Annotated in this window: 47 protein-coding genes and 2 pseudogenes (1 of these 49 running past the window's edge); 28 read left to right on the forward strand and 21 right to left on the reverse strand. The window is 69.6% G+C overall.

What is annotated here, in order from left to right; all coding sequences use genetic code 11:
- Positions 1-887 precede the first annotated feature (887 nt).
- From ACFU6I_RS18690 to ACFU6I_RS18700, 3 genes are all read left to right on the forward strand, one after another.
- The gene (locus tag ACFU6I_RS18690; RefSeq protein ID WP_384367635.1) at positions 888-1472 is read left to right on the forward strand and encodes a hypothetical protein; all 585 of its coding nucleotides are present in this window, start codon (positions 888-890) and stop codon (positions 1470-1472) included.
- A 105-nt stretch (positions 1473-1577) separates the two neighbouring features.
- Complete coding sequence (locus tag ACFU6I_RS18695; protein WP_384367638.1) at positions 1578-2393, forward strand: GPP34 family phosphoprotein; 816 nt, start codon at positions 1578-1580, stop codon at positions 2391-2393.
- A gap of 570 nt (positions 2394-2963) precedes the next feature.
- Complete coding sequence (locus ACFU6I_RS18700; protein WP_384367641.1) at positions 2964-3377, forward strand: hypothetical protein; 414 nt, start codon at positions 2964-2966, stop codon at positions 3375-3377.
- Between the two features lie 393 nt (positions 3378-3770).
- On the opposite strand, the gene ACFU6I_RS18705 is transcribed toward ACFU6I_RS18700, so the two are convergent.
- The gene (locus tag ACFU6I_RS18705; protein ID WP_384367644.1) at positions 3771-4727 is read right to left on the reverse strand and encodes a helix-turn-helix transcriptional regulator; all 957 of its coding nucleotides are present in this window, start codon (positions 4725-4727) and stop codon (positions 3771-3773) included.
- 92 nt (positions 4728-4819) lie between these two features.
- On the opposite strand from ACFU6I_RS18705, the gene ACFU6I_RS18710 reads away from it, so the two are divergent.
- The 8 genes from ACFU6I_RS18710 (at position 4820) to ACFU6I_RS18745 (ending at position 10982) form a co-directional block, all read left to right on the forward strand.
- Entirely contained in the window at positions 4820-5809 is a 990-nt protein-coding gene (locus ACFU6I_RS18710; protein WP_384367647.1) for a zinc-binding dehydrogenase, read from the forward strand.
- A complete protein-coding gene (locus ACFU6I_RS18715) occupies positions 5806-6915 on the forward strand; it encodes a winged helix DNA-binding domain-containing protein (protein ID WP_384367650.1) in 1110 nt (369 codons plus the stop codon). The genes ACFU6I_RS18710 and ACFU6I_RS18715 overlap by 4 nt, the downstream gene beginning before the upstream one ends.
- 325 nt (positions 6916-7240) lie before the next feature.
- Positions 7241-7555: an ArsR/SmtB family transcription factor gene (locus tag ACFU6I_RS18720; protein ID WP_384367653.1), complete on the forward strand. Its 315-nt coding sequence runs from the start codon at positions 7241-7243 to the stop codon at positions 7553-7555.
- A 140-nt stretch (positions 7556-7695) separates the two neighbouring features.
- Complete coding sequence (locus ACFU6I_RS18725; protein ID WP_384367656.1) at positions 7696-8697, forward strand: zinc-dependent alcohol dehydrogenase family protein; 1002 nt, start codon at positions 7696-7698, stop codon at positions 8695-8697.
- A 150-nt stretch (positions 8698-8847) separates the two neighbouring features.
- Entirely contained in the window at positions 8848-9858 is a 1011-nt protein-coding gene (locus tag ACFU6I_RS18730; RefSeq protein WP_384367659.1) for a zinc-dependent alcohol dehydrogenase family protein, read from the forward strand.
- Positions 9859-9914: 56 nt separating this feature from the next.
- Positions 9915-10148: a hypothetical protein gene (locus tag ACFU6I_RS18735; RefSeq protein ID WP_384367662.1), complete on the forward strand. Its 234-nt coding sequence runs from the start codon at positions 9915-9917 to the stop codon at positions 10146-10148.
- 96 nt (positions 10149-10244) lie between these two features.
- Positions 10245-10427 carry a hypothetical protein gene (locus ACFU6I_RS18740; protein WP_384367665.1) on the forward strand — a complete coding sequence of 61 codons (183 nt, stop codon included), beginning with the start codon at positions 10245-10247 and terminating at the stop codon, positions 10425-10427.
- Positions 10428-10526: 99 nt separating this feature from the next.
- Positions 10527-10982, forward strand: a complete 456-nt coding sequence (locus tag ACFU6I_RS18745; RefSeq protein ID WP_384367668.1) for an NUDIX domain-containing protein — start codon at positions 10527-10529, stop codon at positions 10980-10982.
- Positions 10983-11001: 19 nt separating this feature from the next.
- Here the strand turns inward: ACFU6I_RS18745 and istB (ACFU6I_RS18750) are convergent.
- From istB (ACFU6I_RS18750) to istA, 10 genes and pseudogenes are all read right to left on the reverse strand, one after another.
- Positions 11002-11541 (reverse strand): annotated as a pseudogene (gene istB, locus ACFU6I_RS18750) (IS21-like element helper ATPase IstB); the annotation flags it as partial.
- A 95-nt stretch (positions 11542-11636) separates the two neighbouring features.
- Positions 11637-12221 (reverse strand): hypothetical protein, encoded by a 585-nt coding sequence (locus ACFU6I_RS18755; protein WP_384367671.1) that lies wholly within the window; start codon positions 12219-12221, stop codon positions 11637-11639.
- An 85-nt stretch (positions 12222-12306) separates the two neighbouring features.
- Positions 12307-12666, reverse strand: coding sequence for a hypothetical protein (locus ACFU6I_RS18760; RefSeq protein ID WP_384367674.1), 360 nt, complete (start codon positions 12664-12666; stop codon positions 12307-12309).
- An 81-nt stretch (positions 12667-12747) separates the two neighbouring features.
- Positions 12748-13203, reverse strand: a complete 456-nt coding sequence (locus tag ACFU6I_RS18765; protein WP_384367678.1) for a DUF6262 family protein — start codon at positions 13201-13203, stop codon at positions 12748-12750.
- A gap of 5 nt (positions 13204-13208) precedes the next feature.
- Positions 13209-14237 (reverse strand): tyrosine-type recombinase/integrase, encoded by a 1029-nt coding sequence (locus ACFU6I_RS18770; RefSeq protein ID WP_384367681.1) that lies wholly within the window; start codon positions 14235-14237, stop codon positions 13209-13211.
- 72 nt (positions 14238-14309) lie between these two features.
- On the reverse strand, positions 14310-14699 hold the full coding sequence (locus ACFU6I_RS18775) for a hypothetical protein (RefSeq protein ID WP_384367684.1): 390 nt from the start codon (positions 14697-14699) through the stop codon (positions 14310-14312).
- A 373-nt stretch (positions 14700-15072) separates the two neighbouring features.
- Positions 15073-15603: a GNAT family N-acetyltransferase gene (locus ACFU6I_RS18780; protein WP_384367687.1), complete on the reverse strand. Its 531-nt coding sequence runs from the start codon at positions 15601-15603 to the stop codon at positions 15073-15075.
- Positions 15604-15764: 161 nt separating this feature from the next.
- Positions 15765-16553 carry an IS21-like element helper ATPase IstB gene (istB, locus tag ACFU6I_RS18785; RefSeq protein WP_384367794.1) on the reverse strand — a complete coding sequence of 263 codons (789 nt, stop codon included), beginning with the start codon at positions 16551-16553 and terminating at the stop codon, positions 15765-15767.
- Positions 16554-16559: 6 nt separating this feature from the next.
- On the reverse strand, positions 16560-16790 hold the full coding sequence (locus ACFU6I_RS18790) for a hypothetical protein (protein ID WP_384367690.1): 231 nt from the start codon (positions 16788-16790) through the stop codon (positions 16560-16562).
- Between the two features lie 48 nt (positions 16791-16838).
- Entirely contained in the window at positions 16839-17555 is a 717-nt protein-coding gene (gene istA, locus ACFU6I_RS18795; protein WP_384367693.1) for an IS21 family transposase, read from the reverse strand.
- A 265-nt stretch (positions 17556-17820) separates the two neighbouring features.
- Between istA and ACFU6I_RS18800 the strand changes: the two genes are divergently transcribed.
- Complete coding sequence (locus ACFU6I_RS18800) at positions 17821-17949, forward strand: hypothetical protein (protein WP_384367696.1); 129 nt, start codon at positions 17821-17823, stop codon at positions 17947-17949.
- 307 nt (positions 17950-18256) lie between these two features.
- Positions 18257-19057 (forward strand): SDR family NAD(P)-dependent oxidoreductase, encoded by an 801-nt coding sequence (locus ACFU6I_RS18805; RefSeq protein ID WP_384367699.1) that lies wholly within the window; start codon positions 18257-18259, stop codon positions 19055-19057.
- 35 nt (positions 19058-19092) lie between these two features.
- On the opposite strand, the gene ACFU6I_RS18810 is transcribed toward ACFU6I_RS18805, so the two are convergent.
- Entirely contained in the window at positions 19093-19689 is a 597-nt protein-coding gene (locus tag ACFU6I_RS18810; RefSeq protein WP_384367702.1) for a TetR/AcrR family transcriptional regulator, read from the reverse strand.
- Between the two features lie 481 nt (positions 19690-20170).
- On the opposite strand from ACFU6I_RS18810, the gene ACFU6I_RS18815 reads away from it, so the two are divergent.
- Both ACFU6I_RS18815 and ACFU6I_RS18820 read left to right on the forward strand, forming a co-directional pair.
- Positions 20171-20602: a hypothetical protein gene (locus ACFU6I_RS18815; RefSeq protein ID WP_384367705.1), complete on the forward strand. Its 432-nt coding sequence runs from the start codon at positions 20171-20173 to the stop codon at positions 20600-20602.
- A 555-nt stretch (positions 20603-21157) separates the two neighbouring features.
- Positions 21158-23407, forward strand: coding sequence for a tetratricopeptide repeat protein (locus ACFU6I_RS18820; RefSeq protein ID WP_384367708.1), 2250 nt, complete (start codon positions 21158-21160; stop codon positions 23405-23407).
- A 482-nt stretch (positions 23408-23889) separates the two neighbouring features.
- Here ACFU6I_RS18820 and ACFU6I_RS18825 read toward each other — a convergent pair whose 3' ends face one another.
- Positions 23890-24513, reverse strand: a complete 624-nt coding sequence (locus ACFU6I_RS18825; protein WP_384367711.1) for a hypothetical protein — start codon at positions 24511-24513, stop codon at positions 23890-23892.
- A 356-nt stretch (positions 24514-24869) separates the two neighbouring features.
- Here ACFU6I_RS18825 and ACFU6I_RS18830 point away from each other — a divergent pair, with 356 nt between their 5' ends.
- Complete coding sequence (locus tag ACFU6I_RS18830; protein ID WP_384367714.1) at positions 24870-27662, forward strand: AAA family ATPase; 2793 nt, start codon at positions 24870-24872, stop codon at positions 27660-27662.
- 518 nt (positions 27663-28180) lie between these two features.
- Here the strand turns inward: ACFU6I_RS18830 and ACFU6I_RS18835 are convergent.
- Positions 28181-30892 (reverse strand): AAA family ATPase, encoded by a 2712-nt coding sequence (locus tag ACFU6I_RS18835; RefSeq protein WP_384367717.1) that lies wholly within the window; start codon positions 30890-30892, stop codon positions 28181-28183.
- Between the two features lie 692 nt (positions 30893-31584).
- On the opposite strand from ACFU6I_RS18835, the gene ACFU6I_RS18840 reads away from it, so the two are divergent.
- Together ACFU6I_RS18840 and ACFU6I_RS18845 are read left to right on the forward strand one after the other, a co-directional pair.
- Positions 31585-33825 (forward strand): ATP-binding protein, encoded by a 2241-nt coding sequence (locus tag ACFU6I_RS18840; RefSeq protein WP_384367720.1) that lies wholly within the window; start codon positions 31585-31587, stop codon positions 33823-33825.
- Between the two features lie 238 nt (positions 33826-34063).
- Complete coding sequence (locus ACFU6I_RS18845) at positions 34064-35011, forward strand: response regulator transcription factor (protein WP_384367723.1); 948 nt, start codon at positions 34064-34066, stop codon at positions 35009-35011.
- Positions 35012-35637: 626 nt separating this feature from the next.
- Here ACFU6I_RS18845 and ACFU6I_RS18850 read toward each other — a convergent pair.
- Positions 35638-36072: a hypothetical protein gene (locus ACFU6I_RS18850; protein WP_384367726.1), complete on the reverse strand. Its 435-nt coding sequence runs from the start codon at positions 36070-36072 to the stop codon at positions 35638-35640.
- A gap of 578 nt (positions 36073-36650) precedes the next feature.
- Here ACFU6I_RS18850 and ACFU6I_RS18855 point away from each other — a divergent pair.
- From ACFU6I_RS18855 to ACFU6I_RS18865, 3 genes and pseudogenes are all read left to right on the forward strand, one after another.
- Positions 36651-37226, forward strand: a complete 576-nt coding sequence (locus ACFU6I_RS18855) for a TetR/AcrR family transcriptional regulator (protein ID WP_384367729.1) — start codon at positions 36651-36653, stop codon at positions 37224-37226.
- 803 nt (positions 37227-38029) lie between these two features.
- Complete coding sequence (locus ACFU6I_RS18860; protein WP_384367732.1) at positions 38030-38656, forward strand: LysE family translocator; 627 nt, start codon at positions 38030-38032, stop codon at positions 38654-38656.
- A gap of 159 nt (positions 38657-38815) precedes the next feature.
- Positions 38816-39103, forward strand: a pseudogene (locus ACFU6I_RS18865) (transposase); the annotation flags it as partial.
- Between the two features lie 33 nt (positions 39104-39136).
- On the opposite strand, the gene ACFU6I_RS18870 reads toward ACFU6I_RS18865, so the two are convergent.
- A complete protein-coding gene (locus ACFU6I_RS18870) occupies positions 39137-40756 on the reverse strand; it encodes an IS4 family transposase (protein WP_384367735.1) in 1620 nt (539 codons plus the stop codon).
- 334 nt (positions 40757-41090) lie between these two features.
- Between ACFU6I_RS18870 and ACFU6I_RS18875 the strand changes: the two genes are divergently transcribed.
- From ACFU6I_RS18875 to ACFU6I_RS18890, 4 genes are all read left to right on the forward strand, one after another.
- Positions 41091-41633 (forward strand): DUF6882 domain-containing protein, encoded by a 543-nt coding sequence (locus ACFU6I_RS18875; RefSeq protein ID WP_384367738.1) that lies wholly within the window; start codon positions 41091-41093, stop codon positions 41631-41633.
- 105 nt (positions 41634-41738) lie between these two features.
- Positions 41739-42470 (forward strand): transposase, encoded by a 732-nt coding sequence (locus ACFU6I_RS18880; RefSeq protein WP_384367798.1) that lies wholly within the window; start codon positions 41739-41741, stop codon positions 42468-42470.
- Positions 42471-42579: 109 nt separating this feature from the next.
- Complete coding sequence (locus tag ACFU6I_RS18885; RefSeq protein ID WP_384367741.1) at positions 42580-42936, forward strand: nuclear transport factor 2 family protein; 357 nt, start codon at positions 42580-42582, stop codon at positions 42934-42936.
- A 67-nt stretch (positions 42937-43003) separates the two neighbouring features.
- Entirely contained in the window at positions 43004-43585 is a 582-nt protein-coding gene (locus ACFU6I_RS18890; RefSeq protein ID WP_384367744.1) for a GNAT family N-acetyltransferase, read from the forward strand.
- Between the two features lie 141 nt (positions 43586-43726).
- On the opposite strand, the gene ACFU6I_RS18895 is transcribed toward ACFU6I_RS18890, so the two are convergent.
- Positions 43727-46252 (reverse strand): FtsX-like permease family protein, encoded by a 2526-nt coding sequence (locus ACFU6I_RS18895; protein ID WP_384367747.1) that lies wholly within the window; start codon positions 46250-46252, stop codon positions 43727-43729.
- Positions 46252-47064: an ABC transporter ATP-binding protein gene (locus ACFU6I_RS18900; protein ID WP_358856774.1), complete on the reverse strand. Its 813-nt coding sequence runs from the start codon at positions 47062-47064 to the stop codon at positions 46252-46254. The genes ACFU6I_RS18895 and ACFU6I_RS18900 overlap by 1 nt, the downstream gene beginning before the upstream one ends.
- A 113-nt stretch (positions 47065-47177) precedes the next feature.
- On the opposite strand from ACFU6I_RS18900, the gene ACFU6I_RS18905 reads away from it, so the two are divergent.
- A complete protein-coding gene (locus ACFU6I_RS18905) occupies positions 47178-48161 on the forward strand; it encodes a helix-turn-helix transcriptional regulator (RefSeq protein ID WP_384367750.1) in 984 nt (327 codons plus the stop codon).
- A 22-nt stretch (positions 48162-48183) separates the two neighbouring features.
- Here the strand turns inward: ACFU6I_RS18905 and ACFU6I_RS18910 are convergent, their stop codons facing one another.
- Positions 48184-48762, reverse strand: a complete 579-nt coding sequence (locus ACFU6I_RS18910; RefSeq protein ID WP_384040513.1) for a TetR/AcrR family transcriptional regulator — start codon at positions 48760-48762, stop codon at positions 48184-48186.
- Positions 48763-48880: 118 nt separating this feature from the next.
- Between ACFU6I_RS18910 and ACFU6I_RS18915 the strand changes: the two genes are divergently transcribed.
- Both ACFU6I_RS18915 and ACFU6I_RS18920 read left to right on the forward strand, forming a co-directional pair.
- Positions 48881-49660, forward strand: a complete 780-nt coding sequence (locus tag ACFU6I_RS18915) for an ABC transporter ATP-binding protein (protein WP_384367753.1) — start codon at positions 48881-48883, stop codon at positions 49658-49660.
- Positions 49645-51534, forward strand: coding sequence for a hypothetical protein (locus ACFU6I_RS18920; protein ID WP_384367756.1), 1890 nt, complete (start codon positions 49645-49647; stop codon positions 51532-51534). Before ACFU6I_RS18915 ends, ACFU6I_RS18920 begins: the two co-directional genes overlap by 16 nt.
- 190 nt (positions 51535-51724) lie before the next feature.
- Here the strand turns inward: ACFU6I_RS18920 and ACFU6I_RS18925 are convergent, their stop codons facing one another.
- A complete protein-coding gene (locus ACFU6I_RS18925) occupies positions 51725-55879 on the reverse strand; it encodes a S8 family serine peptidase (protein ID WP_384367759.1) in 4155 nt (1384 codons plus the stop codon).
- Positions 55880-56225: 346 nt separating this feature from the next.
- On the reverse strand, positions 56226-57671 hold the final stretch of the coding sequence (locus ACFU6I_RS18930; RefSeq protein WP_384367762.1) for an AAA family ATPase. It continues 1494 nt past the right edge of the window; only the last 1446 of its 2940 coding nucleotides appear in the window; its start codon lies off the right edge, out of view — the gene reads right to left on this strand; the stop codon is at positions 56226-56228.

Consider the following 57671-nt stretch of genomic DNA (forward strand, 5'->3'; position numbering starts at 1 on the left):
CGTCTGGAAAGGCAGGCGCCTCATCTGTTCCGTGGTCCTCATGGATGTGCTGCCGGTGAAGATCGTGTGCGTCGGTGCGGGGCCTGCGGGAATGCACGTCGTGCCCAGCGCTCGCAGCCTGCCCGTGCTCCGGGTGCGGCCGAACCCTGTGTGCATGACGTGGCAGAGGGGCTGCCGCACGCCGGTAAGCCTGTCCCTGCATAGGGCGGTCCGTCATCAGACTGCGAGCGAGGGTGATGACACGCGTCTGTCGGCAGCTGAACTCCGCAGATCTACCGCCGTTGAGGCATGGGCGGCGCTCAGCGCCCGGTGACGGCCGGGGCAAGTCTTGGGCCGACGTCTCGGGTAACCACAACCGAGTGGATGCCCAAGGCGATGTGGTGGTACGCGAGCGGCGTCGGGTACCGCGGTCGGGGTATCTGCTGGAGGTCCAACAGTTGGCAGCGCAGCGGTTCGAGGGCCGCGAGGCCTAACTCGCGACAACGGGAGCGTTCACCACCGATCCAGCTGAAGAGAGACGGCTACTGGCGGCGGCTGCTGGCGGCTGGCGGCTGGCGGCTGGCGGCTGGCGGCTGCATGGTCGGGCAAGGCCGCGCTGATGGCCCGGTTCGGCACCAACCCGGTGAACCTACGCGGTCACAGCACCAAGGGCTGTCCCGTAATCCCTGGCGGAACAGCGCGCGGCGTCAGATACGGTTCATCGCATCGCGGAGGAGCGTCCTCATACTGGGCGTATTCGGGCGTTCCGACAACGCAGCGAGGTACCGCAGCTGTCGTCGTACGCCCGCCAGGGATTACGGGACTGCCCTTATAAGTCATCTCAGTTGGCCCGGCCGCGCGCTTGAATACGGGTGGTATTGGAGCGGGCTCTGCCGCATGATCATGCCATGACGAGTCCCGCGGCCTTCCGGGACCAGACCAACTGGTCCGATGGCTACTACGAGCTGGCCATAGAGGTCGGATCGAGTGATGATGCCCAGCTTCAGGCCGTCCTGAGTGCTCTTTGGTCCGCCGCAGACGTTCACGGGTGCTTCGGGCAGAGCGACCGTGAACCTGAGGAGCAGGATCCCGTGCCGTGCACGGTTGGTTCACTGACCGAGTTCGGCCACCTCCACGGTCAGGTCCGTCTGCCGACGGGCCGACTGGTCGTGTGCGGTTGTGTGGCGATCCGCGGCGGTGATGAAAGCGGCGACTGGCTTGACTTTTATGTCCCCGTCGGTGCGCTGGGTCACGCGGGTCTTGCGTACTGGGACGGTCGGCCCTTCTTCAGGTCCGACGTGATGGACGAATGGCTGGCTGCCATCGGGACCGAGACCTTCAAGAGCGCCTCCTTCAGCCTGGGGATCATCGGCTTCGAGGTCTCTGGTTGCACCGACGCATCGACGCTGGCAGGAAGGTTGCCGCAGACGCGGGACATCGGATATCTGCTTCCACAAGGCAACGTCCTGCACTATGGCGCCGCCAACACCTGAGCCTTGCTGCTCCGGGTGGGCACGAGCCTGCGGTAGCAGATGAGGGTGCAGACGATGCTCGTGAAGGTCTCCGCTCCACGGACGGCCGCGCGTACCCTGGCACGTATGACCACGGGGGATGAACTGCTCCTGCTCGCGATACGCCCCGGCAGGCGGCGAATACGGTTACGGGCCGAGGACCGGCTCCGGTTCGCCCTGCGGGCATCGGAGTTGGCGGATCTGGGCTTGGCCGGACGAATCGCGGTCGGCCCCCGGCGGATCGAGGTGATGGATTCGCAGCGCGTCGAGGACCGCCGCCTGAACAACGTCCTGCACCGTCTGGGCACAACCACTCCCCCGCCCAGCCTCAAGGACTGGCTGCGCCGCACACCACGCTCCCTCACCATCGAATATCTCTCTCGGCTCGAGGACCAGAAGGCGGTCCGGGTCCGCCGTTGGCGCGACCCCAGCGGCCGTACCCGCCACGACATTCTCTCCGTCGACCTACCGCGCCGCCAGGCGCTGCTGGCCCGTCTCGACAGCGTGGTCCGCTCCGGCTCCGCAATCTCCACCGCCGACCGCGACCTCACCCTCGCCGCCCTCGTCCAGGCTGCGGGCCTCGCGCCTGCCGCCTACCCGGGCCTGCGGGGCATCACCGGCCGCCGCCGTTTGGCCACCCTCGTCGCAAACGACCGCCTCACTCCCGCAACCGCCAAAGCGGACCCGGCAGCCGACGAGGAACTCGTTGCGGCGCTGACCACCGGCGCCGACGTCCTCACCCGCCAGCTCCTCGGCGAGCTCAGCGACCTCTACGCCGACTTCACCACCGGCGGCCACAGCCTCGGCCACGACCTGGATCCGGGCAGTTGGTCCGAGGGCGGCGGGGGCGGCACCGGCCACCACGGCGGCGGACACGGAGACGGCGGCCACGGCAGCTGGTGACACCGACAGCCCGGGGCTCGCAGCCCCCTTGTCCGCACCCGGGCCCCATTGCACCCCAACGGCCGGATACACCTCGTATGAGGGGCCGTTGAGGGCTGTGACGACCAAGAAGGTGCACCAGAAGGCTGTCTGCTGACGGCCAGTCAGTGCTTGCATCCGCTGTCCTGAACGCACCAGGGCGAACTGACGGCGGAGATACGGGACGAAGACGATCCTCAGCACCACAATGGTGACCTGCGGATACGCGTTGACCTGGCGAGAAGCTGACCTGCACGTTTCTGCAATAGTCGCCGCGACTCCCCGCTGTTCCCCGTGCAGTACCCCGTCATCGGGCACGCGGGGGCACGTGTGCCCGTCTACCGGGCTGCTGGAAGTGAGGCGCCCGTCCGCGCGTCGGTACCTCTTCCGCGTCACTCGTCTGCACCGTCGAGGGCGACGGCGAGCGGCCGTCCGCTGACGCTGGGACCTGACACAGGTACGGCGCGCTGCCTGTTCAGGAGCCAACCTGGCAGATGGGATCGCGGCGCGGCAGGCACATGCTGCTGAAGAACAAGGGGAAGGCACCTCCGTATGTCACACCACACCGCGACGGTGCCGGGGGCTACCTGGGTGGCCAGGTGGGTGGGAGCCCTCCTGTGCCTCGCGGTGGCCGCCATCCATGTCGTGGACCAGGGCGGCATCACGGCAACGAGGGATCCCTACTACATCGGCGTCGCCTACCACGTCCTGGAGATCGCGGCCGTGGTCGCCGCCGTGCTGCTCCTCATCGGCCTCGTCCGACTGGGATGGTTGCTGGCAGCCGCGGTCGCCATCGGCCCCTTGCTGGGCTACATCCTCTCCAGGGGGCCGGGGCTGCCCCACTACGGCGACGATGTCGGTAATTGGGCTGAACCCCTCGGGCTGGTCAGCCTGGTTGTCGAAGGAGCCCTGCTTCTGCTGTCGGTGCCACTCTTCGTGCGGAGCCTGCGCCGCAGAACCTACTGACTCTGCGCCGATTGGCATCCGGGCCAGGCCGGAGGATGCCTGACGAGGATCGAGTGCTGGGGCATGGAGGTCGGCGCCGACCGAGCGACCCACACGTGAGCACCCGCTCCTGAAGGCCACTAGGGCGTTCTCCGGGCCCCTTCGTGCTTAGAGCTCGCGCAGATTGGCGCCGGGGCTCGCGCGGCACCAAACCAGGCATAGGTCTTGGCGCTCGTGGAGTCGCTACCACGTGCTGTGATCATCGGGGAGGCCTATCCCTGTCCGTACTTCATGGCTGACCGAACCGCTGTGGGACCGATTTTCAAGCCCTCCTGCGCCTGCAGAACCTCTTTCCACCTCCTCGTCGGCTGCCACGAATGTTGCGCCACCGCCGCGGTGTCACGGTGAGGAAAGTCATGCGGGTGCGCGGGTGGCCCGGAGGAAGCGGGCGCCCCACTCCTGGACGTGCGCGGCGAACTCCGGCGGGCCCAGGACCTCGAACTCGGAGCCCACGTTGCCCAGTGCCTGAGTCGGCCAGTCGAGAGAGGTCGAAGTCATGGTGAGCCGACAGCTGTCCTGATCGAGCGGTTCGATCGTGCCCCAGCGGCCGATCACCTGCCGCACCCGCGAGGAGGGCGCGTGCACAAGGACCTCGACCGTGTACGGAGCCGGAGGCCCGCTCGCTGCCTGGACGAAGGCCACGGCATCCTCGGCCGGGAGCAGTCGCGGCCGGAAGCGCGTGCCGGTCGCCGTCGGCTCGGTCAGCCGGTCGAGGCGGAAGCTGCGCCAGTCGTGCCGGCCCAGGTCGTAGGCCACCAGGTACCAGCGTCCGCCGAGTGCGACCACGCGGTGCGGCTCGACCTCACGCTCAGTGAGTGCGGAGCCTCTGGCCGTGTAGCAGAACCGCAGCCGCTCCTCGTCCCGGCAAGCCTGGGCGACCGCGGTGAGCACCCCCGCCGCGACGACCGGCCCGGACACGACAGCGGAGAGGGTCATCGCCCGCAGGGCGTCCACCCTGGCCCGCAGCCGGGGCGGCAGGACACGCACCACCTTGGTGAGTGCGCGCAAAGACGCCTCCTCCATACCCGCGATCCCGCTCTGCGCCGCGTCGCCGACGCCCACCGCGAGCGCCACCGCCTCCTCGTCGTCCAGCAGCAGCGGCGGCAGGACGGCGCCGGGCGCGAGCTGGTAGCCGCCGTCGGTGCCCCGGGCCGCGCCGACCGGGTAGCCGAGCTCGCGCAGCCGCTCGATATCGCGGCGCAGCGTCCGCTCGGAGACCCCGAGCCGGTCGGCCAGTTCCAGGCCGGACCAGTGCCGGTGGGTCTGCAGCAGCGAGAGCAGTCTGAGGGTCCGTGAGCTGGTGTTCGCCATGCCGACATCCTGCCTCGACTTCCGGTCAGAAAGTGGCCGGAAGCCTCCCTAGAGTCGATCTCGACGGCCACACCCGAGGTAAGGACCGAAAAATGATCGCCCGTGAGATCCAGCTGACTGCCCAGATCACCGGCACCCCCACACTCGACCATTTCACCGTCGCCAAGACCGAGGTGGACGGCGAGGTTCTGGTACGCACCGACCAGATCGGGCTCGCCGCGACCTACCTGGAGCTGATGCGGGCCGACTGCACCATCCCGGTCCCGGCCTGGCAGCCGGGGCAGCGAGTGGGGGTGGCCGCCATCGGCACCGTGGTCCGATCCGACAGCCCCGAACTCGAGATCGGCGACCTGGTCCAGTCGATGACCGGCTGGAGCGAGTACTCGGCCGGCCCGGCCGGCTCGTACCTCAAGCTCAATCGTGAGCTCTTCGCCGACCCCGGCTACTACCTCGGCCAAGGACCGACCGCCTACTACGGGATGGCCGAGGTAGCGTCCGTCGGCGAAGGCGACGTGGTCTTCGTCTCCGGCGCGGCGGGCGGGGTTGGTTCGCTGGCCGGGCAGATCGCCAAGTGCCTCGGCGCGGCGCGGGTGATCGGCAGCGCCGGCAGCCTGGCGAAGGCCGACTACTTGGTGAACGAGCTCGGCTACGACGCCGCCTTCGACTACCACGACGGCTCTACGGCCGACCGGCTGCGGGAGCTCGCGCCCGAGGGCATCTCCGTCTTCTTCGACGTCGTGGGCGGCGAGCAGTACGAGGGCGCGCTTCAGAGGGCCCGGCCCGGAGCGCGCTTCGCCCTCTGCGGCTCACTGTCCAGCCAGCTCGGTGACGCGGCGCAGCGCTTTCCGCAGCCCGATCGCGCGGCGGCCGAGGCTAGGGGCGTCGAGCTGCTGCCGTTCTCCTGCTACCAGACGCCCGATCAGAGCGCGTCCTGGCGCGAGGCCTTCAGCAGCTGGCTGGGCGAGGGTCGCTTCGTCTACCCGCAGACAGTGATCGAGGGTGGGATCGAGGACGTGCCGCAGGCGTTCCTCTCCCTGTTGCAGGGTTCCTACAAGGGCAATGTCTCGGTGCGGCTGTCGTGACCACACTCTCCCTCCGGGCCCTGAACCGAGCACTGATGGGCCGCCAGTTTCTGCTGCGGCGCACCGATCGCACCCCGTTGGAGGTGATCCGTCGACTGGTTGCACTGCAGGCACAGGAGCCCAACTGGGCCTACGTCGGGCTGTGGAGCAGGATCCACTCCTTCACGCAGCCCGAGCTCACCGCACTGCTGGAGGACCGGCAAGTGGTCCGCTCCGGTCTGCTCCGCAGTACCCAGCACCTCGCCGCAGCCGACGACTTCCGTCGGCTGCGGCCGCTGCTGCAGCCCGTGCTCGACCGCACGGCCGGCTCCCCCCACTTCACCCGGAACAGCACAGGCCTGGACGCGGCGTCCTTGGTGGCCGATGGACTCGGCCTGCTCGCGGGAGGGACGCTGTCGCGCAAGGAGCTGGCCCGGCGGCTGGCCGAACGCCATCCGGGACGCGACGGCCGGATTCTGGCCGGGGAGGTGGAACTGCGCACCCCCCTCGTCCATGGCGCGGCCACCGGCGCATGGGGCTCCTGGGGCAACCGGTCGGCGATCTCGGTCACGCCCGCCGACGTCTGGCTGGGACAGCCGATGGCGCCGGCAGCGACGCCGACTGCCGCCAAGGATTCGGCCAAGGAGCTGATCCGCCGCTATCTGGCCGCCTTCGGCCCGGCCGGAGTGAAGGACGTCCAGGCCTGGTGCGGACTGACCCGCCTGGGCGAGGTCGTCGCGGAGATGCGCGCCGAACTGCGCCGCTACTCCGGCCCCGACGGCAGGGATCTGATCGATCTGGCCGACGCCGAGTTGCCCGACCCCGAGACGCCCGCTCCGGTACGGCTGCTGCCCGCCTTCGACAACGCCCTGCTCGGCCACGCCGACCGGACCCGGGTCATCAGCGACGAGGACCGGAAGCGGGTGATGCCCGGCCAGGCACAAGTACGGCCCACCTTCCTGGTGGACGGCCGGGTGCACGGCACATGGTCCCTCGACACCGGGACGCTGCGGCTCACCCCGTTCCGACCACTCCGCGCCACCGACCGGGCGGCCCTGGAACAAGAAGCCGACCGGCTGCTGCCATTCGCGGGAGGCCGGGCGGTGTCCTACAGCGACCGTTCCTAGCCAGTCTGCGTGAGTGAGTCCTGGACCAACTGTTGCGTACCGGGCGCATCCCGAACGGTGTTGGATGCGCTGGGTTCCCGCTTTCGCGTCCCGTTCGGTGACGGCCCTCCGGGGGGGGCCGGTCCGTTGCGGGTGGGCGGGTTCCCTCACGCCCCCGGTCACCTGGTCCGGCCTGGACGGTCCGATGCCCCGCACGATCACTCCGGTCGTGCGGGGGCGGTGCCGTCCGACGGCTTGCTTCGATGGCGATCGTAGTATGGGTAGATTGCACCTACGCTTTCTTCAAGGAGTCACCGTGGCTCGTCCTCGTGCTGCCGCTCGGACCGTGGATCATCCTGACCTGGCCCAGGTCTCCCTTCAGCAGGTTCTGGAGGCGCTGGTGGATCCCGTGCGTCGCCTGGTGGTGTCGCAGTTGGTTCGGGCGGGTGAGGATCTGAGTTGCGGCACGTTCGAGGCGCCGGTTTCGTTGTCGACGCTCACGCATCACTTCAACGTGCTGCGTGAGGCGGGCGTGATCCGTCAGTACTACGTGGGTACGGCGAAGATGAACACGCTGCGCAAGGACGAGATGGAGCAGCGGTTCCCCGGGCTGCTCTCGGCAGTCATCGCGGCCTCTGCCGCGGAGGCGAAGGAGGCCTGAGCGGGCTGGGTGCGCACCCCGGGTACATATTTCGATGACGCTCAAAATTTGACTGCCATCGAAGTGTGGGGCAGTGTGGATGGTGCCGCGTCACGAATGCGGCTTTTACCCCATCTGCTTCTCTTGTGGACTGGTGCACCATGGCAAAGCTCGTACAGTTCGACCGTCTCGGCGGCGCCGAGGTTCTCTCCCTCCGTGAGGTCGAGGACCGCGCTCCGGGGGCGGGTGAGGTGCGTATCCGTGTCGATGCGATCGGCCTGAACCGGGCCGAGATCATGTACCGGGACGGCGCGTACTTCTACCAGCCGGCCTTCCCTTCCACGCTGGGCTATGAGGCCGCCGGTGTCATCGAGGCCGTTGGTGAGGGCGTGGAGTCGTTCACCGAGGGTGACCTGGTCGCTGTCGTGCCCGCGTTCCTGCAGAGCGAGTACGGCACCTACGGTGACCACGTGATCCTTCCGGCATCGGCCGTGGTTCCCCGCCCGGCGAACGTCGACGCCACGACGGGGGCGGCGGTGTGGATGGCTTACATCACCGCCTACGGCCCGCTGGCCGAGAGCGGCCGGGTGCGCCCCGGTGACTACGTGCTGATCACCGCGGCCTCCAGCAGCGTCGGCCTGGCGGCGATCCAGATCGCCCGCCACATCGGCGCGATCCCGATCGCCACCACTCGCGGCCGGGGTAAGAAGCAGCGCCTGCTGGACGCGGGCGCGGCCGACGTCATCGTGACCAACGACGAGGATCTGCCCGCCCGGATCAAGGAGATCACCGGCGGCGAAGGTGTGCGCCTGGTCTTCGATCCGATCGCCGGGCCCGGCGTCGAGACCCTCGCCCAGGGCATCGCCCCGGGCGGCTTCCTGGTCGTCTACGGCGCGCTCGACCCGCGCACCACCCCGCTGCCGAACGCGCAGTCCTTCCCCGCGCTCAACAGCAGCACCTACACCCTTTTCGAGATCACTGCCGACCCCGAACGCCTCGCCCGAGCCGTCGCGTTCGTCAACGCGGGCCTGGCCTCGGGCTCCTTCACCCCGGTCGTGGACCGCACCTTCGATCTCACCGAGATAGCCGAGGCTCACCGCTACATGGAGGCCAACGGCCAGGTCGGCAAGATCGTCGTCACCGTCGGCCACGGCGCGGCCTGACGCATCCCGGCCCCGCGCCGGACACACCCCAGCCTCAAGGCCTTGTGCGGTCCGCGCCCCTCCACGGGGGCGGACCGCCCGGAGGGCGCCGCATCCGCCCGCCTCCGGAGACGGGACCTTTGTCGATCACATGCATCCAAGGAGTCAGATATGAACCGCGCTGTCCGTTTCCATGAGACCGGTGGCCCCGACGTCCTGCGCCTGGAAGAGGTCCCTGTCCCCGCGCCGGGACCGGGCGAGGTCCTCATCCGCACCCGGGCGTTGGGCCTGAACCGGGCGGAGTCGATGTTCCGGCTCGGCCAGTACGGCATCGACCCCGTCTTCCCCTCCGGGATCGGGTACGAGGCCGCGGGCGTGATCGAAGCTCTCGGGGACGGCGTAAGCGGGCTGAGCGTGGGCGAGGCGGTCAGCGTGGTGCCCTCGTTCGCCATGACCGACTACCCCATGCACGGCGAGGCGGTCCTCGCGCCCGCCGGCGCTGTCGTCGCCCACCCCGAGCGTCTGTCGTTCGAGGAGGCCGCGTCGGTGTGGATGCAGTTCGTCACCGCCTACGGCGGCCTGGTGGACCTCGCGGGCGTCCGGGCCGGGGACACCGTCGTGATCTCCGCGGCGTCCAGCAGCGTCGGCCTGGCGGCCATCCAGGTCGCCCACAAGGCTGGGGCCAGGGCCATCGCCCTGACTCGCACCGGCGCCAAGCGCGAGCAGCTCCTGGCGGCCGGGGCCGACGAGGTCATCGCCACCGCCGAGGAGGACGTCGCCGCACGCGTGGGTGAGCTGACCGGCGGGAAGGGCGCCCGGGTCATCTTCGACCCCGTCGGCGGTCCGGCCCTGGCCGACCTGGTCGAGGCCGCCGCCCACGAAGCCGTCATCGTGGTCTACGGCGTTCTCAACCGCACGCCGACCCCGCTGAACGTCGGTGAGGTCCTCTTCAAGCACCTCACCATCCGCGGGTTCGAACTCTTCGAGATCACCACCGACGACCGTCGGCGGGCCGAAGCGGTCGCGTTCGTCAGCGACGGCCTCGCCAAGGGAGAGCTCGCCCCCGTGATCGACAGGACGTTCCCCTTGGAGGCCATCGCGGACGCCCACCGCTATCTGGAGGCCGGCGGCCAGGTCGGCAAGATCGTCATCGCCGTCGACCAGCACGAGGACCGGTCATGAAATGCGGCGCCAACGTCGCCTGACGCGTCATCGCCTACGGCGACGAATGAATCCCCATGCTCCGCCCCCACGCCCTCGACCACATCACCGAGTTCAAGAAGACCGCTCGCAATCCTGGCACCGACGAGCCCATCCCCGTCACCCTCTTCGGCGGCGAACTCCACGACGTCGACGCCTACGCGACCGCCGGAGCAGGCCGCGTCCTGTTCTGGGTCCGTCCCCAGGACACCGCAAGAATGACCACCACCGTGAACCACATCGCCCTGAGCCTCGGCAGCCGCCTGCGCTGAGCGCGTGTACGCGACCTGTGGCGGACGTGGTCAAGGCGTCTTCGGCCCGTTGGTGCGTAAATCCTTACCGCCGGCCTCCCCTCGCCGGCCGAACCGATGCCCGGCCGGGACAGCGAGCGGCAGCCGTGCACCAGCTTCCACTCCGGCAAGGCCGACAGCCCCGGCTACACGCAGGAGCAGGCCGCCGAAGTGCGCCGGTTCCAGGCGGAGCTGCTCCGGCTTGGCTTCGTCCACTTCAAGCGACAGCGTTTGTCTGTGAGTTTCGACAGCAGTTGCTGATCACGTAGCTCGCGATTGTTCAAGGGAAATGAAGGCACTGCCGTGTTAGGGGCTCGCGTGGGACGCCTGGTTTGGGGTCACCGAGATCGATAGGGTGTGATGGTGATCGACGTGTCTGCTGTGCCTGACTCTCAACGCGCCGCGGTGGCCATCGTGACGAGCCCAGATCGCGAGGTGCTGCTTCAGCTGCGAGATGACATTCCTGGGATTGCACATCCCGGATTCTGGGGTTTCCCTGGAGGGTCACTGGAGCCAGGTGAGGAGCCTTTGGCGGCGATCAAGCGTGAGCTTCGCGAAGAGACTGGCATGCGTGTGCAGGTTGCCCGCCCACTCTTCGAGTTGATCGACGCACTCGAGGACGGAGGGAATGGAAAGCTCCTCACTGTCTTTCACATCCATCACTCGGGCTCGGTGCGGGATCTGGTGGTTGGGGAGGGGCGAGAGCTGAGGTTCTTCCCGCTCACGGGCCTCCCCGCCCGGGTGCCCGCGCATGTCGTGGAGGCCGTGAAACGCTTCCTTGACTGTGGCGCCGACGCGGCCATTACGTGTCAGTGAAACTGCTCATCAGCACGGATCACCCCGCCTCGGCGTGTTCCGCTCGTGCTCGGGTGGTGGCGAGCCGGTAGGAGTCGGTGCCGGTCTCGATGATGGTGCCGTTGAAGGTCAGGCGGTCGACGATGGCCGCGCAGAGGCGGGGGTCGGTGAAGGTCTTGGTCCAGCCGCCGAAGGATTCGTTGGAGGCGATGGCGACGCTGTTCTTCTCCTCGCGTTCGGTCAGGACCTGGAAGAGGAGTTCGGCGCCGTGGCGGTCGAGTTCCATGTAGCCGAGTTCGTCGATGCAGAGGAGGTCGACGCGGCCGTAGCGGGCGATGGTCTTGGTCAGCTGCTTCTCGTCGGCGGCTTCGACCAGCTCGTTCACCAGCTTCGTGGCGAGCGTGTAGCGGACGCGGTAGCCCTTCATCGCGGCCTCGGCGCCCAGAGCGATGAGCATGTGGGACTTGCCGGTGCCGGAGTCACCGATCAGGCAGAGTGGCTGGCTCTTCTTGATCCACTCGCAGCTGGCCAGGGTGTGGATAGTCGCCGCGTCGATGTTCGGGTTGGCGTCGAAGTCGAAGGTCTCCGCTTATCCGGGGTCGGTGGCCGCGGCGACCATATTTGTGCAGTTCGTAGCGCTGCCGACGGTGTCCGTAGCGTGGACGCCACTCTGGTTCAGGCGTCGAGGCTGGGCCTTGTCCAGAGCGTGATGTCGCTGCTTGTCGCGACGGCGAGTGTGCGTCCGGAGGAGGAGAAACCGACGGTTCGCAGTTCGGAGTAGTTGGCGTGGAAGATGTGCCACCACTTCTCACCGGCGGGACCACGGCAGAGTCCTCCATCGGCCGAGAGGAGAACGCGGTGGTGCGGCCAATCCGGGCTGACGACCTCAACGGTCCATCCGTCCTCGGTGGTGGAGTGGAGGCCGCCGCCGAACAGGCCAGCGATCCGAACCTCAGTGCCAGCGAGCGGTCCGAGTCCAGGACAGGACAAGTTGGGGCCAGTTGGTGTGCTGTGATCGGGGTCGGGGTCGTGGTCACGGACGAGTCGCTGCCCCGTGGAGGCGTCGAAGACGCCGTGACCGTTGCTGGAGACGACCATCAGGAGGTCGTTTCCGCTGGCGGGGTCGATCCCGAAGCCGACTCCGAGTAGCCCGCCGATGGGCAATCGCCGCTCGGAGACGGGCTGCCAAGGGTGTGGTGCCGGAATGACGGGGGCAGCGAGGAAACGATCCCTCAGCTGCTGCTGGTATTCGGAGAGCATCGTGTCCTCAGGATGGATGTCCCAGACTCGGCCGGGGCAGCTTACTGGTGGTTCAGAATCAGCTCGTCGTGGACCGGGGCTGCAGTCATTCGTCGATGCATTGAAGGATGTGCGTGAAGTCGCCGGTCTCGACCAGGCCGACGAGGACCTGGGTCATATTGCTGATGCCGGCGTCGCGGACGATGAGGCCATCCGAGCACGAGAAGTATGCGCCGCCGAGGGCCTCCCCGGTCACCGCCCACCGCTTCATGATGGTCTCCACCTGAGTGAGGGTGATGACGGTCGCACTCCACCGGGTTCCGTCGTTGAGGTCCACGAAGACATCGATGTTGTCCACCGATTCCAAGTCCTCGCCGGCATCCGGCAGGAACGCCGCCTCGAAGTGCTCCGTGCGGACTCTGTACCAGGGTCCGTCCCATCTGCCCGCTTGTTCGTTGTGGCTCACCGGGCGAGTGTGCCGGGCTGATCCTCCGGCCTCAACTGCATTGTTCTGGCGCTCTGCCGACTGTAGCGGCTGGCCTGTCGTTCACCGGGGCGCGTCGCCGCGTTCCCGAAGCCGACGCTGGAGGCGAAGGATCTCGCCGTGGGCGGCGGCCAGCCGTTGTTCGAGCTCTTGGACGCGCTCACGGTGAGCGGCGCGTTCGCGGCGGAGGGCCTCGGTGAGGCTATGGATCACCGTGCCGTCGTCGGCTGACGGGTCCTGACGGAGGGGACGGTGGTCAGCCCGTTGCTGGCCGCGCAGGGTTTCGATGCGTTTGCGCAGGTCGGTGTGGGCGTAGAGGAAGTCCGGGCTGACGCCCGCCGCGCGGGCGACAGCCCGGAAGTTGATCTCCTCGCCTGCTTTGACCAGTCGCCGGATACCTGCCTCTGCTCGCTGGACGGCCTGCTCGTGCTCGTCCTGGGCTGCCTGCCGTAGGGCGGCAATGCGCCGGTTCTCGGCTGGGGCAGCGTCAGGGACCGAGGTGGTCGGGCGGGTGGTCATGCGGGCTATGTCCCTTTGTGAGCAGGTGTATTGACGGTGTACTGGTAGCCGGTGCGACCGAGCACGCCGGTGCCGCGGACGACGGCGGTGCTGTCGGCCGGCTGGGCTTGTAGGGCGGTGATTTCCAGGCGCATGCTGCGGATCTCCGCGTTGCGCTGTTCCAGCCAGACGTTGGCCTCGCTCATTAGCTCTCCGTAGCGGTCGGCGTGTCGGGCCTTCCGGGATGCGACCAGGGACTCGGTCTCGGTGAGCTGACGTTGGATGTCGGGCAGGAAGGTGCGGTCGGTGGCGAAGTGGTCGCAGCCGTGGCAGGCATTTCCCTTGTCGCAGGAGCGCGTGGGCGGCAGCAGGCAGTAACCGTTGGGCAGGATGCGGTCGGTGCGGCGGTCGAGTTGGACCAGGTCGAGCATGTCTCGGCGGTCCATGCCCATCTCGCGCCCGTCACGGCCGATCTTGGCCAGGGCGAGGAACTCGCGCTCGGCGGTGCTGGTCAGGGTCGCCGCGTAGCGCATCGTCATTTCCGGAGAGAGATGACCGAGGTAGCGCTGGACAACGTGGATAGGCGCGCCGGCGTTGATCAGGGTGGTCGCCTTCGTGTGGCGGAGCCGGTGGCTGCGTGAGTAGAGCAGGAACTCGCCGCAGGAGTCGCGCAGGTCCAGGTGGTGGCTGAACTGCTTCAGGACGCGGTTGTAGTTGCTGGTCTCCCAGGACTTGGTGCCGTGCCGGTTGCCGGTGGTCTTCGGGAACAGGTAGCGGACCGTTCCGGTGGGGCCGAGGTTCCACTGTTCGCGCACCCATGCCTGTTGTTCCCGCACGATCTCGACGACGTCGCGGCCGACGAGGATGGTGTTCGGCGCCCCGTCGATCTTCGTCTGTTGGTAGCGGAGCCGGGCGACCATCCCACCCTCGGGGACGGCGGTGGTGTCGAGGCCGGGGATGTCGGAGAGCGGCTCGAAGTCCATCAGCAGCACCTCGCTGGCCCGGCGCCCGGTCCTCATCACCTGGGCCGCCATCACGCTAATGACCCGCCGCATCACCCAGAAGAAGCCCCCCACAGGCCAGGCCCTTAACCCGCCCGACCTGACACAAGCAGCCTGAACCGGATATCAAGCGGGCCGTTGTGCCCTCTCAAGCGCGGCCTGGACTTCTGCGAAGCGTTTCGCACCCTGCACTTTGCCCGCGTATCCTGCCATGTCGCTGAGGGCATAGGCGGTGGTCTTGAACCCGTCAGTCTGGTGGAACTCGGCACCCCAGTTGCCGAGCGTTACATGCGTGACCTGCTCCAACGGCAACCGCTGAGTACCCCACGGGTTGACCGCGACAACCAGCCCAGGACCGATCTCAAGCCGGACTCGCAATATCACCCACCAGAAGAAGCAGCAGGCACCCGCTGCCAGTCCAGTCCACACGCCTGCGAGCCGGACACCCGCCCACGTCGGTGCCAGCACCCACCAGAACCAGCACCGAGCAGCTGCGAACACAACAACGGCCGACATGACATACACCGCGGGACGTGAACCCCCGGCGACACGCCACACCGCGACCTCTTCCCCACCTAGGTCTCCCATGGCGCCATTGTGGCTGGCCTCGTTGATTTCTAGGAACAGCGTTTATCGACGTTTTCCGGAGGCAGTTGGTGATCCACCGGCTCTGGAATGTCGAGGAGAAATGACGGCACTGCCGTGCTCCGAACGTGGGACGGCCAGCCGCCCGTCAGAGCGGCTGGCCGTCGAGGCAGGTAGGACCTGTCCGGTGGATCAAGGTGGGCGGATTGCCCCTGTCCCCGTCCAGCGCCGCCGTGCGACACGGGCGTCACCGCCGACCGATAAGAACGGAAGGAGTCCGTCGCCTGCTGACCTGCCCGCGCCGTTAGCCGACCCGCCGGGCCAGCACCTGTCCCGGCCAGTCCTCGGACAGGAAACGGTCGGTGGGGGTGAAACCGTTGCGCTCGTAGAACGCGACCAGTTCGCCTCCACCGCCCGCCCAACAGTCGACCCGCAGCAGCTCCACACCGGCCCGCCGGGTCTCCTCGGCGGCATGGGCCAGCAGCGCCCGCCCGATGCCCAGACCGGCGTGCCGTCGGTCGGAGACCAGCAGCCGGACGTACCGCTCGGGTTCCTCCGCCGGCGCGATCGGCATCTGCGGGCTGGGTCCGGAGTCCAGCACCAGGACTCCGACAGGTGTTCCGTTCATCTCCGCGATGTGTGGAGCGTTATCGGTGATGTATCGCTCCACACGCTCCACCCCGCCGGGCTTCTGCGAATACGGTGTCGTGCCCCACTGTTCGGTATTGCCGCGATCGTTCATCCAGGCCACCGCGGAGTCGAGCATGTCCAGAATGGCCGGTGCGTCGGCCAGGCTGCCTGGTCTGATCCGTATGCCGTATGTGGTGCCGTTCACGGCGGAAGCCTAAGCGCTGTCGGGCGGATCACGGGCGAAGCCATAACCTTCGCAGGTAGCGGTGGTTCTGGCGCGAGCTGTAAGCCTTGTCGCCACTGAGGTGGCCCAGTCGTGTGCGCGGGTGCCCGCCCCGTGGCGGACACTCTGCCTAGCGGCAAAGGTCAGCCAGCCTTTGCGGGCTCCTCAGCTCGTGCCCGGGTGCTGGCCAACCGGTAGGAGTCGGTGCCGGTCTCGATGATCGTGCCGTTGAAGGTGAGGCGGTCGACGATGGCTGCGCAGAGGCGAGGGTCGGTGAACGTCTTGGTCCAGCCGCCGAAGGACTCGTTGGAGGCGATGGCGACGCTGTTCTTCTCCTCGCGCTCCGTCAGGACCTGGAAGAGGAGTTCGGCGCCATGACGGTCCAGTTCCATGTAGCCCAGCTCATCAATGCAGAGGAGGTCGACGCGGCCGTAGCGGGCGATGGTCTTGGTCAGCTGCTTCTCGTCGGCGGCTTCGACCAGCTCGTTCACCAGCTTCGTGGCGAGCGTGTAGCGGACGCGGTAGCCCTTCATCGCGGCCTCGGCGCCCAGAGCGATGAGCATGTGGGACTTGCCGGTGCCGGAGTCACCGATCAGGCAGAGCGGCTGGCTCTTCTTGATCCATTCACAGCTGGCGAGGGTGTGGACGGTCGCCGCGTCGATGCTCGGGTTGGCCTCGAAGTCGAACGCCCGCAAGGACTTCTCCCGCGGGAAGCCCGCCGCCTTGATCCGTCGCTCAGATCGGCGGCGGGCCCGGTCGTCGCACTCGGCCATCAGCAGTTCGGCCAGGAAGCCCCGGTAGCTCATCTGGTCCTTCAGCGCCCGCTCGGCGATGTCGGAGAACTCGTTGCGGATCGACGGCAGCCGCAGCAGGCGGCAGGCGCTGTCGATCCGCCGGATGGGGACCGAGTAGCGGTTGGTGCGGACCGGGATCTGGCCCTAGCGGTCGACCCGGGGAGTGAACAATCGGCCCGTCTCGAACGGTTCCTCGGGCAGCGGCATCAGCAGCGGCTGCTCGATGGCGAAGTACTCCGCGACCGTCTTGGGCCTGGAGCCGATGCGGCGGGCGTCGTCCTGCCGGTCCCACTGTTCGACCATCTCGTTGAGCTCGGCGAGCGAGGAGACCTCTGGGACGGGAACGAAGTGGTTGCGGCGGAAGTAGCCGATCATCCCTTCGACTCCGCCCTTCTCGTGGGCGCCTTCGATGCCGGGTCGGCATTAGAAGCTCTCGATGCCGAAGTGCGAGCGGAAGGCGATCCACCGGTCGGCCTCCGTTCTCGCCCGGCTCTGCCCCAGAACCCGGGAAACGGCGGCCTTCAGGTTGTCGTAGCGGACCTTGGTCCTCGGAACCCCGCCCAGTGTCCGCAGTGCGTGGACGTGGCCTTCGAAGAAGGCTTCCTGGCCGCAGGGGGCGAACACGCGGTGGACGGCCTTGCCCGAGTACGAGAGCCGGAAGGAGAACAGGTAGCAGGTCACCAGCTCGCCGGCCAGACGCACGGTCACGTCCCCGAAGTCGACCTCCGCCTCATGGCCGGGCAGGTGAGTCTGCGGGACGAATGCCTCCAGCGGTGCCTTGCCGGACTCGACTAGGTTCTCGGGCTTCCGGCCGGCGACGTAGTAGCGCACCACACCGTAGGAGACGTCCGCCCCGTGCTCCTCGACCAGCCGGTGGAAGATCCGGGTGACCGTGTGCCGCTGCTTGCGCGGCGCGTCCAGATCCGCCCGCAGGATCTCGTCGATCACCGCCTTGTACGGGTCCAGCGTGGTGGCACGGGGCGGCAGCTTCTTACGAGGCTCTGGCCAGGACGAGTCCAACGCCTTGCGTACCGTCCGCCAGGTCACGCCGTGCTTGCGCTCAAGCTCCCGCATCGACATGCCGCCGCGATGGTCACGCCGGATCGCCGCGTACAGCTCGACCTTCGACATCTGCGGCATGACCAGGACCTTTCACCAGGAGCATCCCGATGCTGCCCTGGCAAGAACCCCAGCGCCTCCCGAACTCATCAACATCACCCGACCGTGGTTCTGAGCGCCTCCCAAACCCGTCGACAAATGACGTCACTACTGCTCGATAAAGCCACCGGCTGAGCACCGAAGTGGCGACGCACCCATACCGGGCGACCCTCGACAGCGGTGTGGTGGCAGCGCGGATGGCACTCAAGCACGCACACGAAGCTGCCCGGGACGAGGCGGCATAGCCATGTCCGACCCCGGGTCGATATCCCGCCTCGACAAGCTCCGGGCTCTTCAGGAGTGGCTGGACTGGCAGTTGCGCCAGACCCGGGGCCGGATCCAGCAGCTCGAAGCCCAAGAACGGCAGGGCCGGTAGCGGCGGGCGCCGGAGCGGCAGCGCGGAGCGACCGCCGTGCGCTGGCCCGTCCCGATCTCGTCCGCACGCCCCCCACCCGAGACCCGGGCCCGCCCGAGGCCCCCGCGCACACCCACTCCGGATGAGGACCACAGGGCCCGAGAGGCGCACTCCCAGCTCGGCCGACGGCCCTGGTGCGGTGGCTGCCGCTGCCTCGCCGGTTCTGCCGTGACTCGCTAAGTCTACGATTGTATACTTACTGGTGTGGCCGCCCGCTGCTCGCACCGTCGGGGCGCGAGGGTGGCCGGCTCAGGAAAGGAAACAGGACATGAACCTCGATCTCACCGGCAAGCGCGCGCTGATCACCGGCTCCAGTGCCGGGCTCGGCGAGGCGACGGCCAGGATGTTGGCGGCCGAAGGCGCAGCCGTGGTGATCCACGGACGCGACAAGGACCGGGTGGAGGCGGTCGCGGCGTCGGTCCGTGCGGCCGGCGCAACGGCCGCCACGGCGCTGGGCGACCTGGCCACCGACGCCGGCGCCGCCGATGTCGCCCGGGCTGCCACCGCCGACGGCCCCATCGACATCCTCGTCAACAACGCCGGCTTCTACCGTCACCTCTCGTGGGCGGAGGCGACGCCCACGGAGTGGAATGACACCTACAACGTCAATGTCGTCTCAGGCGTGCGGATGATCCAGCACTTGGTCCCGGCGATGCGCGAGCGCGGCTGGGGACGCGTGGTCACCATCGGCGGCGGCCTGGCCTCCCAGCCGATGAACACCCACCCGCAGTACAACGCCACGCTCGCCGCCCGCCACAACCTCGCCGTCTCACTGGCCCGTGACCTCAAGGGCACGGGCGTCACCTCGAACGTGGTGTCCCCCGGCGCGATCCTCGTGGACAGCGTGAAGGACCTCGTCACACAGATCGGACCCGCCCGCGGCTGGGGCCGGACCTGGGAGGAAATCCACCCGAACGCCGTCGATGCCCTCATCCCCAACGACCAGAACCGCTTCGGCGAACCGGACGAGATCGCGGCAGCAGTCGCCTACCTGTGCAGCCGGCACGCGCAGTACGTCAGCGGAGCCACCATCCGCGTCGATGGCGGCCTCATCCGCTCTGCCTTCTGAACGCCCCGTACCCCTCACACCGGCGACATCGCCATCTAGGCTCCGGAGCCCGGGACCCGGGCTTGACCCGTCACTGGTTCGAGCATGTCGGCCAGCAACTGAGCGAGGCGGTCGTCGTCGGCCGCCGCCAGCGCGCCGACACCGACGACGGTGCGCAACAACCACGTCCCCGCGGCCAGTGCCAGCCCCAACTGGGCACGGACGTCGGCTTCCGAGCCGCCGATCAGCCCCGCCAGCCGCGCCCCCACATGCGCCTCGATCCCCCGCCGGACGATGCCGGCCGCCTCGGGGTCCGACGCGGAGCGCAGCATCAACAGGAACGGATCGAGGCGCTCAGCGCCGGGTGCCGTGCGCTCGGCAAGGGACCGGGCCATCGACTGCGTCAAATCGTCGCGCTGGGTGCCCACGACGGTCGGCGGCTCGAAGCAGCGGTCGACCGTCTCGGCGAACAGGCCCTGCTTCGAGCCGAAGTAGCGATTGATCATCATCGCCGTGACGCCCGCCCGCTCGGCGATCTGCCGGACCCCCGCCCGGTCGTATCCGTGCTCCGTGAACTCCACGGCCGCGGCGGCCAGGATCGCTTCACGCGTCGCCGCCGCGTCCCGCCGGCGAGGCGGCTGTTCACCAGTCATGAAAACCAGCATACGGCGCGCTGTCTACGACCGTAGACAGCGCACAACAGCGTCGTGCGGCAGCTGCTGTCCGGGCCGGGCCTGTGCGGCGATGCGGGCAGCCCAGGCCGGCAGCCGGGCGACGCGTTAGGCTCATTTTGTAGGCACGTGTTGCGGCCGCGGAGGCGGTCATGGGCCAGAACGTCAGGTACCCGACGCCGTCACAGGCCGAAGGGGAGAGGCTGGAAGGGAACACGGATCCCGCCGAGGCCGAGTATCCCGCCATGTGGCGCACCCGGGCCGTCCCAGGCGGAGGGTGAGAGCCTGGCGGAGCACACCGAGAGCTGGCAGAGGCGGCGGCCGTACGGTAGGGATCCTTGCCGGTTCGCCCCGGTGAGACCGGCAAGGCCACCGTTCGCCAGGACGGTTCCGAGGCACTCGGGACGTGCCTGCGTTCGGTTGTCCCTTTCGCGCGCCCGCACTCGAAGGAGGTGCGCCCGGTATGGATTCGGAACGTGCCGGCCGTTTGGTGTCGGCGCTTCGTGCCCGTGGCGTGATGGCCCATCTGGTAGAGGCGGGTGTCTACGAGTTCGGGATCCGGGTCGTCCTCGACGAGGGAATCGAGGCGCTGTGGGACGTCGACGGGGCCTCGGGGCTCGACGCGGAAGTCGTCAGCGACGGAGTGCTCATCGGCTTCGTACCCCATGTGCCCGGTTCGGAGAGCTTCACCGAAGAGCAGCTCGTGGAGAGCATCGCCACGACGCAGTACTCGGCGGAAGGGCTCCGCCCGCCCAGCGACACGCCCACCCCGACCCCACCGCCGACCGGCGAGGCCGCGCCGTCGCACGGTCCAGCGGTCACCCCGCCAGTCGCTCGCTACCAGCGCCGGGCGCACTGGATCCGGCGCGGCAAAGAGGACGGTCCTCGGCGCTGACCAGGTACCTGGCGCATCGCCCGAGGCGCCCGCCTGCGACGCGGTCGGCCGCCGTCTCCTCAAAGGACATCGTCGCACGCGTGTGGACCTTTCGGTCCATAACTGGCGCCCTCAGGGCATGAAGGGCGGTGAAGGGCGGACCTGTGTCGCATGCCGGCCTGGACAACAGCGCACTTCAGCCTGTGCGCACCGCGCCTCGCTCCCCCGGCCCGCACGTCGTCGACGGCGACACCGGAGCGACCGACGCCGACGAGGAAGAAGGAGACGAGGGCGGCGGCGAAGAGCGATCCGCCTGCCCACACATAGGCGGGCGAATCATCGGAGACGAACCGGAGTCGTTGTCCGGCAGCACGGAGACATGTGTCGCCTCGGCACCCGCGGCATACGTGGGAGAACCCGCTCCCCGGGCGGCGACACCTCATCTTGTCTCAGGGTGGGCTCACCATATGAGACTCGCGGTGAATATCCATTCCAGAACTGCTACGTTTCGTGACATTCCGAAGCACACCGCCGGCCCTTCAGCAGGCATCTGACAGCGCGGCACCAGGGAGTGGAATGAGCAAGGAGACGTTCAGCCGCCTGCTGCGTGAGGCACGGCAGCGGTCTGTGCTCACACTGGAGCGCCTTGCGGAGGCTTCGGGGGTGAGTGTCCGGGCCATCAGCGACATGGAACGTGGCCGGAGCCTTCCGCGCCAGTCGACTCTGGGCGACTTGATGGACGCTCTCGAACTGGACGAGGGCGAGCGTCGGCGCCTTGTGCAGGCGTCCACGTTGCGGGCGCAGCAGGTTCCCCGGCAACTGCCTCCCGATCTCGCGGTGTTCCGTGGTCATGAGAAGGCACTGAAGGCCGTGCACGGAACCATGGACCAAGTCACCGGGGACGGCAGGCATGTCGTGATCGCCGCGGTGGGCGGTATGGCTGGGGTGGGCAAGACCACACTGGCAGTGCACTGGGCTCACCAGGTGGCGGATCGCTTCCCCGACGGCCAGCTGTATGTGAACCTGCGCGGGTTCGAGGAGTCCTCACGCCCTCTGGACCCAGGTGAGGCCCTGGGAGGGTTCCTGCGGGCACTCGGGGTACCGAGCAGCGACATACCGCCCGGTACCCGGGAGCGCGGTGTCCTGTTCCGGGAGCGGACCGCATCCCGGCAGTTGATCGTCGTTCTGGACAACGCGCGGGACGCCGAACAGGTCAGGCCGCTGCTGCCCCCTGCCGGCTGCCTGTCCCTCATCACCTCGCGGAACCAGCTGCCCGGCCTGGCCGCGGAGGAGGGCGCCTCCACGATCAGCCTGGATCTGTGGACACAGGAAGAGGCTCTCGCCGCGCTCGCCGCCCGGATCGGTGACGACCGGTGCCGGTCCGAGCCGGACACTGCCGCCGAACTCGTCGAACTCTGCGGGTACCTGCCACTGGCAGTCGCCGTCGTCGGCGCGCAGCTGAGCGGAAGCCCACAGTTGTCGTTGCGCTACAGCGTCCGTGAGCTGCGGAAGGCCCGGCCGCGGCTGGACGCCCTTGCGGCCGATGACCGGCGGGTCGATGTCAGGGCCGTGTTCTCGTGGTCCTACCGGGCGCTCGACCAGGAGTCGGCACGGTTCTTCCGATATCTGGCGGCTCATCCCGGACCGGCGGTGTCCGCCGAGGCTGCCGCTTCCCTCGCGGGCGTGGAGATGCCGACGGCGAGGCGGCGTCTGCGTGAGCTGACCGCAGCCAGCCTGCTCTCGCGGGACGCCGAGGGCCGCTACGTGATGCACGACCTGATCCGGGCCTACGGCATCGAACTCATGCAGCAGGAGAAGGACGACCGCGTCGGCGCCGAAATCCGCCTGCTGGACTACCTGCGCCACAACGCCTACGCCGCCGGCCGGTTCGTCTCGCGTTTCCCCTCCGAGGTGGGCGATGCACCGGCGCCGGGCGTCGTGCATGTCACCGTCGACCATCGCGAGGAGGGACTGGACTGGTTCCACCGGGAGGAGTCGTCCGTCGCGACCGCTCTGCGCAGCATGCAGGATCCGCGGCTGCTCCGTCATCGTGTGAACCTGACGTTGGAATGGATGGGCTACAACGCGGCGGCAGGGCGCTGGGCCGAGGAGGTCTCGGCTTCGCGCATCGGGCTCGACGCAGCCCTTGTCCTCGACGACCCGGTCGCCATCGCGCGGACCGGCGCGCACCTGGCGCGCGCCATGGTCGAGACGGGGCAGATGAACGAGGCTGACGAGCCCATCGGCATGATGCTCGGGCAACTGCGGCGGCTGCCCACGGAGCACCAGGCCCGCGTCGAGCGCAATGTCAGCTTTCTGCGTGGTCGTCAGCAGCGCCACGAGGAGGCACTGCAGCACGCGCGCAGGAGTCTGGCGATCGCCCGCAGACTCTCTCGGACCGGCGAGATCGCGCGCACGCTCATCGGTGTGGGTTTCTGCCTCGCCATGCTCGGCCAGTACCAGGAGGCCATTGCCACGTGCGAGGAAGCGGTGCCCATGCTGCGGGAGGTGAAGGACCGCAGCGGCGAAGCATCCGTCTGGGACTCCATCGGCCTTGCCCAGCAACATTTGGGTCGTCTCGATGCCGCCGTCATCAGCTACGGGAAGTCGCTGCGGATCCTCGAAGAGGTCCGCGACGATTACATGCAGGCTGAAACCCTGGACCACCTCGCATCCGCCCTGCTGGAACTCGGAGACCATTCACAGGCGCGGGCGCACTGGATGCGAGCCGCCGACCTGCTCACCGGTCTACGTGTTCCTCGCGCCGCGGCACTGCGGGCCAAGGCGGAGGCTGTTCCGCAGTCCGAAGTCCACTCCACCCGCTGAGAAGGCGGCAGGCGCTCTGGCGGACTGCGAGGTGGCCGAGGGACTGGGCGATGCGTCGGCGACAGGATGCGTTTCCCTCCCCGCCCGAAGCCGGGGATACCCACGCAAGATCAGGGACGGAGCCCGAGGCTCTCCGGGAATGCTTCCAAGAACTCCCGATGACGTGGGCGACCCCCCTCCAGGACCTTGACGGCGTCGTCCAGATCCAGCTGTTCGTCTTCACTGCGCTCGACGAACCACAGGGTCTCGACCGAGACTTCGGCCAAGGCTTGTGTCAGGGACGAGTATCAAGGCCCCCCAGCAGGTCCCGGAAGCAGAGGTCGGCTCCTTCTGTCGCATGCATGCGTTGAGCGTGCTGCCCCTTCGATCTCGCTTGCCGGCCTGTCCGTCCTGCAGGGTCGGTGATTCCGGGGGCAGACCCGGTCCGGGCCAGGACGGTTTGGGTGCACCGGCTGGTGGCACGGTCTTCGCGTCGACCGGTATCAGTCCAGAGTGAGCTGCCAGTAGGCCGATTCGCGAGAACCGTCGTCCGGTGGCGCCACCTCCACCGTGATCGGCATCCCTTTCCTGCTCCCGGTGACGCGTACCGGCACGGTGACGCTCTTGCCTTCGTCAAGCCGCGACAGGAGTTCCGTGCCCGCCTCGAGGCGGTTGAGCCAGTCGCTCGTGCTTCCGTCGTCGGGCCCGTAGTCGTCGAGAGGCTCTCCGGCACGTATGACAAGGGGGGCAGGGCCGTACTCTGAGGCAGTTTCGTCCGCTGAGCTGCCGCCGAGGCTGATCGCCGTGTCCGTTCCGTTCTCGTAGGTGACGGTGAAGCTGTAGGCACTCCCGTGCGAAACCCGCCGTGGCGCACTGACGGTCACCTTGAGACCGTCTTCGTATCGCGCGGTGGTACCGGGTGACAGAGGGTCGGCCACGCTACCGGAGGCACCGTCAGCTGCCTCCTCGATCTGGCCGTATCCGTCCAGGCCCTTTTCCATCTCCGAGAGACCCCACAGCCCCAGCAGTCCCAGAGCAAAAAGTCCGAGCAGGGCCGTAATACAGCCCACATGCCACATCCGGCCCGTCCCGCTGCCACCGCTCGTGAGCCCCTCTTCCGTGTCCATGCAGGCCAGGCTAGGAAGCACAGTCCCCCGCACACCTGAGCGCTGCTACTCATGCCTGGGTGAGTAGTGCTTCGATCTGCCCGGCAGACCGCACGGATCGCCTCGGGCGAGGTCGGGGTGCCCACCGCTGACTGCGTCGGCGGCATCGCCGCGCATCGGATGCCGTTCCGCCGGGTGACCGGTGACGAGGCATCCGGTCGGCCCGCTCGTGAACGCGGCACGCCGCATCGACTGCGGGGCAAGCTGCATGCGAACTGCCTGTTCTCGCAGCCGTGGGTCCGGTGGGATGGGAGTCAGGCTCAAGGGCGCCCCCTTGGTCCGCATGGCAATGCTCAACGGCCCGGAACGGGGCACCTATGAACACGCAGACCCAGAGCGCCTTCTTCTCCGCCGAAGAGGCCGTCCACCACCCGCCGTCGATCGGCGCCACCGTTCCGTACGAGCCGGTGAACGATTCGAGGCTCGTCGGACGTGATGGCGAGCTGGAGGTGCTGCGGGCCTTCGTGCGCGACGCTCTGACCGACGGTGCCACCCTGGTCGTTCGCGGCGCCGCGGGATCGGGAAAGTCGGAGATCCTGGAAGCCGGTGCCGGGTCGGCAGCCGCCGCCGGCGCGCGGATACTGCGGTGCACCGGCATACGCGGTGGCCGTCCGCCCGAGCTCTCCGGTCTGCTTCAGGTCCTCTGGCCTGTCCTGGGGGATGCGCGTCGGCTCCTGACCGGCCGGCAGTTCCACGCCTTGGAGACGCTGCTGGTCGATGGCGCCCCGGCTCCGCAGGACCGGGGCCGGATGTCGTTCGCCGTTCTCGGCGCTCTTGAGGCGGTCAGCGCCGACCAGCCCCTGCTGATCGTCGTCGACAACTGGGACGCGCTGGACGAACCCAGTAGGGACGTTCTCGCCTTTGTCGCCCGAAGAACCGCAGGCCACCCCCTGGGTCTGCTGATGACCGTACGCCCACAGCATGCCCGCCCCGCGTCTCCGGAGGGCCTTCCCGAACTGCTGCTCCATCCGCTGCCCTGGGCCCAGTCCGCCGCCCTGCTGGCGAAGACGCGTCCGGGCAACGATCCCCGGACCGAGCGTGAGCTGCTGGCGACCGCGGCCGGCAATCCCCTCGCCCTCCTCGAACTTCCCATCCGGGCCGACCACTGCGCTCCCTACCTGCCCGCCTCGTCCGACCGGCTGGCCGCCGCCCTGGCCCCCTCGACCGCACAGCTCCCGGCGGGGACCCGAGATCTGCTGCTGGTGGCGGCGCTCCACCCGACGGCGGACATCCCGGCCCTTCTGTCGGCCGCCTCCCGGCTCGGGGGCGTCGCCCTTGATCTCACGGCCGTGGAACCCGCGGAACGCCAGGGCATCGTGATGTTCGACGGCATGCGACTGCATTTCGGCCACCCCGCCACCGCCGGTGCCGTGGTCCACGGCACCGGTCGACGGCGCTGCCGCTCCGCCCACGCAGCCCTGGCCGCCGAGCTGAAGCAGGGATCCGTCCGGCATATGTGGCACCTTTCCCAAGCGGTGGAGGGGCCCGACCCGGAACTCGCCGCCCGCCTCGAAGACGTGCACGGCGACGCACTGCGGCAGAACGATCCGGCCACCGCCGTTCGTCTGCTGCGGCGCGCCGCCGACCTGTACGGCGGGCCCGAGGACCAGGGTCGCTGCCTCCTGCGGGCAGCTCAACTGGCGTACGACGCCGACTGGGTGCGCATGGCGCGGACGTTGGCCCACCGTGCACTGCGCCTCCCGCTGGGACCTCTGAGTACCCTCTGCGCCGAGACACTGACACGGCTGGAGAGCAGTCCCGCCCGAGCTGCGGATCCGGCCGCCTGGCCCACGCCCGTCGGCGCCGCCGAACAGGACAGTGCGCTGGAGCTGGCCCAGCTCGTAGCCCCCACCGTGACGAAGGACATCGAGCGCGCGGGCACACTCCTCTCCTTTCTCGACCGGCTGCCGGACAGGGCGGACGATCCACGGCTGCTGCACGCCGTGGCCACCGCGATGCCGCTGCGACGATCCTCAGCCGTCATCGAGCGCCTGCCCGACGGTCTTGAACGCGGCGACCTGCCCGTGCGAGACCTTGAGCGCCTGGGGGAAGCGGCCCTGCTGGCCGGTGCACCCCTGCAGGCTCTGGATCTGCACCGGCAGGCGGAGCGCCTCTGCCGTTTCCACGACCTGCACGACCTCATGCCCGGCGTACTTCTCCGGCAGGGGCTGGCACACCTGGTGACCGGCGACTGGGGGCAGGCCGAACGGGCGTTCCGGCGCTGCGGTGAGAGCGCCGAGGATCGCGGCCACGACCACCACACGACCGCGGCGGGGCTCCTCGAACAGCTCACCCGAGGTCTGCGCACCGGCACCGTGGTGTCGTGGGACGATGCGCGGGCGCGCGACGTCGCACGGCGGTCCGTGGCCGCGATGGACGACATCGTCGCCGTCAGTACCGGGTGGGCTCAGGTGGAGAGCGGCGACTTCGCCGCCGGCTACACGACCCTCGCTCGCCTTCTCGCCGTCCCCGCACCCTGTACCGCTGCCCTGTTCGCCCTGGTCCCCTTCGCAGAGGCGGCCGATGCCGTGAACGCGGCGGACGAGGCACGTGCGAGGCTGCGGCAGCTGGAGCGGGAGCTGGGGCCCGAGCACGCCCCGATCGTCTCGGTCGGACTCGCTGTGGCACAGGCCGTCCTGGCGGACGATCAGCACGGCGCGCCGCTGTACGAGCGGGCCTTCGCCATGGACCTGTCCCACCACCATTTCCTGGAGGCGTCCCTGCGCCTGGCTCACGGGCGGTGGCTGCGACGGCGGCGCGAGTTCTCCGACTCCCGCGTCACCTTGCGCCAGGCGGCGGCCACCTTCGCCATGATAGGCGCGGAGGCCCGTGTCGCGCGGATCACCGAGGAGCTACGGGCCTCCGGAGAGAGTGCGGGGACCGTCACCTCGGGGGCGCCGCGGCCGGCGCCGGCCGCGGGACTGCTCAGTCCGCAGGAGCTGCGCATCGCCACCCTCGCCGGTCAAGGGCTCTCGAACCGTCAGATCGGTGCGGAGTTCGGCCTGTCACCGCGGACGATCGGGTCCTACCTGTATCAGATCTTTCCCCGGCTGGGCGTGACGACGCGGGCTCAGTTGGCCACGGCCCTGCGGAACGAACCGGTCGGCTGAGGCGTACGACGGGCTGGGCGAGCCATCTGGTGCCGAGGCTCGCGCGGGTGGTTGTATGCGTGGCTGCAAAAGCCGTTTCGGGGCGACTGTGGGACCGAGTCCTTCGCCCCGCCCACACCGAGGCTCAAGCCGAACTAGGGCGTGTGTCGCAAGTGCCGCCGTCCGCCCGAAGGGTGGGCCCGGCGGCGTCCGGTGCGTGCGATCGCAAGGCGGAGGGTCGTCCTCGTACTGGACGTACGTGGACGACCCCGACAACGCAGCGAGCGTGCGTGCCAGGCGTCGCGGGGCAGGCGGGACTTCCGACACACGCCCTGGCCCAGGCCGACTGACCGGAGGCCAAGCGGGGGGCCGGTCAAGGGTGACCGAAGGTCGTAGCCTCAGGCGACGCCTCGTCGCAGCACGACTCCCGACGTCGCGGTGAAACGACCCCAAAGAAGCCGGCACAGCCACGCGGGCTCCTGCGCACATGCCCCCTCCTTCGCACGCGTCGGCCCACGGCACCATGCGGGCCGTGTGTGTCAGCGTGGGTGCAGCTTCTCGGCGAGCTGCGCGCGTGAAGTGACGTCGAGCTTGGGGAAGATCTGGTAGAGGTGCGAAGCCACGGTGCGGGGCGACAGCTGAAGGCGTTCTGCGATGGCCCGGTTGGTCAGGCCCTGGGCCGCGAGGCGCGCGATGGTGAGTTGCTGCGGGGACAGGACCTGGGCCGCGGTGTTCCCGGACTCGGTGGTGTCCGCCAGGCCGGCCGCCCTCAGTTCCGCGGCCGCCAGCTCCGCGCGGGGCATGGCCCCGAGGGACCGGAAGACGGACTCGGCCGTGGTGAGGGGTGCGCGTGACTCGAGAACACGGCGTCGGCGCCTGAGCCACACGCCATGGCTGAACTGCGTCATGGCATACAGCAGGGGCCACTGTTCGGACCCGTCGCCGAGTGCCGCGCGGTAGCGGTTCTCCGCCTCCTCGTCCTGGGCCAGGACCGCGCCGGCGTAGTCCAGGATCCGTTCGAGCAGGGGCGACCGCCCTGTCCGGGTCCGGTGATCGATCTGCTCGACGACCGCCCTGGCGTCGTCCGCCTCCCCCGCGGGCAGAGCTGCCTCGACGAGGAAGGCCAGTCCCCAGAACTGCTCGAACGAGTAAGGCGTCAGCAGTTCGGTGAACGACGCACGCAGTTGGGTGTAGGCCTCGGCGTACCGTCCCGTGCCGGAGGCCGTCAGAACCCGGGTGAGGGTGGCCAGGCTCAGGTGCTGACCCTGGCCGAGGTGCAGGGATGCCTCGTCGATCTCCGCAGCGCATTGCCGGGCTCTGTCGTGCCGTCCCTGCAGGGCCGCGAGGACGCCTTGGGCTCCGATGGCCCGGACTGCGAAGTTGCGGTGCTCCAGTCCGGTGGCGATCATCCGGCCCTCGGCGGCCATCGCTTCAGCAGTACGCCATTCGGAGCCCCGCCAGATCTCGCCCAACGCCCTCGCCGCGAGGATGTGCGGCAGCCGTCCGTGGCGGCCGTCGGCACGCGCGGCTGCTTCGGCCTCCTGGAGGAACACCGCAGCCTGCGCGAGGTCGCCGGTGAGATGGGCGGCCTGACCGAGGAGCAGCCGTTGGTCGGGGTCGGGGGGCTCCGATGTCCGCAGGGGCAGGCGGCTGACCGACAGGGGATCGGTCAGCGCCAGGACGGCGATGTCGCGTGTCCCCCATGGCGGCGTCCGCAGTTCCTTCAACGTCCGCACCACCAGGTCGCGGTCGGTGGCGCCGGCCTGCTGCCACCAGCATCGGCCTGCGGCGGCGTGCAGCAGTTTCTGCGCGAGAACGGGATGTGCCGCGGCCACGGCGCGGGCCGCGGAGCACAGGTGCGCGATCCGTTCACGGCCGACCGGCAGATTCCCCGGCACCAGGTCGTGCAGCCACAGCAGCATGGCGCTGCCGAGGTCTCCGAGTTCGTCGGGATCGATGCCACGGGCGTGCTGATGGGCCTGCTCCACCAGACCGTGGTGGCACGCCAGTTCGGCGGCGCGGAGCAGGCGGCCCGCTCGGCGTTCCGGGTCCGCGGACAGCCGGGCGGCGCATTCGAGTGCTGCCAGGGCTCTCAGCAGGCCGGCGCCCGGCCAGGGACCTTCGGCCAGTGATTCCAGCCGCTCGGCGAGTTCTTCGTCAGCACCGGTCACGCACTGGGCCGTGTGCCAGGCCGCGTGAGCGGGGTCCGTGACGCTGTGTCCGAGCGCCGCGTGGGCGGCCATGCGGCGTGCGGCCGAAGCCGTGTGCAGGACCGCGGTGCGGATGAGCGGCTCGGGAAACCGGATGTGGTGTTCGCGTACGTCGACGAGACCGCGCTCGGCGATCTCCGCCAGTCCCGCCCGGGCCGCCTGTGTACCGCCCGGCAGGCGCGCGCCGGCGTCCAGGATCTCCTGGACGACCGAGGAGGTGCTCAACGCCGCGGTGAGCAGGACACCATGGCCGGCTGCCGACAGTGCCCGCAGGTCCTCCGCGTACGCGTCGGCCAGGCGGGGGGTGGCGGGGAGCATGCCGAAGCCGGCCGCGTCCCTGAGGCCGTTGCCGCCGAGCGACAGCTCCGTGAGCGCGAGCGGATTGCCCTGTGCCACGGCGAGGACGAGTTCGGCTTCCGCGTGGGCCGCGGACGGCCGGGACCGGTGGACGAGTTCACGGGCCTCGTCAGCGGGGAGGGGGGTGAGAACGGTGGTGAGTGCGTCGGCCGGCAGCCAGGCCGCCGGGGCGGTTCGCTCGGCGACGACCATGCTCACCTGGGTCTGCCCGCACAGCCGGGCCATGTGACCGATGGTGTCACGGCTCGCCGCATCGAGCCGGTCGAAGTCGTCCACGCAGACGAGGACGGGGCCCGGCGCCAGGGCCAGCAGGCGCAGCGCGGACCGTGCCAGGCGCTCCGGTTCCGGTTCCGCGGCGTGACCCGCGAACACCGACTCCAGCAACGAGCGTTCCTCCGGAGGCAGTTGGCGAAGTCGCGGCAGACGGGGACGGAGCAGCCCGTGCAGTGCGGCGTAACGCAGTCCCCGTTCGTCGGGGACCCAGGACGTCGACAGTACGGGGACTTCCCGGCGTGCCGCCGCGTCCACGGCGAACCGTAGGACGGCGGTCTTCCCGATGCCCGGAACGCCGCTCAGGTGCAGGATTCGACCACCATCGGACAGGCCGGCCAGGAACGACGACACCAGATCCCGCTCCCGCTCGCGGCCGATGAGGCCGCTGCCGCCCGGGGCGCGTGCACCCATGCCATGCCCTCCCCCAGCCAAGCGTTCGTATCGCACACGTGTCGTCCGCGGAGTCCTCGGCCGGGTGGCCGGTCGGTCTCCGGACCACGGCCACCGCACCTGTCCGACGCAGAAAAACTTTAACATTCAGGTATGAACCCTGGGCGCCGTAATCACGGCTCCGGCGGGGCTCGACCCGGCGCCGCCCGCACGGTCGGCAGCCACGTGCAGGTCGCGGACACTGACATCGCTCCCGTGCTCGCGACGGCCGAAGACCCGGTCGACGGGGTGGCACCCGTGTGCACCGGACAGTTCCACAACGAGCGGGATCGTCCGGTGCGAGGCCGGAGCACGGCGCCCGGCACGGCCACAGGCACCGGGCACTCGGGGCCCGGGCGCATTCCAGCGGACGTCGGCGCCCACTGCCGTACGAGGTCGGCGAGGTCGGCACAGCCGGATCGAACGCGCCCTCCGGGCGAGCGGAGTCGGGCCGGCCGCGTTCACGGGCAGCTCCCGCACAGCACCGCCGGCGCCTGCTCCGGGCGGGGTGCTCAAGGCAGTTGAGAGGCATTTCCGTTGTCCCACGAGTGCGCTCCGCTCCAGCACTCACAACTTGCTTTAACGTCCATTCCACAACTGGTAGGTTCGCGGTGTTCGCACGTGACGGCACTGGTCAGGGAAGGGCTCCCAGGGCACGTCCCTCGGGGGTGGAGATGGGCAGAACGGCTTTCGGCCGGCTGCTGCGTGAGGCGCGGCAGCGTTCGCTGCTGACGCTGGAGAGCCTCGCCGAGGCCTCAGGGGTGAGCGTCCGGGCCATCAGTGACATGGAGCGCGGGCACAGCCTGCCGCGGCAGGCGACGCTGAGCGAGTTGATGGACGCCCTGGAGCTGGACGGGGACGAACGGCAACGGTTCGTGGAGGCGTCGGCGCGGCGCACCGGGCAGGTTCCGCGGCAGCTGCCGCCCGACCTCGTGACGTTCCGCGGCCGGGACGAGGCCTTGGCTGCCGTCCACGGACTCACCTCGCAGGTCGCCGGGCGAGGAGGGCATGTCGTCATCTCCGCGATCGGTGGCATGGCAGGTGTCGGCAAGACGACACTCGCCGTGCGGTGGGCGCATCAGGTGGCGAACCATTTCCCGGACGGGCAGCTGTATGTGAACCTGCGCGGTTTCGAGGACTCCGGACAGCCTCTCGACCCCGGTGAGGCCCTGGGCGGGTTTCTCGCTGCGCTGGGGGTGCCCAGCGGCGGCGTGCCGAGCGGCACCGAGGAGCGCAGTGCGCTGTTCCGGGAGCAGACGACGTCCCGGCAGTTGATCGTCGTACTCGACAACGCACGGGACGCGGAGCAGGTCAGGCCCTTGCTGCCGGCCTCCGGGGGGTGCCTGACGATCATCACTTCGCGCAATCAGCTGTCCGGTCTGGCTGTGACCGAGGGCGCCTCCATGCTCAGTCTGGACGTGTGGACCCGTGAGGAGGCGCTGGCGGCTCTGGCCGCGCGGATCGGCGAGGAACGATGCCGGGCGGAGCCGGAGGCGGCTTCGGAGCTGGTGGAGCTGTGCGGTTTTCTGCCGTTGGCGGTCGCGATCGTCGGTGCGCAGCTGAGCGCTGCTCCGCAGGTCCCGCTTCGGATCGGGGTGCGCGAGCTGCGCGAGTCCCGGCCTCGGCTGGACGCCCTGTCCGCGGGTGGCCGACGAGACGATGTCCGCGCGGTGTTCTCCTGGTCCTACCGGGCCCTGACTCCTGAGACCGCACGGTTCTTCCGGCATATGGCCCTGAGCCCCGGGCCGTCGGTGTCGGCGGAGGCCGCCGCCTCGCTGGCGGGGACCGGGATGGCCGCGGCCCGGCGGCATCTGCGGGAGCTGACCTCGGCGAACCTTCTCTGGCGTGACGCGGAGGGCCGATACGTGCTGCACGACCTGGTACGGGTCTACGGCGCCGAGCTCGTCGAGCAGGAGAAGGACGACCGTCTGCGGGCCGAGATACGTCTGCTGGACTACCTGCGCCACAACGCACACGAGGCCACGCGTGTTCTCGACCGACGCCCCGGATTCGAAGTACCCGCCCCCTCGGCCGAGGATGTGACGAGTGTCGTGGTCGACACCCGTGAGGAGGCGCTGGAGTGGTTCCGTCAGGAGGAGTCGACCGTCGCGGCCGCCCTGCGCTCCATGAACGATCCGCGGTTGCTGCGCTATCGCATGTACCTCACGCACGACTGGGTGAGCTACTACTCGATCATGGGCCGCTGGGCCGACGAGATCTCGGCCAAGCGGATCGGTCTGGACGCGGCCCTGGTACTGGACGATCCGACCGCCATCGCCAGGAACTGTGCGAGCCTGGCTCGCGCACTGGCCCAGACGGGCCAGGTCGACCAGGCCGAGGAACAGGTCGGTCTGATGCTCGACCAGCTGCACCGGCTGACCCCTGCGGAGCAGGCCGCCACTGAGCGGAGCATCGGCTGGGTGCGTGGCCGGCAGGGGCGCCACACCGAGGCACTGCACCATGCCAGGCGGGCTCTGGCGCTCTTCCGGACGCTCGGGGACCGCGGCAGCGAGGCTCGCGAACTCAACGCCGTCGGCTGGTACCTGACGCTCCTCGGCGATCACCGGCAGGCCATCGCCATGTGCGAGGAAGCGCTCCCCATGCTGCGGGAGGCCGGGAACCGCCGGAGTGAGGCGGCGACCTGGGACAGCATCGGGTATGCCCGACAGCGCCTGGGCGAGCTCGATGCCGCGATCGCGGACTACCGCAGGTCCCTGCGCCTGTACGAAGAGGTTCTCGACAGTTACAACCAGGCCGACGTGCTGGATCACATCGCGTCGGCCCAATTGGAACGCGGTAACGACGCGGAAGCACGTGAGAGCTGGACGCGAGCCGCCCGGCTCCTGAGCGCGATCGGCGATGCTCGCGCCGAGGAGATGCGGGCCAGGGCCGGGGCGCTCGACGAAACCCACTGAGAGGTGACGCGCCGCTGCGATGACAGCCGCCGTCCGACGCATCCGGGGCCCTCCGCGCGAAGCGGGCCCCCCGGGATGACGCCGCCTGTCGACTGTCCCGGACCGGCTTCTCCCCTCCTCGGGGGCAAGCTGCACGCGAACTGCCTGGTTCTGCCGGCGCCTCTCCACTGGGATGGGTGCAGACAAAAGAGCGCTCCCTGGGTCGGAGGGGACCGTTCACCGCGGAACAGGGGCATCGATGAACATGCAGACCAGGCTCTCCCCTCCCGCCGCCGGAAAGGCGGGTCAGCACACGCTCTCGCCCGCCGCCCCTCTTCCCGTGACTGCGCCGGGGAGCCCGGGGCTCGTCGGCCGTGATCCGGAGCTGCGGGCGCGCCAGGACGTCCCGTGCGGGGTGACGGGCCACGGGTCGGCCCGGGCGGTTGGCGGCCAGGCCGGTCCGGCCGACTCGGCCCTGCCGGAAGCCACCGCCGGGTCGGCCGCCGATGCCGGTATATGCGTGCTGCACTGCGCCGGCGTACGGAGCAGCAACCCGCCCGGACTCTGCGGTCTGCTCCGGATTCTCCGGCCGGCCCTGAGGAACCGGGGCCGAACCCCGGCAGCGGGGCGGCTGGAAGCCGTGGAGATGCTGCCGGTCGGCACCGCGCCCGGCCGGGTCGGCCTGCTGCGGCTGTCCTTCGCCGTTCTCGGCCTCCTGGAGTCGATGGGCGCCGTGCGCCCCTTGCTGGTGACTGTCGACGACCGGGACGCACGGGACGAGCCCGGCGGGTACGTGCACTCCTTCGTCGAGGCGCCGTTGCACCTGGCTCAAGGGCGGTGGTTGCGGCGCCGTCGTCGGTACGCCGGCTCCCGTGCCACCCTGCTCCAGACGGCAGCCACCTACACCGAGATGGGAGCCGAGGCACGTACCGGGCGGATCACCGAGGAGCCGCGGGCATCCGTCGAGCAGCCGGAGGGTGGCGCCGCGGACGGGGGCCGGCCCGCCGCGGCCCCTGGCCTTCTGACCGCCCAGGAGCTGCGGATAGCCGAACTCGCCGGTCGTGGACTGTCCAACCGTGAGATCGGCGAACAGCTCGGTCTCTCACCGCGAACCGTGGAGACGTACCTCTACCGCATCTTCCCCCGGCTGGGTGTGACGGCGCGGGCGCAGCTCGCCCAGGTGCTGAGGGACCATCACGGGGGCTGACGGCATCCCGGTCGTCCGGACCACCGGCTCTGCACGCGAGTCGTGGTGTTGTCAGCGGGGCGAGGCGATCTGGATCGGCGTCACCGTAACCGCACCCCCTTCTTCGCCGAAGGCGCCGGCAGTGAGGGGGCACCCACTGCAGTGCAGGTCGCAGACCGTTTCCATCTACGGCGCAACCTCCGTGCGGCCGCCGAGCGGTGCGTCTCGCGCCATCGGGCCTGTCTTTACGGGTCCCCTTCGCGGTGCCCGGCTCCGAGAGCGTTGCCACGCCGCCGGCTCCCGAGGGCGGCGCGTCACCCTGGCCGACCGGGCACCGGTCTGCCGACCGAGACACGCGAGAAGCACGCCATCCTCGCCGCGATGGCCGGCTGCTTCGGCGACAGCAGTGGGAAGCGTCACCCTCGGCGGGTCGTCCGGTCGCCGTCCGGCCCGTCGCCCTCAGCTGCGAAGCTGCCCGCTCAGCGCGGAAGGCGGCGCCCAGGGTCCGGAAGAGAGCAAACCCGGCCGCGGCCAACGGCCTGCGCGACTCGGTGACACGCTCGCGCCTGCCTGCCAGTCACACGTGTATGTCAGGACACACACTCAGGCGCCTTACCCGCACACGCCTGTCATCCGCGCACATGTCCTCACGTCCGTGTCTGCTCGTCCGGGGGCCCGTCTCCCGCGTCGGCCGCCGCGTAGAGGTCGCGGATACTGACGTCGGCTCCGAACTCAAGTCGGCGGAAGACCCAGTCGATCGGCCGGCATTCCCGTGCGTCGGGCAGTTCCACGACGAGGGGGACGGCGGTAGAGGAGACCGTCGGGGCCTGCCGCCAGGCTCCTCCGACGTGGCGGGTCAGTATCTCACCGATGTAACAACCGAACGCGATGAGGGATTCGGCCATGTGCTCGCCCGTGACACCTTCGGCACGGAAGCCGTCGACTATGTCCTCGACCAGATCGATGCTCTCGGGGCTGTAATCCAGTTCCGCACCGCTGATGTCGGCCGCGCTCGCGACTATGGCAGCCGCGTGCCGGGGCGCGTTACCGGGCTCCAGAGGGGGGTTCAGGTGCTCCTGCATGTTAGTCCTCGGACTGTTGCCGTCAATGTCGTCGAGGCTAACCGCAGAACACCCGGCCAGACATGCCTCTGGTCATATCGATATGGAACCCGATGGTGCCACGGATGGCCACCCATGGGTGGGAAGCAGGTTCTGGCCCACATTTCGTGCAGGATCCCGCTCCTTCTCGCCACCAGGAGACGGTGCGTGAGGTGAGGCGGCATACATTGCGGGAGCAGTCCCGAATCCGGCCCGGCCGGCGCGCGATGACACGTGGGAAGGGCACCCCACCTGACGCGCCCGCCACTGCCGTCGAGAGGGGGCAGCATCCTCGACGTAATGTTCGCCGAATCCGAAACTCACCTACAAACCTGCACAAGCAACGAAATCAACCGGCGGCTTCACGACTACAGTCGATCGACTCATGCTTGCTGAGAGCCTCCGTGCCAGAGTCAGGAAGATGTTCCGTTCCGACTCCCCCAGTACCTCCCGTCCGGCAGATCGAGCGTCGGGCACCCCACCGGACGCCCCGCCCGCCTCGGGCCCTGACCATGGCCTTCCGGCACGCCCGAGGACTTCGCCGACGAAAGGATCTCGCTGTGGCACGCCCTCGTGAATTCGACACCGACGTGGCAGTGGAACAGGCCATGCGTCTGTTCTGGAGACAGGGCTATCACTCCACGCCGGTGCCACAGCTGACGGAACTGCTGGGAATCGGCAGCGGCAGCCTGTACGCGGCGTTCGGTTCGAAGGACGGCCTCTACGCACAGGCCCTGAAACGCTACTGCGACGATCTGGTCGCGGCTCTCGACCGGGACGTCCGAGCCGGCTCCGACATCCGTGCGGTGTTGCGAGGAATCCTGATCGCGATGGTCACGACCGACGCGGTGGACCGGCAGCGCGGCTGTCTGCTCGTCAACGCGACCACCGAGCGTGCGACCCACGACGACACGGCGGAGCAGGCGCACGCGACCATGACCGCCATGGAGTCCGTGCTGACCGGGGCACTGGACCGCGCCAGGGGCCGGGGAGAACTGGGCAGCGAGCACAGTCCGGTGGAACTGGCCCGCTTCTTCATCACGTTCGTCCAGGGCCTTCGCGTGATGGGCCAGGCCCGCGTCGACCGGACGTTCCTGGAGTTCGCCGTCACCGGAGCGTTGAAGGCACTCGACTGAGGCCGCACGGCAGCCCAGCCCCTGACGTCCGTCGCGAGCGCACGGGCCGACCGGCCAACCCGCTCGCCTCATCCGAGGACATCGAGGACCTGGACGGCTTCACGCTGCACCGGCTCCGCCACAGTGCCCTGACACACGGCGCGGAGGGCGGCACTTCCACCCCGATGCTGCTGGCCCGCTCCCGTCATGCCTCTGTCCGCTCCCTGGAGCGGTACGCCCGCCCCGGCGTCGACGCGGTCGCTCGGCACGTCGCCGAGTGCGACCCCGCCGCACGTCGCCGGAACCGGTGGGACGTGCTTCTACCTTGCACCATGGGTCAGAGATAGGGCTGACGGCGCTGGGCGGGCCGTGATGGGCCCGTCCAGCGATGCTGCTGTCCCGAGATCTCAGCGGGCGCCCGCAGGTGCGTCTTCAGGGGAGGTGCTGACGGCTACGCGGAGGTCCAAGACCGGCGCCGACCGACAGGCCGACATGCAGACCGCTTCCGCGCTGATCGGGGCCTGCATGGAGAAGTGCCAGCCGTGCCAGGCCAGCCTCGCGGACAAGGTTCTCGCCGGTGACCGGCTCGTCGTCGCCGGCCTCGCCGGCACCGTCTACTCGATGCTCCCCTCCCCCGGCGCCGCGTGCTCCCCGGCCACCCGGCGGTTCCACGCCGTGGCCCATGACACCAAGCGCCCCGGCCAAGGGCTGTCCCGTAAACGATCTTCAAGTCAGTGCAGGTGCGGGTTGTCCCGGTCGGGCTCGCCTCGAACTGGTCAGGACAACTGGAGGTTTGGCGCCCGCCTGTTGCGTAGGCTCGTTGCGTGCAGTGGCATCTGGTACTCGGCTTCGTGGCTGCAGTCACACCCCTGACATTGATTCCCGGTACGAGTTTCACGCTGGTCACGCAGCGGGTGATCGCGGGCTCGCGGTCCGACGGCATACGCGCCGCCTTGGGCTCGGCATGCGGGCTCCTGGTCCACGCGGCCTTTGCCGCGGTGGGCCTGTCCGCCCTGGTCATGTCGTCGGCTCGCGCGCTCACCGTGGTGAAGCTCGTGGGCGGCATCTATCTCATCTGGTTGGGCGTGGCGATGTGGCGTTCAGCGCGTCGAGGCGTCGAACCAACGGCACGCAGGCGATGGCGCCTGCCATGGGCTCAACTCGGGGGTTTCGGCCAGGGGTTGTGGTCCAACGTCCTCAATCCGAAAGCAGCGTCGGTCTATCTCACCCTGGTCCCGCAATTCCTGACCTCCAGCCGCTCCATCGCGCCGCAGATCGCCACGCTTGCGGTCGCGCACATAGTGGTCGTGCTGGTGTGGCTGCACTTCTGGGCTTCGATGGTCGCAGTCGCGCGCACGGCAATCGACACACCTCGATTCCGGCGTGGGATGAGTCGTCTGGCGGGAGCCGTGCTGGTCGCCTTTGGGGTTCGGACAGCGACGGCGAGCTGAGCCTGCACGTTCCAGCCGTGCCGCAGCTGCCGGCTTCGGTGAAATGATCTTGGCGTGACTGGTGTGATCACGGCGTCGGAACCGTCCTAATCCGGTGATAGCGACAGCCGCGAGGGAGTCCCCCAACTGGCTGTTCGAGCACTGAACGATGGTCGCGGTGGCGGTCACGTGGGCGCCGGGCTGCTCGCCGAGATCGGAGACGACCGCAACCGTTTCGCCGACGCCCGCGGCCTCAAGGCATACGCCGGCTCCTCACCCATCACCAGAGCCTCCGGCAAGAAAACGTCCATCACCCGCCGCTGGGTCAAGAACGACCTCCTCAACCACGCCGGATACCTCTGGGCCTTCTCCTCAATCACCGCCTCACCCGGCGCCAAAGCCCACTACCGACGCCGCCGCGACCACGGAGACTGGCACGCATCAGCCCAGCGCAACCTCTTCAACCGCCAATGCCACGAAGTTAGCGTCGCAGCCGCCAAGTCAAGGGCGGCTGTCGGTGGGCGAAGCTTGAGGCGGTAGGCATTCGGGGGCGAGCTTGTAGGTCGCGTTCGCGATCTTCTCGAGGAGACCTTCCCGTGTCCAGCGGCCCAGCTGGACGCAGAAGCTGTCGTAATGGGTGAAGTCGAGGGCTGTGGCCAGCTCGCGCGCGTGCCAGGACCGATGAGGTGAGGTGCGCATGTGCTGGAGGACTTGGTTGCGTTGACCGCTGCGTCCGTGTGCTGCGGATGATGGGGGTTGGGTGTGGATCTCGACGGCGAGGCTGGTGACGTTCTGGCTGGTCAAGGGATGCTCGCTAGTCGGGTTCGCCGGATAGCGCGAGGTCGGGCACTTGACCTTGCGGGCGCTGGTGCGTGGGCGTCTGGGCGGCAGCAGAGCTGACAGGACCGCAGTGGAAATGGGGGTGCGGTTCGACGAGGTCGGCAGGACGTAGTCGGCACGGACCACCTGGTCGCGGGCAGCTTGAAGGGCGACGGTGAAGCTTGCCCGGTCCGGGTCGACCCCGGGAACGGACTCGACGGCTTCGGCCATTGCCGTGCGGAGCACTTGGTAGAGAGTGAGCAGAGCCCACACTTCCTGCTCGAGTCCGCGCGGTTCTTGGGAACGCAGGACCCGTCCGGTCAGCAGGGTGTGCCGCAGCGAGTAGAAGGCGGACTCGATCTCCCAGCGTTCGTGGTAGAGACGGATTAGGGCCTCGGCAGGGTCTTGGCGGTGGTTCAAGAGGCTTGTCGCGAGCCGGTAGCGGCCCGTGATGCGTTGTCCGCTGCTGGTGGTGAGGGTGATGTCGGCTTCGATGACGCGGACGCGCAGACCGTGGAAGAGGGTGAGGTAGGAGCCGTCGGGGAGGACTGCCAGCACCGCGGGGCGCCGGTGGGCACACAGCCGGACCAGGAACTGAGAACCGGTGCTGGCGACGGCGCGAAGGAAGTCATCACCGTCGAAGGCTCGGTCGGCCAGCAGGAGCATCTGTGGTGTGAGCCGGGGCAGCAGTTCGGTCGCCTGGGCGGTCTCGCCGTTCTCGGACGGGCCGAAGACCGCGCCGAGCAGGCCCCGGGTCCCGGTCTCGCACAGCACGGTCAGCCTCAAAGACGGGTAGCCGGACATGCCCCAGTGGTGCCGGACTTTGCCCAGCAGGACCCGGATGCGTGGCAGGTCAGGGGCCTTGAGGGAACTACAGCCGTCGAACGCTACGGTCCGCCAGCGCCGGTAGCGGACGCCGGGAGTCGATGGCCGCGCCAGCGGCACCGCCAAACCGTCGAACAGAGTCTTCAGCGGCTCCGGCCCCAGACGTCGGCGTAGCTGCCGCAGGGCGGCTTCCGAAGGAATACACAAGTCGATGCCCGACAAGCCGGCCACGAGCTTGTCCCACACACGTCTGTATCCCAGGGTCGGGAACAGGCCCAGGGCCAGGACGAAGTAGATACCGACCCGGGACGGGAGCGTACGCACGCGAACCTGAACGGTCTTGGTCTCTTCGAGGACATCATCGACGAGCTCGAAGGGTATGTGCTGTGTCAGCCCGCCAAGATGGCCCGGCGCGAAGGCGCCCGCGGCGACGGTGGTAGTGCGCGTCATGATGCAAGTGGAAAGCTGGCTCGACAACGGATCCCCTGGTCAGGAACGTCTTGGTCGACTTCCTCTTACCAGGGGATCCCGCCCTGCACCGCCAGAACCACTCATCTCGGACCGCCCTTGACTTGGCGGCTGCGACGCTAACTTCGTGGCATTGCTTCAACCGCATGATCGGACAGCTCTACCACTGCCTTCAGCACGGTCGGCGCTTCGATGAGGCCGTGGCGTTCCCCGAAGCGGGGCCGTCCCCTGAGGCAGTCGCAGCATGATCTGACGAGCATGCCGGCCCCGAACCTCCTGATCACTGCGCCTCATGCACGGCCTGATGGCGCAGTGCCGGAGCAGGGGTGGCAAACTCCGCGGCATGGGTTTTTTCAAGCGGGCCAAGAACGCAGAGACTCCTGATCAGGCTGCGGATCAGGCCGAGCTGAGCACGCTGCTGCTGCAGGGCGAGGACATGATCAACCAACTGGCTCGCGCACACATGTCCTGGGGGCTCGGCTCGGCGGACCGCTGGGGCCTGGATCAGCGGACCGGACTCATCACGTGGACCTTTCCTGACAAGACGGCGACGGCGCCCGCACAGATCCTCGGCAGTTACAGCCCCACCTCGGGCTCCTGGCTGTGGGCCTGGGCGAACGAGAGCATCCTCCCGGACATGAGCCGCGACGCCCGCAGGGTTCGAGACTGGGCGGAGGCCCACGGTCACCTCACGCTCGCCCAGCCGAAGATCGAAGCCGACGAGCAGACGGCGGCAACCCTCGCAGCACTTGCCGTCCGGATCACCGAGGCAACCGGCTTCTATCGAGGCCCCGGAGCCAACTCCGCTGCAATCATCACCTTCGGTCCCGTGACCTTGACTGCGAAAGACGGCACCTCCTCCACCTTCACGATCGACATCAACTAGCCCCAACTCGGAAACAGACGATCTCCGCCCCCACGTCAGCGGCAGGTCCCCTCTGTTCGACGAGTCAATGGCCGACTTGACGCGCTAACAGCCTGAGGTGTCTGGATAGTCCCGTTCACCGGGCTGACCCCGCAGCAGTTCGGCAGGCTGACCACCGCGCTGCGACGTGGGGGCGCGGACCCGATTCGCAAAGGCCGTCCGTGGGGACTGCCGTTGGAGGATCGGGTCCTGTTGGTCGCCGCATACTGGCGCACGAACCTGTCCCTGCGGCAACTCGCCCCGCTCTTCGGTATCTCCAAGTCCGCCGCCGACCGGATCATCGACCATATCGGGCCCAAACTTGCCCTCCAGCCCAGGCAGCGGTTCCACCAGGGCACCGTGCTGATCGTGGACGGCACCCTGGTGCCTACCCGCGACCACTCGGTGGCCGAGCAATCGAAGAACTATCGGTACTCCACGAACCACCAAGTCGTCATCGACGCCGATACCCCGCTCGTCGTGGTCATCGGCCGGTCGCTGCCCGGCAACCGCAACGACTGCAAGGCATGGGAAGAATCTGGCGCGAAGGACGCCGTCGGTGCCACCACGACCATCGCCGACGGCGGATATCCGGGCACCGGCCTGGTGATGCCGCACCGCCGCCGCAATGGCCAACATCTGTCCGACTGGCAGAAGTCGCACAACACCTCAGACAAACAGGTCCGGGCGCGTGTCGAGCACGTCTTCGCCCGCATGAAGTGCTGGAAGATCCTGCGAGATTGCCGCCTCAAAGGCGATGGCGTCCATCACGCCATGCTCGGCGTCGCTCGCCTGCACAATCTCACCCTCACCGGGTAGGGGTTGACTGTTCGAGATGGACGATTTGAGCGATCGGGCAGACACATGCGCCGCGTGATCTTACGGTTCCTATCGCAAGCTGCCAGCCGCCGCAGCGAAGGAGAACCCGATGGACGCGCACAGCCACGACTCACACCACGTCGTACAGCGGTACTTTCAGATGTGGAACACAGGCGACACCTCGATCGCTCCGGAGGTGCTGAGTTCCCACTGGGCCGACCATGCCCACCCAGAGATATCCGGGCCCGCTGACGTTCAACGCAGCGTCACGCATATCCACGCCAGCCGACCGGGACTCCGCTTCCACATCGACACGATTCTCGGCACCGACGACCTGCTTTCAGTGATCGGCGGCGTCGGCCACGAAAGCCACCCTGGCATCATCGACACCCATCTCATCTGGTTGATCCGCCTCAACGACGGTCAGATGGCCGAGATGTGGACCTACCAGCGGAGCGTCCCCTGACACTACTGCCCCGCACGTCTGGACGATTACCCGCGGGCACAGGGCCGGACTTGCCATGATGTCGACCATGCCTTCCCTGGTCACTCCAGTCATGTCCCCTGGCGTCCTCAACGCCTCTGCCCAACCGGCGCTGCCGATCGACGACGACTTGCTGCTGCGGCCGTGGCTGCCACCCGACGCAGCCGCCGTCACCCGAGCTTTCCAGGACCGGGCGATCCAACGCTGGCACCTGCGCAAGGCGGACTCCGAAGACGAAGCCCAAGAGTGGATCAAACAGTGGCGACGTGGCTGGGAGACTGAGACCGCCTGCCACTGGGCCGTGGTCGATGCCGACGGCAGCACGCTTCTCGGGCGGGTCTCCCTCCAGTCCATCATCATGGCCGGAGGCCAAGCAGAGATCTCCTACTGGACGACCCCGGAGGCTCGTGGCAAGGGGGTCTGCTCCCGGGCAGTGGCCCAAGTGGCGAGCTGGGCACTGGAAGAAGCCGGCTTCAACCGACTCGAACTCGGCCACTCAACGGTGAACGTCGCATCCTGCCGCATCGCAGAGAAGACTGGCTTTGCCCTGGAAGGCGTACGACGCCAGGCGCTGCTCCACGCCGACGGCTGGCACGACATGCATCTGCACTCCCGAGTCCACAATGCCTGACCGGGCATCTGGTCTCGCCAGTAGCGACCACTGTCCAGATACATCGAAGATCATTACGGGTCAAGCCTTAGGGGGGTGCCGTCATAACGCTCCGGACCCGGACCTGGTGCGCGGGCGGCCGGTTCGCCGCCGATCGCGCGCTCACTCCACCTCGGTCGGCGTCCCCGCCCCGCTTCGTAGCGCGGCACGGGCCGGCAGGGCCGTCGAGACGAAGGCCAGGAGCACGGCTGTCGCGATGACGGCAAGACACGGCACGAGTGGTGCGTACGGTGTCGCGGCGCCGGTCATGGCCAGGCTGTACGCGGTCAGGGTCGCGCAGGCCACCGCCGCTCCCAGAGCGATCGCGAGCAGGGTGACCGTGAGCGTCTCCCAGCGGAGCATCGCGCGCAGTTGGCGGCCGGTCGTGCCGATCATGCGCAGGAGAGCGAGCTCGCGGCGCCGGGCGGACGTCGACATCACGAGGGTGTTGACCACGGCGATCGCGGTGAAGGCGATCACGAGTCCCATCGCGATGTAGTTGACCTGGGCCTGCGCGCCTTCCTGGGTGCGGCGTGCCGCTGCCACGGCGGTGCGGTCCAGGACGTGGACCGCGGGGAAGGGGCGCAGCGCGGTGGTGAGCGCCGACCGGCTCGGCGCCCCGGCCACCAGGACCGACGAGGAGAGCGGCTGGTCGACATGCGCCGCCACCAACCGGTGCGGGAGCAGCAGATCGCCGAAGCCCAGCCCGCGTTCGTAGACGGCGGACACCTCGAGGTCCTTCTTGGCTCCGTCGCCGAGTGTGAGGGTGATGTGGTCACCGACCTGCGCGTGCCGGGTACGGGCCGCCAAGTCGCTGAGCGCCACCGTTCCGTCGCCCATTGCGGCGAGCGTGCCCGCGGTGACCTCCGGGTCGAGGGTCCGGGCCAGACCCGGTGAACTCACGCCCTGTGCGTGGAACTTGTCCTGCCCGATCCGCACCGTGGTGCGGACGACCTCCGTCACCGTCGTCCCCGGCACCCGCTCGCGCACGGCCTGTGCGGCCACGGTCGGGACACCGGGCTCCGAGGCGGTGAGGACGTAGGGGGCGCGCGTGCCGGACGCGGCCTGCTCGCCCGCCGAGTGACTCGACGTCGTCTGCGCGAACAGGATCGTCGAGGCCATCGCCACGGCCAGGCTCAACGGGGTGACCACGGCCGCGACACGCCGGGCGCCGGCACGGGTGTTCCGTGCGGCGAGGAATCCGGAGGCCGGGGAGATCCGCTGTGCGATCCCTCCCGTCACCCAGGTCGCGGACCGGGCGAGCGACGGGCCGAGCAGCGCGATCGCCGCGGCCGCGACGATCACCGACAGGAACGTCACCGGGGTGGCCGCCGCGTCGGTCTGCAGCCCGGACAGGACCACGACCAGGACGACGTACCCGACGGCGGCCAGGACACCCGCGACGACCCGGCCGGCGTGCAGCCGCTCCGAGCCGAGCGCCGCCGCGGCGAGCCCCTCCGTAGGGCGCATCCGGGCCGGCCCGCGGGCGGACACCCGCGCCGCACCCCACGCGGCGAGCAGCGTCGCGAGGACCGCGGCGACGGGCGGGAACGCGCTCACGGTGAGCTCCAGGGTGTCCGGCAGCGCCCCCACGGCCACGAACCGCCCGTGCATCCAGCGGGCCAGGAAAAGCCCCGCGACCGCCCCGGGCGGCCCGGCCAGCAGCCCCACGACCAGTGCCTCGCGCCCCACCATGCGCCGCAGCTGGCGCGGCGTCGCGCCGACCGCACGCAGCAGGGCCAGTTCCCGGGCCCGCTGCTGGATCGACAGTGCGAAGGTCCCGGCCACCACCAGCAGGGCGACGAGCAGCGACGTACCGCCCATCGCACCGCCCAGACTGATCAGGCTGACCCGCGCCTTGCCGGCGTCGATGAACTCGGCGGGCCCGCGGTCGTCCCCCGACCGCACCTCCAGCGAGGACGTGCCGGACACCGCCTCGAGAGCCCGGGCGCGTACGTCACTCACCGTGGCGCCGGGGACCGTGAGCAGGCCGAGCGCGGAGACCTGCCCCGGGTGTCCGGCCAGGCGCCGCGCCTGCTCCGTGCTGAAGAACAGCGTCGACTGGCGGGCCAGGGCGTCACGGCCGGCCGGTGCGGCGATGCCGACGACCTCGTACACGGCGGGTGCGCCGGTCGACTGCACGGTCACCTTCGCACCGGTGTGCAGCCCACTGCCGGCGTCGGCCACGATCTCGTCGGCCCCGGTCGGCGCCCGACCGTCGCGCAACGCGAACGGCGTGAGCCGCGCCGACTCCCAGGCGTGGCCCCACGACGCCCCCTCGGCGAGCGGGCCCTTGTCCGTCAACACATAGGCGAGGAAGGTGAGTTCGGGGACGACCGCGCGCACACCGGGCACGGCCGCGAGCCTCTTGACCAGGGCGGGGTCCGCCTTCGCCCAGGCCCGCTCGGTCAGCGGCTTGGACTTCTCCTTGGTCTTGCCCTTCTTGACCTTCGTCCAGTGCAGTTCCTGATCGGCCGTGACCAGCACGGGAGTTCCCGCGTACCGCTCCGTGGGGATCGTCCCGCGCAGCCCCGTGTCCAGCAGGGTCCCGCACGCGGTGACGAGGGCGGCGGCGAACAGCAGGGCCACGAAGGCGCCGGCGAAGGCGCCCTTGCGGGCCCGCAGCGTACTCAGCGCGAGAGTCAGCATCACGCCCACGCTCCGAGGCGGCTCATGCGGTCGGCGACCCGCTCCGCGGTCGGCGCGGCCATCCGGTCGACGATCCGCCCGTCCGCGAGGAACAGCACCGCGTCCGCGTACGACGCGGCCATCGGGTCGTGCGTGACCATCACGACGGTCTGGCCGAGGTCGTCCACGGTCCGGCGCAGCAGCCCGAGCACCTCCTTGGCGGTCATGGTGTCCAGCGCGCCGGTCGGCTCGTCGCCGAAGACGACCTCGGGCCGGGTGACCAGCGCGCGGGCGAGGGCCACCCGCTGCTGCTGGCCGCCGGAGAGTTCGGCGGGCCTGCGCCCGCCGCGTCCGGTGAGCCCCACCTGGTCGGTGATCCGTGCCAGCCAGTCCGGGTCGGCCCGGCGCCCTGCGAGGCGCAGCGGGAGGGTGATGTTCTGTTCGACCGTCAGCGACGGCATGAGGTTGTAGGCCTGGAAGACGAAGCCGACGCGGTCCCGGCGCATCCGGGTCAGCGCGGTCTCGTCGAGGGCCGTCAGCTCCTGGCCGCCGAGGGAGACGGTGCCGCCGCTGGGCCGGTCGAGGCCGGCGGCGCAGTGCAGGAAGGTCGACTTGCCGGAGCCGGAGGGCCCCATCACGGCGGTGAAACTCCCCCGGGGGATGGCGAGATCGAGGCCGCGCAGCGCGTGCACCGCGCTCTCGCCGCGTCCGTACACCTTGCTCACGGCGTCGAGCCGGACCGCGGGGGCGGGCTCCCCGGAGCGGGAGCCGTCCGAAAGGGCTGAGGATGCGGGCGCCGTCGTGCGGCCCGCCGAAGAGAAGATCCAGGGCATGTGTTCAGCCTGTTGTGCCGCTGATCACTGCGCTACGGTCAGAAAGGGCGGCCACTGTCACCATGCTGCCAACGGGCAGGCCAGGGGGACCGGCTCCGGGGGGAAAACAGAACATGAGCCTGACATCGGTCGGGGTGTCCGACGAACACCTGCGGCTCTACCGCTACTTCCTGCGCCATCCCGAGCGCGGGGCCGAGTCCGCCGGAGGCGCCCTCGGCTGGGACCGCGACACCGTCGACGAGGGGCTGGACGCGTTACAGGAGCGGAGCCTGATCCGGCTCTCCGAGCGGCACACGGTGCTGGTCTCCGATCCGGCGGTCGCCGTGGAGTGGCTGGTGGAACAGCGCCTGGGGGAACTCAAGTCCGCGACCGGCGAGGTGCTCGCCACCCGGGCCGTGATCGCCACGCTCATCGACGACCACAAGCAGGGCGCGGCCCGCTCCCCAAGTGACGACATCGAACGGGTCGACGGACCCGAGGCGATCCGCGAACGCCTCACCGACCTGGCCTTCTTCACCTTCCGCGAGCACATGTCGCTGCTCCCGTCGCCCTGGCGCCCCCACAACATCGACGCGGCCCGCGCCTCGGACCTGAGGATGCTCCGCCGCGGCATCCACTGGCGTACGGTCGCCACGCCGAAGGCGCTCGCCGACCCCGCGACCCTGGCCTATCTGCGGGAACTGGAGACGCTGGGCGGGGAGGTGCGCCGCACCGAGCAGGCGATCCGGCGGCTGGCTATCTGGGACCGCGGCGTCGCGATGGTCCCCGTCGACCCGGACGACCACTACGAGTCGACGCTCGTCGTCCGCCAGCCGGGCGTGGTGGCCAACACCGTGGCCTGGTTCGAGCAGGTCTGGGACACCAGCCACGAGCTGCCCGCCGAGGACGACCTCGCGATACGGGCGCCGGTCCTGTCCGCTCTGGAACACCGTGTCCTGGACGCGCTGACCCGCGCGGACAAGGACGAGGCGGCGGCCCGCGAACTGGGCGTCTCCCTGAGGACGTTCCGCCGCTACGTGGCCGACATCATGCTGCGGCTCGGCGCGGCCAACCGCTTCCAGGCGGGGCTTCTCGCCAAGGAGCGGGGCTGGATCTGAGAAGGGAACTGCCGGACAGCCCTCAGCGCGGTCCCATTCCCGCGAAGAGGGTGTCGATGAGCCGGTCGACCCAGTCGTGGGTCAGGGGCCGCCGGGCGATCAGGTGCTGGAAGTACAGCGGGCCGGACAGGATCGCCATGGCGAGGTCCAGGTCGAAGTCCGGCGCCAACTGGCCCTGCTCCCGGGCGCGTTCCAGCCGCGCGATCGTCTTCTCGGCCTGGGGGGCGATGAAACGCTCGTCGAGCGCGTCGGCGACCTGGGGGTCGTGCTGCGCCTCCACCAGCAGGGCCACGTACAGGGGGCCCATCGGCGGGCGGCTCAGGAGGTCGACGGCCGTGTGGATCTGGCGGCGCAGATCGGCGATGACGTCACCGGTGTCCGGGTAGTCGAGGCCGGGTTCGTTCAGCGACAGCAGGGAGTCCAGGAACAGCGCGCCCTTGGAGGTCCAGCGGCGGTAGATGGTGTGCTTGCCGGCGCCGGCGCGGGCGGCGACCGCCTCGATGCTGAGCCGGGCGTAGCCGAGTTCCTCGCCCAGTTCGAGCGTGGCCCGCATGATCTCCTCGGTGCGGCCCGCTCCGCGGCTGCTGCGTCTGTCGGTCATCACCTCACGATATCGGTACGGCACGTGCCGTATTGACAGCTGCCCCCGCCTTCAGCATGATCCCCCCATCCCACTAACGGCACGGCACGTGCCGTTCAGTACGCGCCCGAGGGGGAACATGGGACCGCGCACAGCCGCTCCGGCGCTGCGACTCACCGGCCTGGCCAAGAAGTTCGGCACCCACCGCGCCGTCGACGGCGTCGACCTGACCGTGCCGAGCGGGTCGTTCTTCGGCCTGGTCGGCCCCAACGGCGCGGGCAAGACCACGATCCTGTCCATGGCGGTGGGCCTGCTGCGCCCCGACGCGGGCCGGGCCGAGATCTTCGGTACGGACGTGTGGGCGGACGCCTCCCGGGCGAAGGGGCTCGTCGGCGTCCTGCCCGACGGCCTGGCCCTGCCGGAGCGGCTGACCGGGCGTGAAGTGCTGTGTTTCACCGGGCTGTTGCGCGGCATGACCCGCGCTGAGGCCGACCGCCGCGCGGACGAACTGCTGCGGACCCTGGGCCTCGACGCGGCCGGGCGCACCCTGGTGGCGGAGTACTCCACCGGTATGCGCAAGAAGATCGGCCTCGCCGCCGCGCTGCTGCACGCGCCTCGTCTGCTGGTCCTCGACGAGCCGCTGGAGGCGGTCGATCCGGTCGCCGCGGCGACCGTGAAGGAGATCCTCCGGCGGTTCGTCCGCGCCGGCGGCAGCGTGGTCCTGTCCAGCCATGTGATGGCCGTGGTGGAGCAGCTGTGCGACCACCTCGCCGTGGTCGACGCCGGACGGGTCGTGGCGGCCGGGCCGCTGGACGAGGTGCGGGCCGGACTGAGCCTGGAGGAACGGTTCGTGAGCCTGGTCGCCGGCCGCTCGCCCGGGGCTCGGGGTGTGGAGGGGCTGGCATGGTTGGCGTCCTGATCCGGATGAAACTGGCCGTCCAGCGCAACTCCCTCACCCGCGCCACGGCCGCCCGGATGATCGTCGGCGGCGCGGCCGGTCTCGCGCTCGCCGCCGCCGTACTGTTCCTCGCCGGCCGCGGCTACCCGCACGCCGCGCAGCGGGTCGACCTGCTCGGCGCCGCGCTGGCCGTGTGGACGGCGGGCTGGCTGCTCGGCCCCGTCCTCTTCGGCGGCGGCGACACGACCCTGCGCCCCGAGCACTTCGCACTCCACGCGCTGCGCCCGCGCTCCCTGGCGACCGGTCTGGCGGCGGCCGCCTTCGTCGGCGTCGCACCGGCCGTGACCCTGATCACGCTGAGCGGCCTCGTGGTCGTCGCGGTACACCTCGGCCCGGCCGCCGTCGCCGTCGCCGCCCCGGCCACGGTGCTCCAACTCGCCTTCACCGTCCTGTGCTCACGCCTGGTCGCCGCGGCGCTCGGGCAGGTCGCGCGGTCCCGTACGGGCGCCGCGCTCGCCGCCTTCACCAGCTCGGCGATCCTGGCCGCGCTGCACTCGGGCTGGATCCTCGAACCCCTCGTGCGTGCGGCCCTGGACGACGGCCTGCCCCGCCCCGCCGCCGCATGGCTGCGCGGCCTGCCCTCCGGCTGGGGGCTGTCCGCCGTCGAGGCCGCCGGACGCGGCGACCGGCCCGGCGTGCTCGCGGCCCTGGCCGGCCTGGCCCTGCTCACCGCGGCCTGCGCGTACGGCTGGGCCCTCCTGACCCGGCGCCAGGTCACCACGCGCCCCTCGGGCGGACGTGCTGCGACCGCGACCCTCGGCCGGTGGGCCCGCGGCCCGGTCACCGCCGTCGCCGCCCGTGAACTGCGCACCTGCACCCGCGATCTGCAGCGCTTCCACTTCGTCTGCTTCGCCCTCGGATACGCCCTCGTGTTCTGCCTGCTCCCGCTGGCCGCGGGCAGTACGGACTTCCTACCGTGGACCGGCCTGGTCTTCGCACTGTGGATGTCGGCCGTCTCCGCGAACCTCTACGGCGAGGACGGCACCGAACTCTGGGGCAAGATCATGATCCCGGGCGCCGCCCGGCACGACGTACGGGGCCGTCAGCTCGGCTGGCTCCTGGTCACCGCGCCCCCGACGGTCCTCCTCACGCTCGTTCCGGCCGCGCTGTCCGGGGGGTCCATACCGTGGCTGTGGCTGGTCACCTTCGTCCCCGCGCTGCTCGGCGGCGCGGCGGGCGTGACCGTACTGGTGTCGGTGCTGCGCCCCGTCCCACTACGCGACCCGCACCGCCGGACCGGCGGCCTGCTGGAGAACGGCACCGACTTCACGCAGGTCCTGCTGATGCTGCTCCTGACCGCGGCGACCGCGGCCCCCGCCCTGCTCGCCGTACGGTTCGGCCCGGCCTGGGCCGGACCGGTGGCCGGGCCGGTGAGCGGCGCCCTGCTGACGTGGCTGCTGGGACGCGTCGCCGTCATCCGGCTCCGGCGCACGGCTCCGGAGCTGCTCCAGCACTTCCGCACGGGTACGCCTCCGGCTCGCCGGCGACGCGTCCGGGCCGCGCCGCCGCCCCTCGTGCCCGCGGGCCTGCCTGCCCTGCCCCGGCCCGCCCCGGTCCTGGCCCGGCTCGGCCTCGACACGGCGCCCGTCGGGCAGCGGATCTACGTCGTCGTCGGAATGACGCTGTGCTGGATCCCTCTGGTCGCCCAGGGCGTCGTGCCCGCGGTCATGCTGGCCACGGGGCATGTCCACCGCTCCTGGTTCCTGGCCCTGTACCTGCCGCCGGCCCTGCGCCGGCCGGCGATCACCGCGATGATCGCCCTCGGCCTCGCCCTCCTGGTCACCAGCCTCGGCACCGGCCTGTACCACCTGGCGCGATCACGGCACCGGCGCTGAACGATTCCCCGGTACGCCCGTCTTCGTCCTCTCCACGCGCCGGTAGGGCTTCTGGAGCAGCTCCCACCGGCCCGCGGTCGGGTGCGAGACGGGCGGGACCCGATCGAGGGACGGCGGACGGCCGGGGCGAGAGCTCAGTCTCGCCCCGGCCTATGACCTTTCGGTCGGTTCACCGTTGCAGCGGCACCCGTCAGCGCAGCTTGTACGCCGTGGGGAGGGTCTGCTCGACGGTGTTGCCCTGGCTGTCGGTCGCGCTGATCCGCAGCCCGACACCCTCGGGCGCCTGCTTCCGGCTCGGGTTCTTGATCTTCGCGGTGAAGGTGTCCGTCCCGGCTTCCTCGGTGGTCACCGGACGCCAGGTCTTGCCCCCGTCGTAGCTGGCCTCGACGTGCAGGGAGGTGAGCTCGGGCGAGGCGGTGAGGCCCTCCTGGTGGTAGCCGACGATCGTGATCTGATGGGGTGCCCCGGCCTTGGCGGTGTTGTCCAGGGCCAGACCGAGGTCGTACCGCAGGAAGGTCAGCGGCTCCGGACGGCAGGCCGCCTGGTTGTCGCCGACCACCTTGCCCACACAGGGGTGGAGCTGCGGAGCGTCATCCTTGGCCGGCTTGTCGGAGCTGTACGTCCATTCCGTCCTGACCCCGTTGGTCCTGGCCTCGAAGGTGTACGGGGCCGATTCCGCCGGCAGGTCGTAGCCGGCGAGCTTGCCGGTGATGGTGAGGAGCCCCCAGTAGTCGAACTGCATGGGCGTCAGACGCCGTTCGACTTCGCCACCGGACTGGTTGCGCAACGTGAAGTCGCAGGTGTAGTCGAGGGTCGGCTGGGTGGGCGGGGCCGTCGGACCACAGGCATAGGCGCCGAAGAGGAGTTCCGCGAGTTGGTCGTTGTCGACGATTCCGGCCATCGCCTGGCGGGCACCGCCGCTGCTGGTCAGCTGGAAGGTCGGGTAGAAGGTGTCGCCCTGCCGGCAGCCCGAGCACGGCGTTGCCGTGTCGAACAACATTCCGGACTTGCTCCGCACCTGCGGCGCGGCGCCCGGTACGAGCGGTCCCTGGTTCCAGTGGACTTCGTCCTGCCCGGTGAGAACCATCTCCCGGCTCTCACTGCGGTCCCGGACCAGGACAGGGTCGTCCCCGCGGTCGGCCCAGGCGGTGAGGAACTGGCTGATGGCGTCGTCCTGCCGTTTGATGAAGGTGGTCATGGTCTGCTGCGTGGCCGCACGGGGCAGGTACATGCTGACCCCGCCCGGCACGGAACCCGACAGCTGCGTCCAGGCCATGTTGGTGACCACTCCGGGCCGGTCGGCGTGGAAGTGGTGGTCGACCCTGTCGAGCTGCTCCGTACCGACCCTGCGCTCGGAGTTCGAGGCGATCCGACCGTCCGAGTAGTAATGGGCGGCATAAGCCCTCGGCATGGCTGCGCCACCGAGAGTGATCTCGACGTCGGCGTCGGCCTCGATCCGCGTGATCAGGCGGTCCGCCTCGGCGTTGGGCACCCTCACGATCGGCAGTGCGGCGTACGGCTGGACCTCGGGACAGCTCTTCGGCCCGTCGGTGCAGACGGTGCTCTGTGCGGAGCCGCCCAGTGAGGTGAGACCCGGTGCCGCGACCAGTACACCGACGGCGCCGGCGGCGGCAGCGGCGGCCACCCGCTCGTCCCTGAGCTTCGGGAAGTCACAGGTGTCCTGGCAGATGTCGGTCGGCGTCAGCAGCACCAACTTGCCCCGGGCGTCTGTGTCGGCGAGCTCGGAGGCGGTCCCGGTGCCCGCGTGGACCACCGGTATGTCTCCCTTGATCGGCAGTCGCGCGATCGGGACCGAGACATTGCGACGGACCGACTTCCCGTCCTTGAGCCATGTCTGCGAGCCGACGAGCGCGACGTCCGGGGTCCGGTAGCGGGCGGCCAGGCTGAAGGGAGCACCGCCGCCGGTGGCCTTCATGGTGACGACGGGAGTCGTCTGCACGGTGGAGATCTCCTCGGTGAGGGTTCCCGTGCGTACCTTCTCGGTCGGCAGCGTCCACCAGTTGGTCGTGCCGTCGTACCCGGTCACCATGGAGGCCGAGAGCACCCATGCACGGTCCGCCGAGTACCGGGTCGTGAGGTCGACCATCTGGTAGACCTCGGTGGTCTCCGGGAACTGCACGCTCACCCGCTTGAGGTCCCGCAGGTCCAGCGTGACCGTGGTCGCCTTGGTGAGACTCACCTCCGGCGCCATCGGTGTGGCTTGCTGCCACTCCCCGGACGCGTCCCGCCACTTGACGGGGAACGTGGCCGCGTAGGTTCCGGTGAAGAGCGACGCGGTGACCTTCTCCCCGCCGGCGACGAGCGCCGGAACCCTGCCGAGGCCGGGGATCTCGTTGTCGTCCACCGGTATGAAAGTGGCGTAGCCGTACCGGATGTCGGTGGCACCCGGCGGGGGTACGACCTTCACGGTCACGGGAAGCTTCGGGGGCTCGAGGAAGGTGGTGACCGGTGTGGCCGCCCACAGGGCTCCCGAGGAGTCCCTGGCGCTCAGCGTGCCCGTGTAGTTGCCGAAGGCCCCGTCGGTGTCGGCCCCCCGGCCGTCGAATGTCACCGACACCTCGGTCGATCCGCCCGCAGGCACGACCACCTCATCCGCGCTGAGGCTGACCAGGCCGGCCGGGGCGGGCTTCCCGGCGGAGGAGAGCGACGCCGTGAGGTGCAGCGTGGTCGCCTCGTCGGTGTGGTTGATGTAGGTGACCTTCTTCGTCAGCGGTGTGTGCGGGTACGCCAGGCGGCCGAAGCCCAGGTTTCCCGCGGCGGTGATCCGCGGATCGATCGCGGCGGCGACGTTCACCCGCCCGACACCCTGCGCGGTCGCGGCGTAGCCCAGGTCGGTGGCCGTGCTCATCAGCAACGACTTGATCTGCCGACCGGTCAGGTCCGGATGCTGCTCGGCGACGATGGCCGCGGCACCGGCCACATGCGGTGTGGCCATCGAGGTCCCGTTGGACGAGATGTAGGACTCGTTCACCGGCGTGCCCAATGTTGTACCGGCGGCACGTGCCGCGACGATGTCGACACCCGGAGCCGCGATGTCCGGCTTGGCGGCGCCGTCCCCGACCCGCGGTCCGCGGCTGGAGAAACCGGCCATCTTGTCCTGCTTGTCCACCGCCGCCACGGTCAGTGCCTCGTCGGCGGAGCCCGGGTTGAGGACCGTTCCGCTCGTCGGGCCGTTGTTGCCCGCCGCCACCACGAACAGGGTTCCGGTGCTGCGGCTGAGCTCGTTGAGCGACTGGCTCAGCGGGTCGGTCCCGTCGGTGGGGACATCGCCGAGGCTCATGTTGACGACCTTGGACCCGGAGTGGGCGGCCCACTCCATGCCCGCGATGATCGCGTCCTCAGGGCAGTGCCCGGTGTCGTCGCAGATCTTGCCGACCCGCAGCTTGGCGCCGGGGGCGACACCCTTGTACCGCCCGTCGGACGCGGCACCGGTGCCCAGGATCGTGGACGCCACGTGAGTGCCGTGCCCGTGCCCGTCCCGGGGGCCGTTGGGGTTGCCGGTGAAGTCGACCTGGTCGATGATGCTTCCGGCCACGTCCGGGTGTTTGGGGTCGATGCCGGTGTCCAGCACCGCCACGGAAACGCCCCTGCCGTCGTACCCGCGGTCCCAGGCGACAGGCGCGCCGATCTGCGGCACGGAGGTGTCGAGGGTGACCTTGGCCATCCCGTTGAGCCACACCTTCTTGACCCCGGACAGCGACCCGGCGGACCGGGCGACGCTCGCGCGGGTGTCCTTCTTGCCCTTTACCTGCTGCCACCACCGGCCGCCGCCGTCGATCTTCATCGAGCGGCCGTTGACGCTCGGCAGCGCCTTGCCGCCGGTCACGCCGGCCGGCTTCGGAGCCTTGGCCGCGGCACTCTTGTCGGTGTAGGTGACGAGCACCGGCACCTCGCCGGTCCTGCCGGCCGCGTCGGTCCTGTCGGCCGCGGTGAGTTCCACCAGTTCGGTCAGGTCGAAGAGCCCCCAGTCGAGCAGTCCCTCGTCGAGCAGTCCGAGTGCGTCGTTCGGCACGAAGTGCACGGTGCCCAGGTGGGTGATGGTCTGGAAGACGACCGGGGTGCCTTCGGGCCGCGCCGCGCTCTCGACGTTGCGGGCGACCGGTCGGCCGTCGGCGTCGACGCCGACGGCCACCTTGTCACCGGTGATCAGTGTGACCGGTACGGTCCCGCCGGCCGCGGAGACGATCTTGCGCAGGTCGTCATCGGCGGTCGGTGACACCTTCTTCTGCACGGCGTCCGGGTGCGACGCCTGCCGGGCCGAATCGGTGGCGTGTACCGCCGTGGGCGACATGATCGCCCCGAAGACGGCCAGACCAACGGTCATCGCGCCCAGGCGCGTTCTGAGACGCTGCGTTGTCGGACTTCGCTTCATCTATCGATCTCCTGTTGCATTCACGAGGAACATCTCCGGGCGGTGGGGCGGGCAAAGCTTGCCGGGAGGGGCACTAGAGCGGTTCGTACTCGTCGACGTCGTCGGCATCGCCCTCGCTCCGGCCGGTGGGGGCGTCTGCCGGCGCGGCCGGCGGTCCTGCCGGTAACGGTTCGTCGTTCGCCCGGCGCACCGGCACGGCTGGGTCACCTGCCGGCTGGGGTACAGACGGTTCTGCGGGCACCATGGCGACGAGTGTGCAACCGAGCCCGGTTGCGGCTCGATTGGTCAGATGCGGGATTTAAAGCCGTCGCCCGCTCACGCGTTTTTCTTCGTCTCCGGGCGAGGACGGTGGAATTTTCTCGTCGCCCGCCGGCGGTTGCCCCTGCTCACCGACGAGACCCAACTCCACGACCTTGAGCGCGAGTACGGTACGCGACGTCACACACAGTTTGCGCATGGCCGACTTCAACTGGCTGGCCACGGTCTGCGTCGACACCCCCAGCGCCTCTGCGATCTGACGGTTCGTCCGGCCGCCGACCAGCAGACGAGCCACCTCCAGCTCGCGCGGGGAGAGCCGGTTGCCGTAGCCGGGGCGGCCCCGACCCCGCGCCACCCGGGTCTCCCGCCCTCGCTCGTCCAGGGTCTGTGCCACCCGGTCGGCGTCGTTGTGGGCGCCGAGGTCCGCCAACGCCCGCGAGACGTCGGACAGGATCAGCAGGCCGGCCTCGCGCCGGTCGCCGGCGAGCAGGCAACGGGCGTGGCGTTCCCGAGCGAGCAGGGCGTCGTACGGGCGCGGCAGCGCGTGCCATGCGTCGGCCGCCCGGACGAACAACACTGCGGCGTCGATGAGTCGGCCGTCGGCTTCGGCCAGCATGGCGCGGCACAGCACCAAGGATGCCTGCGGCGCCGGAGCGTCCTTGCCGCCCAAAGCCCGTTCGAACGTGGTGACCAGGTCGGCGGCGTGGCCGAGCCGGCCGGCGGCCACCAGGGCCGCGACGCGTACCGGCGCGACCTCGACGGCCCGGGACCAGATTCCCGTGCCGACGCTGATCTCGACCGGTTCCTCCGTGAGGCGGAGTGCCTCGTCGATGTTGCCGTCGCGCAGGCACAGTTGGGCCAGCGCGGCCGCGGCCTCGATGCGTTGCTGGTCGTCCTGCGCGGCGAAACGTAGACGCTCCGCGGCCTCAGCCCGGTCTCCGGCGGCAGCTTGGAGCAAGCCCGCCACGAGGACCGCCTCGCACCGGTCCTTCAGCGGCACCCCGTCCTCGTCGTCGATCAGCCGGGACGCTCTCTCGGCAAGTCCCTCCCAGGCGCCGGTGAACCAGTCGAGGTGGGCCCGGCTCGAGGCGATGGGCCCGAGGTAGTCCCGGAGCTCGTGGCGTTCGGCGAGTGCCTGGGCTCTGGCCAGTCGTGCGCCGGCCTCATCGTTCCGTCCCCACCGCATCGCCGCATCGCCGACATTCCTGTGGCCTATCGCGAGCGTCGCCGCCTCCCGCGGATCGGCGGTGTCGTCCGGGATCCGCCGGGCCTCCGTCCACCCGGCCACCTCACCGAGCAGCAGCAGCGCGAAGGCGCGTTCCTGCACCAGACGCAGCCGCTCGTGGGGAGGGATCGACGGCGCCATCGCGGGTGCCTCGCCCAGCCACCGCAGATGCTCCGACACGGGCTGCGCGTTCCCGAGGGGCAGAGCGAGGAGGGTTCGGGCTCGTGCCGCCTCCAGCGAGTCCGGCGCGAGGTCGGGCAC

The sequence above is a fragment of the Streptomyces sp. NPDC057486 genome (assembly GCF_042802415.1).
GTDB classification, from domain to species: Bacteria; Actinomycetota; Actinomycetes; order Streptomycetales; family Streptomycetaceae; genus Streptomyces; species Streptomyces yanii.

Bases quoted from the DNA above. Each gene is read 5' to 3' on its own strand.
- ACFU6I_RS18900 (WP_358856774.1), bottom strand. From the start codon at position 47,064: ATGCCCTGGATCTTCTCTTCGGCGGGCCGCACGACGGCGCCCGCATCC.
- ACFU6I_RS18765 (WP_384367678.1), bottom strand. From the start codon at position 13,203: ATGACCACCCGCCCGACCACCTCGGTCCCTGACGCTGCCCCAGCCGAG.
- ACFU6I_RS18745 (WP_384367668.1), top strand. From the start codon at position 10,527: ATGGTGATCGACGTGTCTGCTGTGCCTGACTCTCAACGCGCCGCGGTG.
- ACFU6I_RS18885 (WP_384367741.1), top strand. From the start codon at position 42,580: ATGGACGCGCACAGCCACGACTCACACCACGTCGTACAGCGGTACTTT.
- ACFU6I_RS18925 (WP_384367759.1), bottom strand. From the start codon at position 55,879: ATGACCGTTGGTCTGGCCGTCTTCGGGGCGATCATGTCGCCCACGGCG.
- ACFU6I_RS18810 (WP_384367702.1), bottom strand. From the start codon at position 19,689: ATGACTGGTGAACAGCCGCCTCGCCGGCGGGACGCGGCGGCGACGCGT.
- ACFU6I_RS18895 (WP_384367747.1), bottom strand. From the start codon at position 46,252: ATGCTGACTCTCGCGCTGAGTACGCTGCGGGCCCGCAAGGGCGCCTTC.
- ACFU6I_RS18825 (WP_384367711.1), bottom strand. From the start codon at position 24,513: ATGGACACGGAAGAGGGGCTCACGAGCGGTGGCAGCGGGACGGGCCGG.
- ACFU6I_RS18920 (WP_384367756.1), top strand. From the start codon at position 49,645: ATGGTTGGCGTCCTGATCCGGATGAAACTGGCCGTCCAGCGCAACTCC.
- ACFU6I_RS18800 (WP_384367696.1), top strand. From the start codon at position 17,821: ATGTCCGACCCCGGGTCGATATCCCGCCTCGACAAGCTCCGGGCTCTT.
- ACFU6I_RS18845 (WP_384367723.1), top strand. From the start codon at position 34,064: ATGAACATGCAGACCAGGCTCTCCCCTCCCGCCGCCGGAAAGGCGGGT.
- ACFU6I_RS18725 (WP_384367656.1), top strand. From the start codon at position 7,696: ATGGCAAAGCTCGTACAGTTCGACCGTCTCGGCGGCGCCGAGGTTCTC.
- ACFU6I_RS18690 (WP_384367635.1), top strand. From the start codon at position 888: ATGACGAGTCCCGCGGCCTTCCGGGACCAGACCAACTGGTCCGATGGC.
- ACFU6I_RS18735 (WP_384367662.1), top strand. From the start codon at position 9,915: ATGCTCCGCCCCCACGCCCTCGACCACATCACCGAGTTCAAGAAGACC.
- istA (WP_384367693.1), bottom strand. From the start codon at position 17,555: ATGCCGCAGATGTCGAAGGTCGAGCTGTACGCGGCGATCCGGCGTGAC.
- ACFU6I_RS18835 (WP_384367717.1), bottom strand. From the start codon at position 30,892: ATGGGTGCACGCGCCCCGGGCGGCAGCGGCCTCATCGGCCGCGAGCGG.
- ACFU6I_RS18805 (WP_384367699.1), top strand. From the start codon at position 18,257: ATGAACCTCGATCTCACCGGCAAGCGCGCGCTGATCACCGGCTCCAGT.
- ACFU6I_RS18705 (WP_384367644.1), bottom strand. From the start codon at position 4,727: ATGGCGAACACCAGCTCACGGACCCTCAGACTGCTCTCGCTGCTGCAG.
- ACFU6I_RS18850 (WP_384367726.1), bottom strand. From the start codon at position 36,072: ATGCAGGAGCACCTGAACCCCCCTCTGGAGCCCGGTAACGCGCCCCGG.
- ACFU6I_RS18775 (WP_384367684.1), bottom strand. From the start codon at position 14,699: ATGTCGGCCGTTGTTGTGTTCGCAGCTGCTCGGTGCTGGTTCTGGTGG.
- ACFU6I_RS18910 (WP_384040513.1), bottom strand. From the start codon at position 48,762: ATGACCGACAGACGCAGCAGCCGCGGAGCGGGCCGCACCGAGGAGATC.
- ACFU6I_RS18840 (WP_384367720.1), top strand. From the start codon at position 31,585: ATGGGCAGAACGGCTTTCGGCCGGCTGCTGCGTGAGGCGCGGCAGCGT.
- ACFU6I_RS18890 (WP_384367744.1), top strand. From the start codon at position 43,004: ATGCCTTCCCTGGTCACTCCAGTCATGTCCCCTGGCGTCCTCAACGCC.
- ACFU6I_RS18905 (WP_384367750.1), top strand. From the start codon at position 47,178: ATGAGCCTGACATCGGTCGGGGTGTCCGACGAACACCTGCGGCTCTAC.
- ACFU6I_RS18915 (WP_384367753.1), top strand. From the start codon at position 48,881: ATGGGACCGCGCACAGCCGCTCCGGCGCTGCGACTCACCGGCCTGGCC.
- ACFU6I_RS18770 (WP_384367681.1), bottom strand. From the start codon at position 14,237: ATGCGGCGGGTCATTAGCGTGATGGCGGCCCAGGTGATGAGGACCGGG.
- ACFU6I_RS18755 (WP_384367671.1), bottom strand. From the start codon at position 12,221: ATGCTCTCCGAATACCAGCAGCAGCTGAGGGATCGTTTCCTCGCTGCC.
- ACFU6I_RS18700 (WP_384367641.1), top strand. From the start codon at position 2,964: ATGTCACACCACACCGCGACGGTGCCGGGGGCTACCTGGGTGGCCAGG.
- ACFU6I_RS18710 (WP_384367647.1), top strand. From the start codon at position 4,820: ATGATCGCCCGTGAGATCCAGCTGACTGCCCAGATCACCGGCACCCCC.
- ACFU6I_RS18790 (WP_384367690.1), bottom strand. From the start codon at position 16,790: ATGATCGGCTACTTCCGCCGCAACCACTTCGTTCCCGTCCCAGAGGTC.
- ACFU6I_RS18820 (WP_384367708.1), top strand. From the start codon at position 21,158: ATGAGCAAGGAGACGTTCAGCCGCCTGCTGCGTGAGGCACGGCAGCGG.
- ACFU6I_RS18830 (WP_384367714.1), top strand. From the start codon at position 24,870: ATGAACACGCAGACCCAGAGCGCCTTCTTCTCCGCCGAAGAGGCCGTC.
- ACFU6I_RS18815 (WP_384367705.1), top strand. From the start codon at position 20,171: ATGGATTCGGAACGTGCCGGCCGTTTGGTGTCGGCGCTTCGTGCCCGT.
- ACFU6I_RS18740 (WP_384367665.1), top strand. From the start codon at position 10,245: ATGCCCGGCCGGGACAGCGAGCGGCAGCCGTGCACCAGCTTCCACTCC.
- ACFU6I_RS18730 (WP_384367659.1), top strand. From the start codon at position 8,848: ATGAACCGCGCTGTCCGTTTCCATGAGACCGGTGGCCCCGACGTCCTG.
- ACFU6I_RS18875 (WP_384367738.1), top strand. From the start codon at position 41,091: ATGGGTTTTTTCAAGCGGGCCAAGAACGCAGAGACTCCTGATCAGGCT.
- ACFU6I_RS18695 (WP_384367638.1), top strand. From the start codon at position 1,578: ATGACCACGGGGGATGAACTGCTCCTGCTCGCGATACGCCCCGGCAGG.